Consider the following 57671-nt stretch of genomic DNA (forward strand, 5'->3'; position numbering starts at 1 on the left):
TACTTCCCTTTCAGCTGCAAATATCGGATTCTGAGTCGATTAGCGGATCGTCGTTCCTTTTCGAAAGGGGATTAACCAGAACTTAGGTCAGTTCAGCCTTTTTTTTGCGAACCCGAAACCAGAGATAAAGCAGCAAGCAAAGAGGGAGCGTATATTCAATGCCAAATGCGCACTTGGTGAGCCATTTGCCCATGAAGGTGTTCTGATTGAAGGTTGGCATGAATAGAAAGGTGCCGATGGCCAGCAGCAGCCAAAGTACTCGCAGGGGATTGCGATGATCCTGTTTGCCCAGCAGCCAGCTAATACAGAATGTGCAGGCATAGAAAGTGGGGATCCAGGACAACGAGAACATGAATAAATAAAAGGAAATAAATACGACTTCGATCCTTTCGATAAATTTGAACTCAATGTTTTTGAGCACATTGACGACGGGCTCATTATATCCCTTGATTTCATTTGGGCTGAAATAAACGAAACAGATAAGCGTCATCAGCAGAAAAGCAAGCATCGACATTGTATTGGAGAGGATTACACCCATAGCCGCCTGTCGTTTATGCAGAAGAAACGGATACAAGATCAAAGTGACGCCAATTCCGGAAAAGGAGAGCAAGGCTGCTTCAGCAGCGCTGAAAACAGGCAGCCAGCCTTCTTTGAGAACAGGGAGTAAATAAAGCCACTGAGCGTCGTTAAGCGGCAATATATAAGCAAACGGAATCCATAAGGAAATGAAAAAAACAAGCTCCGCGTAACGTCCGATAATACGAAGCCCATTACGAGCGATGGTATAGGTGGGAATCAGCAGCAAAAGCATAATGAGAGGTGAGGAGGTTTGCGGCAGGAGCCATTGTTTGACATAAAGAATTGTTCTCGTGATGCCGATGTACCCATAGAAAAAGAAATAAAGACCTATCAGTACAGCGGCCACTGTCCCGACCCAGCGGCCACAATAATGCGCTAACAAATCTAAAAGGGTTCCATCTGGATATTTTTTCATCACTTGAACGATGATTAAACTCGCCGTCAAATTAAGTATCCATACGAGCAGAATCCCCATCCAGCCGTCCGTTCCCGCGCTCTGTGCCAGATTCATCGGAAGGGCCAGCAGGCCAACGCTCAATTGAACGCCGGATTGGATACAAATAAATTGCATAAGCGTTATCTCGTTATAGGCATATTTTTTCACATTGCGTCCCTTTCATGTCCAACTGGCAGCTGCCTTATTTGATAGGTCCCATTGCGTCGATCGTCGTTTTGATCGTAACCCGAATGTCAGCGTTAGCTAGGGCTTTGCCCCAATCCTTCTTGACTGCCTTATATTCGTCATATTCAAATGCTCTTGCATGCAGCCCAAGCCCGATTGGATCAATCGCTTGCTGCTGAATTTTCTTGATGAGGCTCTCGAATTGCTTCTTCATTTGCTCGCTAATCTTCTGTTCGAGCTCCGTAGAATTGTTTTCGATATCGTGGGGAAAAAGCATTTCGTAAAGACTTATTTTCATTTTGATATCAATATCGAAGCGGAATTTGCCTGCGTTGGTAGAGGTTATTGTTTTTGTTCTTGTTCTCGTTTGATCGGTGGAGAAGGTCACTTTATCGGTTTCGAACGGACTGTGCTTGGCTTTTCCGGGAATGGAAAGCGTAATGCTGGCCGATTTTTTTACTTTGTTTTGTAAAATGCGCAGGAGCACCGTTTCTTCCGCATTCAGGGAAGCGACATATTTACCTTTGTGATTGAGGAGAGCCGTCCCATTAAGCCTAATTTTCTTCTTGGAGTCCAAACCAACTTCGGAGATGGCAGGTGTCAAGCCCAGCTCATAAATTTGCCGATGCAGCTCCTGAAGATTGGTATTGACTGTTTCTGATTTGCTGCTTTTGGTATCCACCATGCTGCGCAGCAGAATAGGCAGCAGCGGCTGATCTTTAGGATTCAGATAGATGATCTCATCCAGCGGTCCGTCGAACATAATGACGCGGTCAGATACGGTATTCTTGGAGTCACGGAAAATGACATCCATCATCTGAAACCAATCCTCGTGCTGAACCATCCGTTTGCTGACGAGGAATACTTGATAGTTCCTGCCGGAGAAAACACCTGCTGAATGAGCATCTTGCTCAGCTCTGGACTGGCGCATTGTCTGTGCGCGCGCGTACGTTTCCTGCGTTTTCTTCTTGGCGCTTTTGTTGAAAACAGGAAATGTCGAGTACATGATCGGCTCATTGTCTGCTCCAAGATCCAGGCCAAGTGTCAGAGGGATCGAAGCGTCTTCCATATCCAGCCGATCGGCACAACCGGGTAAAATAGTTGATAAACAAGCAAAAATCAGGATGGTAAGCAGCCGTTTCATTAAAGGGGTAACCTCCGTTTCACTCGTCCTTCGAACTCACTTGATGGTCCCCATCTCTTCCATATTCACCTTGACAGAGACGTTGATGTTTGCCTGTGACAATGTTTGCCCCCAGTGTTCCTCGACTTTTTTATATGGCTTATAAGTGAATGCTTGCGCATGAATTCCTAAACCTATCGGATCAATACGTTTGGATTGGATTTTATGGATAAGCTGCTCGAATTGCTTTTTTAACTGTTCTGCTATCGCCTTCTCCAGCTCGGTGGTTTTATTGTCCATATCGTAAGGAAAGAGCCGTTCCGTCAATGCAACAGACAGGTGTACAGCCAAATCGAACTGAAAAGTATCCTGCTGAAAAGAAGTTTTGATTTTGGTTTTTGTTTTATTCGTGCTAAAGCTTAATTTATCTGTATTGAGCGGCCCCCTTTTGCGTTGTCCCGGAATGGCGAGCGTTAGGCTGACTGCATTTTTGGCTTTATTTTGCAAGATTTGCAGTAGAATCGTCTCTTGCGCATTGAGCGAATCGACATAACGTCCCTGATGATCCAGTAAGGCCGTCCCGCTTAATTTAATTTCACGATCTAGGCGAATTTCAGCCATGTAGGGAGTCCTCCCATTTTCCAAACGCAGTCGATGCATATCTTGAAAAGTTGTTTTTACGGTTTCTGATCTCCCGCTTTTCGTATCGACCATACCTCGAAGGAGCAAGGGGAGGAAGGGCTGATCCTTTTGATTCGAAAAAACGACGTCCGAGAGCGGCCCATCATACATAATCATCCGGCAAGTGATAGGATTCTTCGCATCTCGGGAGAAAACATCCAGGATTCGTTGCCAGTCAGGATGCTCAAGAAGTCGTTTACTGACAAGGAGTACAAGCAGCTTTCTGGCTTGAAAGAGAGTAGGCCAGTAAGCATCGGTTTGTTGCCTTGACTCTCGGATCGTCTGTGCGGTAATACCCAGCTCATGCGTTTTCTTCTTCGCATCTTTGCTGAATTCGGGAACCGACACATAAGTAAGCAGCTTGTTCTTATTATCGAGATCATAGCCCACCAATAGCGGAAATGAGGCATCTTCGAGATCAAGGCGATCACTGCAGCCTGATAAGAGAGCGACCATGGAGACGACAATCAGCAGATTGAGCCAACGTTTCATACTTTTTTCCTCTGGAGCAGCCGATTCTGCAGGAAGATCCACATCAGAAGACATATCGGAATGATGTATTCGATGAGGATACCTGCCCGAAGGAAGAAACGTTCCATCCTTTCATTTTGATGTAAAGAGGGTATGAAGAAGAACGATCCTACGGCAAGTAAAAGACAAAGGACACGTACGTGGTTGCGTTCAGATTTCGTCCCTCTCAGCCAATTGGTGCAATAGGAGCATAGATACAGAGTGGGAATCCATCCAAGAGAGAATATCAATAGGTAGAAAGCGATAAAGATGACTTCAATCCTTTCTATGAATTTGAATTCTATAATTTTCAAAACATTGATGGCTGGCTCGTTGTAGAATTGAATTTCTTCCGGACTGAAATATACATAGCAGACGATGGTTACGAATAGGTGAGCGAGCAGCGTAAGCGTATTGGAGAGCGTCATAGCCATCGAAGCTTGCCGCTTATTTTGTAAAAAAGGATACAAAATAAATGTGGTTACGAAGCCCAGAAAACAATAAAGCGAGTATGGAACACCAGCGCCAATAGGCTTCCAGCCTTCCCCCGCCAAGGGAAGTAAATGAAGCCAGTGCGATTCCTTCAGCGGGAGTAAATAGATGAGTGGAATCCACAACGAGAGAAGGGTTACAAGCTCCGCGTATCTCCCTATGATTCGAATTCCCGAAGTAGAGACGATATAGGTAGGAATCAGCAGAAGCAGGATAATCATATAAGCTGACGTTTGCGGCAAAAGCCATTCCTTTGTAATCAGCGCTGTTCGGATGAGACAGCTGTACCCGAAATAAAAGAGATAGAGCAGAAGCAATACAGCCGCAGCACGCCCGACCCACTTGCCTCCATATTTCGTTAACAGATCTAGCAAAGTGCCCTCCGGGTACTTGCTCATAATTTTAATGACGATCAGGCTTGCCGCTATCGTAATCAACCAACCGATGATCAGCGATATCCATCCGTCCGTCCCTGCATTCTCCGCTAATATTCGCGGAAGCGCCAAAAAGAAGACGCTCACCTGCAAGCCAGAATTGATGAGAATGTATTGTAGGCTGGTGATATTATGCCGTGAAAATTCACTCATTCCGCGTCACCCTCTGGACGATTATCGCCTTGCCTTTGCATTTGAATCGGCCTTGCGGACAAAGGCCGCTTGCGCATTTTCCAAATGGGCAGCCGAACGAAAGCATCTTTCCAATCCGCAAAACGCATTGGAGCAAGCGGTGTGCTGTAAGGCGTCCCCAGCGATTCCAGCGAAATCAAATGCCCAATCATCGTCATCATGCCGATGATGATGCCAACAAAGCCGAACATCGCCGCCGCAATCATCATGGCGAAGCGGATCAGCCGAATTGCCGCCACCATATCGTAATTGGGCAGGATGAAAGAGGCGATCGCTGTGAAAGCCACGACAATTACCATGATATTGTTGATGAGTCCCGCTTGCACAATCGCTTGTCCAATGACAATACCGCCTACAATTCCAACGGTTTGCCCTACTGGAGCAGGTAAGCGTACGCCTGCTTCCCGCATCATTTCAAGTGTAATTTCCATAATGACAGCCTCCAAGAACGGAGGAAATGGCACACGTCCTCGGAACTCCCCGATGGTAAGCAGCAGCTTAATTGGAATAATCTCGAAATGGTAGGAAATGACGGCAATATAAAAGGCCGGCAGAAACGTAGCAATGAGAAAAGCAAACATTCTCAAGAGTCGTATAAATGTAGCAATTGACCAGCGCGTGCTGTAGTCGTCGATGCTTTGGAAAAATGAAGTGAAGGTAGCAGGTCCAACTAACACGCTGGGCGAACGATCGAGAACAACAACGAATCTTCCTTGCAAGATTTGTGAAGCGGCTGCATCGGGCCTTTCTGTCAAAATAAATTGCGGGAAAGGGGAATACGGATTATCCTCGATATGTTCGGCTAATTCGCCGGTGTTGATCACGGTATCGACATCCAGCCTGCCTAACCGGTCTTCCAATTCCTGAAGTACCTCAGGATGTGCAACGTCCCCCAGATAAAGAATAGATACGACGGTATTTGCCCTGCTCCCAACGGTTAGTTCCTTGATTTTCAGTTCTCTGTTGGAAATATAACGCCTGATTAAGGCGATGTTTTGCGTACCCGTTTCCACGAACCCTTGGTGTGCGCCTTTGAGAGAAGCTTCGATGGAAGGGTCTTCAATTGCCCGCTGCGGCCAGCCTTGTGTATCCAGAGCAAAAGCCTCGGACCGTCCGTTCACGAATAGCACACTGCGGCCTTGCAGAATAGCATTCTCGATGTGCTTCCAGCTGCTAAATCTCAGAATCTGGCCGATGGATAACCGAAAGCTGCCATCTGCGTCGGTTACATCTGCATCAAATTGCAGGGGCCGAAGCACATTGTTGTTGATCGAATTTTTATCGACTAGTCCCATCAAATAAACGAGCGCTGCCGGCTCCTGGGTATGTTTAATCGTAAACTCCCTTATGATGAGATCAGGAGTTTGTGTGAATATATGTTGCAGAGCCGTTAAGTTTTGAAATAAGGAAGCATCTAAGAAATCGTTAGGCGTTTGGCGCTGCGGCTTTGCTTGTGGAACCGTGCGGTACTTTTTCCTGAAGAACCAACTCGAGTATCGCATAGGTGGATAACTCCGTTCTGTACGGTGTTTTTGTATATGTTGTTCGATTTTGGTAAAATTATTCAAATGTTTTGCCATATCGGGGGGAAGACTGATAATGGGGTACGCTGTGCTATAATAATGACATAACACGTTTATCACTGGAGGTTTGCAGCTTACATGACTCAGGAGAAGTGGCATCACACCCAAGTTCGTGTGCGATATGCAGAGACCGATCAAATGGGCGTTGTGTATCATGCGAACTACTTGACATGGTTTGAAATTGGACGAACAGAGCTCATTCGGGGGCTAGGCTATCCTTATCGCAAAATCGAGGACAAAGGGCTTTTGCTGCCCGTTGTTGAAGCAGAGGTTAAGTTCAAAAAGCCGGCACGCTACGATGATCTGGTCAGTGTATATACACGGGTGATTGAAATGAGCAGTGTCCGGCTTCAATTTGCATACGAAGTACGCAAAGTGCAAGAGGAGTTGCAAGATGAGGAATTGGCGACATCTTCTTCAGCTGGTTTTTCTGGTTTTACAACAGAAGCGATGGGGGAATTGCTTGTAACTGGAACAACCAAACACGTTTGGGTGAATCCTTCTTGGAAGCCAGTACGTATAGAGAAGGAAGCGCCAGAATTATGGCAGCTGCTTTCCCAGTATTCTTAAAAGGGGCTGAACGCATGTTACGGATTATGATTGCTATTTTTATACTTGTACCTGCCATAGAAATCACACTGCTTATCACGCTGGGTCATTATATCGGCGGTTGGACGACTTTTGCGCTTATCCTGTTAAGCGGCTTTCTAGGTGTCTATTTTGCCAAAAGAGAAGGACGCAAAGTGTTGGAATATGCCAAGTTTGAATGGTCGCAAGGCCAATTGCCTGCACAGCATCTGCTGGATGGCATTTGTATATTCATCGGTGGCATTTTGTTGATTACGCCAGGCTTTATTACGGATATCTTCGGATTCCTGCTCGTTTTCCCGTATACCCGACCTATTTTTAAGGTCATGCTGCTCGCCATCATTCAGAAGCAAATCGGCAGAGGCCGAATGCGTTTTATTAACCGCCGATAATCGCCAAAATAAAAAGGCTCGATGTCCGCCTATTCAGGAGGAGTCGAGCCTTTATGTATGTAGGCCGCGATATCATGAAAGATTCGGGCGCGATAGAAGGCTGAAATCAGGATAAGTGTCACTGGGCCAATGATGAGTCCAAGCAGTCCGAAAAGCTTCAGTCCAACAAACATAGCGATCAGAGTGGCAAGTGGATCTAAGCCGACCGAGGAGGCAAGCACCTTGGGCTCCATAATTTGCCTGGCAATAACGATGGCTCCGTACAGCACGCTGAGACCAATCCCCAGATAGAAGTTTCCTTGCGCAAAAAATACATATAAGATCCATGGCACCATGACAGCGCCTGTTCCCAAATAAGGCATTAAGTCTGCCAAGCCTGTTAGCAAGCCGATGGTGATTGCATAATCAACACGAAGGACTAACAAGCCGATAATGACAACCAAAGCGGTTAGGGAGACGAGAATCAGCTGGGCGCGCATATAGCCAAATAAAGCTTTTTGCAAATCAGTCCGAATCAATTGCGTAGTCTTGACAATCACATCTGAGAAGATGCCTTTGTAGCGCTTGATCAGCTGATACCAATCTTTACTGATGAAGAAGGTAGCCAGCATGACAATAATCGTAATGGTTGCGATATTCGGAAGCGAGGTTAGGAATCTTCTTAACGTATCAAAAACGTAGCCAATAATGTACTTACTGACGTCGGCAATCGAGCCAGCGGTGGAAGTCAAATTCTTGTTTACGGTTTCTTGGTATTTCGGATTATTTTCGAAAAACTCGTTGATGCGTTCGATCCAATCTTGGAACGCTGTTGAATTAATGAATACATTGAACTGCTCCACCCAAAGATTAATTTGTATCTGCAGGGTATCGGCCAGTGATCCAAGCTCTACGACAATATTGGCGACGAGCAAAGTGACGGCTGCGACCATTGCGCTTATAAAAAGCAGCATGGAAAAAGAGACGGCGAGCCAGCGGGGAAATTTTAATTTAAATTGAAAAAAGTTCACAACAGGGTTAAGCATTAGGGCCAGCACCCAGCCAAAAATAAAAGGATAAATGAGCGGAATGACATAGTAAAATGCCAAACTGATGAGCACGATAATTAATGCCACCCAAATACCTCTGAAAATCTGATGAACTAAGCGTGGATTCAAGATTCCCATGGTTGTTCTCTCCTTGATTCTAGTCTTTTTATTGTAACATGAAGTTGGATAAATACGGAAACGATCATTCATTTACAAAATCTTAATAAAGTAGAAGAGGGGGTTCTGCATTGTCGGTGTACAAGACACATAGTACAATGTAGATATACCTATAGCAAAATAGATCCCATAACCATAACTGGAGGCTTTATGAGTATTGCACGAGAACCCGATCTGAAAGAAATGAAAGAGATCAAAGAAGTCAAAGAAATTTCGACCAAGTACTTGAACCGAGATTTGAGCTGGATTGAGTTCAATTGGCGAGTTCTGGAGGAAGCGCAGGATGCGAGTACTCCGCTGCTTGAACGGATGAAATTTCTGGCGATCGTTTCTAGCAATCTCGATGAGTTCATGAGTGTTCGTGTTGCGGGGCTCAAAGATCAAATTAAGGCGGGTTATACCAAAAAAGATTTCACAGGCTACACGCCGGCAGGTCTAATTAAACGCATAATGAAACGCACCGCCAAAATGGTGACTGAACAGTACAAAACGTATCGGGAAGTAACGCGCCTGTTGACCAAAGAAGGCATTGTGTTTACGGAATACGAAGATCTGAATATGAGCCAGAAGAAAGCCATGGATGCTTATTATCATGATATTATTTTCCCTGTCTTAACACCGATGGCGGTCGATCAAAGCCGACCATTTCCACTTGTCCATAATCATTCGGTCTATTTAGCCGTTCTTTTGGTGCGCGAAGGCGACGATCCGGATGAAGAGCCTTATTTCGCCATCGTTCAAGTACCTAGTAATTTATCTCGTTACATATCTGTACCCACAAGACCCAATAGTAAAAAGCAAGAATTTATTTTGCTTGAAGAATTAATGGAACATCATATTCAGTCCTTATTCAGCGGCTATATTCCGATTTCTGTGCATGGGTTCCGAGTGACTCGCAATGCTGATTTAACGCTTAATGAAGAAGGTGCGGAGGATCTGCTGGAAGAGATCGAGAAGGAGCTTAGACGCAGACGTTGGGGAGCTCCCGTGCGGCTGGAGGTGCAAGAAGGGATTCATCCCTATGCGCTTACCCAGCTTCAGGAAGAATTTGAGATCGAAGAGCAGATTTTTGAAATCGACGGCCCGCTCGATATTACTTATTTTATGAAGCTGGCCAGCACGTTGACGGGTTTCGAAAATCTTCGCTATCCACGCATCAACGCCAAATATCCGGTCGAGTTTGAAGATACGGTCGATTTCTTTGATGTCCTGAAACAAAAAGATGTGCTTGTGCATCACCCTTTCGAAACGTTCGACGCTGTGACGGATTTCATCGTTCATGCTGCATATGATCCTCACGTTTTGGCGATAAAAATGACCTTGTATCGAGCTAGCGGGAAGTCGCCGATTATTCAAGCATTAGCCAGAGCCGCGGAGTCTGGGAAGCAAGTAACGGTCGTTGTGGAACTCAAAGCCCGTTTCGATGAGGAACGCAATATCGCTTGGGCACGAATGCTGGAGAAGTCAGGCTGTCATGTTGTGTATGGCCTGGTCGGACTGAAAACACATGCGAAGATAACGCTTGTTGTGCGGCAAGAAGAGCATACGCTTCGCCGATATGTGCATGTGGGAACCGGCAACTATAACGACAGTACGGCTCGGCTCTATACGGACGTAGGTCTATTCACTTCAAACAGTGTCATTGGGGAGGACGCATCGGCGCTTTTCAATGAGATTACGGGATATTCAGCGCCGCATGACTGGCAGTCTTTTGCTGTCGCGCCGACGGATCTGAAAGATAAGCTGTTCGAGCTCATCGAACGGGAAGCTGAACATGCAAGAGCGGGAAGACCAGCGCGGATTATTGCCAAGATGAACTCCTTGTCCAATCAGGAGATGGTCGATGCGTTATACGCGGCGTCTCAAGCAGGCGTGAAAATCGATCTGATTATTCGTGGTGTTTGCTGCTTGCGTCCTGGTGTGCCGGGTCTTAGTGAAAATATTACGGTTCGGAGCATTGTGGATCGATTCTTGGAGCATTCCCGGATGTACTATTTCGAGAACGGCGGTCTCGTTGATGTGTATTTATCCTCAGCCGATTGGATGACACGTAATTTGACTCGTCGTATCGAGTTGATGTGTCCAGTTCTTGATCATGATATGAAGAAAATGATGATTCAAATTCTGAATGTCAGTCTGAACGATAATGTCAAAGCGAGAGAATTGATGCCAAACGGCATGTACAGTCGCATAAAAAATGAACTGACCCCTTATCGGAGCCAGTTCGAGGCTTTGAAAATTACGACTTGGAAAAAACTCCGGCTTGAGTCTTAAGCTTAAGTCCCCACGCTTTTTCGAACTCTTTGCTTACTAAAGCGAGTTCCTTTAGCTCCAAGATCGGATTGTGAATGCACATTAGTTTCAATGTTAAGGTCGTTTCGCTTCTGGTTAGCTGCAGTTCTTGAACAGGTTGGGTTTCACTGAAATCAAGGGCTATGGCCAACTTCAGCAAAGTTCCCAGTTTAATAATTAATCCTTCGTCGGTTTCTGTCAGAAGGTCCTTGTGCGCAAGGGCTTGCTGGTGGATCCGGCTTTTTGTTTTGTAGGTTGCAATGAGGGAACAAATCACAATTTCGCGATGACTAAGACCATCGATACGCGTATTGGCAATCATATACTGCGTGTGTTTGAGATATTGATAATAATGGACACTGGCCCCAATCCGATGAAGGAGAGCAGCCGTATGCAAGTATCGTTGGTTGCGATCTTCCAGTTCGGACTTCTCAGACAGCTTTTGGAATAGCTGCATAGCTATGCGATCAATGTGTCTGACATGCTTTTCAGCCGCGTTGGGATGCAGGGCAAGGATATTATGGATGCTAGCTTCAAGCACATTATGCTTGATCGGGTGTTCAGGATCAAACGTTTCATAAAATAGACCGTCGCGCAGACCGGAGCCGCTAATAATGCAAGCCGAAGATTGCACCGCTTCATAGATGGTAGCCATAATAATCAGACCAGGGACCATAATATCGGCACGTTCTTTGGAAAGACCGTCTATTTTTTTTCTTTTCTCTAACGGCAGTGAGGAAAGAAATGTAAGAAAACTCGGAAGTTCCCCCGATTTCAATACGTAATTATGTGCGAGTTGAAGCGAATACTTGTTGCGCTTCTGACTCATTTTCCCCAATGTTCGAATCGTTCCGCCCAAGCCAATCATAGGCAAATTGGGAGAGTGTTTCATCCACGGCTGAGCCGAAACCGCCTCTTCCACCATCTGGCGAATGTTAGTCATCTCTTGTTCGGTCAGGTTGCCGTTTTTCATATATTGACGAGTCGTATTCACAGCACCGAACGGAAAGGAAACGCTATGTTTCAGCTTCCGGTCTCGAAATAAAGTAACCTCCGTGCTTCCGCCGCCAATATCAATAATAATGCCATCTTGAATATCGATGGAGTTAATTACCCCTAAATAACCATAGCGTGCTTCTTCTGTACCGCTCAATACTTCAATGTGAAGTCCGGTTTGCTCTTCGAGAATCCGCACGATCTCGGCCGAGTTCGCCGCGTTGCGAATGGCTGCTGTCGCCACGGCTCTAATCGTTTGCACCTCTTGAACTCGGCACAGCAGCGCGTAATGGGAAAGTATAGGAACGATAGATACGATATCCTTGCTATGTAAAATGCCATCGTAACCGATGCGCTCACTAAGTCTTGCTGAGTCCTTGTGTTCACTTACAACACGGTAGGCCCCTTGGGCGTTGATTTCGTAAATGACGAGCCGAATCGAGTTCGATCCGATATCAATGATGCCGATACTTGTGCCGCTGCTCATGTATTTGCTCCTTTGTCCGAGAAAAATCACTGGTTCTTTGCCTACATTGTATCAATCTGCATCCTTCTCGACAAATTCTTGGTCGGGGATCAAGGCTGAAAAATCTCGACTACGCCTAGCGGATCTAATTTAATGGCATATTGTTCATTTAAAACGACGTATAAGCCATATTTTTCTAAATACCTGTCAATAGCAGCTTGCAGAAACGCTTCAGTCACCCCAAGAAATTCTGCAATTTCGTAACGTCCCTTGGCTCGCGCCTTGTGGGCGTCAACGATGCGTTCCAGCGGTATCAGTTTATGGTGAGCCCACTGTCTTGCAAGAAGTTCTTGCTTTCTGTTGCGTACGTCAGACTGATCTGTTATATCACCTGAGCTAGTGTGATAATGTCCTAGTTCCTCGGCGAGTATGCAGCGCTTTTCAATGTGAGTAGATAAGCTCTTGTTAATCCAAATCGTGTTGTCTGCATAAAGGCCATGTGTGGTTGGCAATAGATTCTGCTCAGAGACATCGATGGATAAATGAGCTGCCTCTTTGAGCAGCTTTTCATACAGCATAAGCTATTCTCCCTGCTGTTGGCGTTTGGAGCGCACAAAGGCTTTGAACCGTTCAAGCTCCTCCAACTCTTCGTCTGTCCAATTCTCCCCTTCATGGTGAGCGGCAATCGTCTCAAGCTGCTGCTTTTCGGCCATAATCACCAACTCTTCAACGGTGATATCCAGCGCGCGGCAAACTTTGATGACGTTATCGATGGAAGCCCTGCCGACACCGCGGCTCAACATCGACTGGAGGGTTGTGGGGGGGATACCTATTTCTTCAGCAAAAGCTCTTCTGCTGCCTCGCTTATCAATTAATGCAGACAAAATTTCAGCTTTTTTATCCACCGGGCACCTCTCAAATGAATGGAATAAACGCTTTTCCGTATATATGGAATATCGTACCTTATCGGAATCGCAATGTAAAGATAAGGATAAACGATAATGCGTTCACAATTTTTATAATAACTTGACTATGAACGCAATAGCGTTTAATATTGCGATAACCCTGAACGCATTTGCATGTATCAAAGGAGGAAGATGAAAGAAATCCTCGTGAGGAGATTATCACAGGCCATCGTTTGCTTTGAAAACGAACATACGTTCTATGATTTGAAAGGAGGATAATGATGAATCAACAAATGGAGGGTTTTCAAGCCTTTGCCACATTAAATAACTTTTTTGCTTTGACTCCATGCAAGAAACCTACGCGGGAGCAAGCGGAAACTGCTGTACTTGCTTTGTGCCAGCTATACGGCGCGGAGAGCGAGGAAGCCATTTTAAAACAGCCGGATAAAGAACTTGTACAGCAATTTCTAGAAACAAGAGATCAGATTATGAAATGTTTAATTGAGGATGAGAATAGGACGCCTTGGTTAGCGAGTATTCATGATCTTAAACATTCTTATGGGGAGACCCATCAAGTATTGCTTAACGCGAAAAGGAAAGCGGACAAGACCGGCAATCAGGCTTGCAAAAAAATGATTAATGAGATGATATCGGATGTGGATTATGCCATCGAATGGATGGACACAGCGAGAAGACCAGGGAATAAAAGAGGGATTGAACGCAGATCGGCTTATCAGCGAATGAAGCTTGTAGATCCTCATCTGCTTCAGACTATGAATATCTCAGCCGATGACATGTACGCTTCAGCTATCGGCGATGCTCAAAGAGAGCAGCTTGACAAGGCGATGGACTTGCTGTCTGAAAGGGAGCGTGCGTGCTACATGATGGCTTATGGTGAAGGATTTTCCAGAAGCTACATTGCCGATCTGCTAGGCGTAACGAAGGACAGTGTGAAAGTTTATTTGGCCCGGGCGCAAAAGAAATTCGCCATAGAAAACCAGCTTTTATAAAAGAAAAAGTGGCTTGTCCCCCGATTGCCACGTATATATGAGAACACTAGTTCGCTATTAGGCGAGGCGCCCTGCCATATGGCTTTAAACTGGGTTAAAGAGCAGAGGGGGTGTAGGAATGATTGATAAGATTTGGGATATTCAGCAGGAAATGATGGTAGAGCGAGTGAGCTGTGCATGAGCCGACTTGGTAATTTCGAATTTGAGGATCTGAAGAACTTCCAAAAAAAATTGGACAAGCTGACTGAGAAGGCTCCAGCCTTCCTGGAAGCATGCATCAAGGAGTTGGCTGGGCAACTCCTTGACAAAGCAGTTGCCAAAACACCCGTAAGTTCGGGTTTGTTGCGGCGCAGCTGGAAGCTTGGTCCGGTCGTTTCTACTTCAACAGGCGTTCAGATTGAAATTATGAATCCGACGGAATATGCGAGTGATGTGGAATACGGATACTGGGCAGAGAATCATACACGACGAGTGGAGGGGCGATTTATGCTCAAAATCTCTATCCAAGAATTGGAGCATGAAATGCCTTCTATCCTCGAAAGAAGGTTGGAGGAGTTCATGAGGAAGCATTTGAGGTGGTAGCATGATTGAGGCTGATATCGAAAGTGGAATTGTCACAAAGTTGAAAGAGTTGGAGCCTGATTTGCCCGTGTACACCGAGCAAATTGTGCCGCGACCGCTTGAGTCTGCCTTCTTCATCCAGTTGATCTCCAGTGGGCAGGTTAAGGGGTTGAACAGGAGATATACGCGATCATTACTTTATCACATTGCGTTTTATCCTAAACCTGAAAGTGTTGCGAAAAAAGAAGATTGCAGGCGTATGGGGGAACGGCTTTATGCAGCTATGGGGATCATCGATGTGAATGGTCCGATTCGAGCTCGAAATTTGAGCTGTGAAGTCGTTGATGAAGTCCTTCATTTCAGCCTGGATTTTCAAGTGACGCTAGTTGAAGAAAAGCCAATAGAGCCCAAAATGAAAAATTTGGACCAGGAGGTTCGTACATGAGTAAAAACGAGCAAAAATCCGAGGTACAGGAACCGTTTTATACGAAAGAGCAGTTTCTTGCATCTCACAAATTTAGCGGAATTCAAAAAGATATGCTGCAAGCATTGATTGATGATGGTAAAAGGTACACAGAGAAAGAAGTCGTACAAATCATTCATACATTTCTAGAGGGGACGGTGCAATAAATGGCGGGTGGAACCTATACAGTACAAAATAAAGTTCGTCCAGGTGCATATTTCAATTTTGCCAGTAATGCTACGCAAGGTTCGTTAGGAGAAAGAGGCGTTACGACGATGGCGCTTAAATTGAGTTGGGGAGCGGCAAAGCAAGTTCTTACGATTCATGCGGGAGATAACGTGAAGACGCTGCTTGGCTACGATCTCACAGATGCGAAACTGCTGCTCATTCGCGAAGCGCTGAAACGTGCGGGCACGCTTCTGCTGTATCGCTTGAATGCTGGGACCAAGGCTGCGGCAACAGTGGGCAGTCTAACGGCAACAGCTAAATATGGCGGTGTGAGAGGCAATGATTTGAAAATCTTGGTTCAGACGAATGTAGATGATCCAGCCAAGTTCGATGTAAAAACACTGCTTGGCGCAGATGAGGTGGATAATCAAGTTGTTGCCGATATTGCCGGCCTGGTTCCGAATGCCTGGTTGGATTGGAGTGGAACTGGAACATTAACGGCATCAGCAGGAGCCGCTCTTACCAATGGTGCGGATGGTACGGTGCTGAATGCTGACCATTCTGACTACTTAAGCGCGATTGAGGTGTTTGACTTCGAGACGGTTGCTCTTCCGAGCTCGGATCCGTTACTTAAATCCCTTTATGCGGCATTCACCAAGCGCCTCCGTGATGACGAAGGGAAGAAAATTCAAGCTGTCCTGGAAAACTATCCATCAGCCAATTATGAAGGTGTCATCAGCGTCAAGAATGGTGTTGTGCTTTCTAGTGGAACGGTATTAGATGCTGTTTCAGCTACCGCATGGGTTGCCGCAGCAACGGCTGCAGCCGGGGTGAATGAAACGTTGACCTATCAGGCTTATGAGGATGCCGTTGATGCGAATCCGCGCTATACCAATAGCCAGATTGAAGCGGCATTAAAAGCGGGAGAATTCGTGTTCACACAGAATCAGGGCAGAGCGCTCGTTGAACAGGATATCAATTCGTTGACGAGCTTTACGACAGCCAAAGGACGACCTTTTGCCAAAAATCGTGTCATTCGTGTTCTGGATGCTATCAATAATGATTTGAAAGCTACGTTCGAATCCTTCTATGTTGGGAAGATCGATAATAATCCCGACGGTCGAAATTTACTCCGAAATGAATATGTCAAATATCTGGAATCGTTGCAATCGATTGGCGCCATTCAACATTTCAGTTCTCAAACGGACATTAGCATTACGCAGGGTGACCTGCCAGACAGCGTATACTCGGAAGTTGCTGTTCAACCCGTGGACGCTGTTGAGAAAATTTACACGAAAGTGAAGGTGAACTAGAATGAGCTTTCTACATGCCAAAGATACGATTTCTGGACAATCCGCTAAGGCTTACGCAACGATTAATGGTCAAGTGGAGGAAATGTTCTACGCTAAGAAATTTGAAGCAAAAGTTAAAAAGAATAAAAAGGAAATCAAGACCTTAGGCAAGCTTGGAACGCAAAACAAGGCCAATGGTTTCACAGGCACAGGGACGATGACCATTTATTATGTGACCTCCGCGTTTCGTAATTTGATGTTAAATTACACAAAGAACGGCATTGATAATTACTTTGATATTCAAGTTGTCAACAATGATCCAAGCTCCTCCGTTGGCAATCAAACGACAGTTATTAAAAATGTCAATTTGGATGAGTTGACCGTCGCTTCATTCGATGTGGAATCAGAGGCGTTGGAGGAAGAAGTAAGCTTTACATTCGATGATTGGGATATGACTACGCAGTTTACTAAACCACAATAGGCCAGCAGCCACAGGAGGATTGTCTCATGAGTGATATCAGTGCTTTCTTAGCAGGGAATGTATCCACAGAAACAACGGAAGATGTCATTGTTTCCGAAAGATTTAAAGGCAAAGACGGCAAGCCGGTTGCTTGGGTTCTTCGCTCCATAACGGAAGAAGAGAATGACGCGATTCGCAAAGCAGCAACAAAACGGAGCAAAGGCAAGGGGGGACAGCAGGTTACGGAAATCGACCAAACCGAGTATTTATCCCGAATGGCCGTGGCCAGCGTGTCATTCCCTAACCTAAAAGATGCGGAATTGCAGAAATCCTATGGCGTTCTAGGAGCTGAGACGCTTATTCGGAAAATGTTATTGGCTGGCGAGTACGCTAATCTCATTCTTAAAGTCCAGGAAATTAACGGATTTGATAAGGATATTAATGAATTGGTGGAAGAAGCAAAAAACTAATAGAGGGAGGCCGGGATGAGAACGGGGACATACGTGATCCCGATTCTACAGCTGTTCTCCTCTATTACGCTCTTTTTAAGTTGCGCAAGCTTCCTCATGAAATCATGGATCTTCCGATACATGAGAGGGCATTCATATTTGCATCCATACAGCTTTATTCTAAAAAAGAATCCGATGCAGCGAAGAAACGAGCCTAATAGCTCATTCAATGTGCATCGACATATCGAAGCGTCCCAATCTTGGGACGTTTTCGGTTTTGGAAAGGAGGACAGCCATGGCAACAATCGGAGCCAGTCTTAAATTGTTTGACCAATTCTCGGGTACATTAACCCAGGCGCAGCAAAAAATGCAAGGAACCATTCTTCTCGCTAACCAGCTAAAGTCAGCAGTTCAGGGAAATATAAATCTTCATATTGTTCTGAACTCGGCCCAAATCATGACACAAGTCGCCGCTCTCCGTACAAATATACAAAGCCAAATCGGGCATATTATCGCTCGCATACAGCTTGAATTGCCAGCTTCTTTAACCGTGATGTTTACGAACCTTCAAAGGCTGCTGCTCAAGTTTATTGCGGCAGCGAAGAGGTTTACTACGGAAGGTGCCTCAAACGGGCAGCAGTTGCAAACTGCTTTGCAGCGTATTGCCCAATTGGAGCAGCAAATTCTGAATCTTCAAGATAAGATAAACAATGGATCTCAGAAGGGGGCAAGCAGTTCAGGCGGTTTGTTAAGCAGTCTTTCAGGCATTGTATCGGGCCTTCGCTCTATTCCAGTGGGTAAAGCCATCCAAATTAGTGATGAATATATGTCCACGCAGGCCAAAATCAAACTCGCTAATGATGGGAAACAATCACCGCAGGAACTGCAGAATAGTATCTTTGCAGCGGCGAATCGATCCCGTGGCGATTATGGAACGATGGCAGGCAATGTCATTAAATTAGGGCAGACCGCAGGCGGCTCCTTTGGCAGCAGCAAAGAAATGGTATCGTTCGCCGAGCTCATGCAGAAATCTTTGAAAATCGGCGGCGCTTCCTCGGAAGAACAACAAACAGGTATGTCTCAAGCAACAAAAGCGATGTCCTCCGGCAAAGTGGGAGGGGAGGATATGCTGGCGATGATGGAGAGTGCGCCGGTGCTGGCGAGCGCTGTAGCCAAATTTGTCGGTAAATCAACGGTGGATTTGAAGAAAATGGCGGAAGAAGGGAAAATCACGTCCAATGTGATCAAAGGCGCGCTTTTCAAAGCAGCAGATGATATTAATAGTCGATTTCAAAAAGTGCCAAAAACGTTCGGTGATGTATTCACTCTACTGAAAAATCATGCGCTGCAATCGTTTGGTCCGATTATTGAAAGAGTAAGTACGCTGCTCAATTCCCCTGCAGGGGATACATTATTTCAAGCCGTAACATCAGGGATTTCGGTTGCAGCGAATGCCTTCTCCATAATTTTGACTGTGGCTCAATCGTTCTTTGGGTTCATTCAAGATCATTGGCCAATCATTCGAGCAGGCTTGTTGGCACTGGCTGTGGTAATCGCAGGAGAATTGGTTGGCTCTATTCTCGCAATGGGAGCAGCGTGGCTTGTTGCGAACTGGCCTATCTTGCTTGTTGTGGCAGCTATTGCCCTCATCATCTTCGTTCTGCAGCAATGCGGAGTATCCGCTAACCAAGTTATAGGATTTATGGCGGGCGCTTTTATGTATCTGGTAGGCAGTGTTTGGAATTCGGTTGCATTAATTTGGAATATTTTTTCCAGTTTGTCGGATTTTTTAATCAACCTCTTTGTTGAGCCTACGTATGCTATGGAGCGTTTGATTTACGATTTGGCAATGACTTATGGCAGTTACATGCTAAATATGATGCAAACCGGTGAGGATTTTGCGGGCAGTTTTATGAAAAATATTTTACATGCCATTAATAAAGCTTTAGAAGGATTTAATTGGCTGGTGGATAAAGTAAACGGGATTTTTGGTACTGATTTTAAACAGGCAAAACTGTTTGATGAATCGAACGTTCATGCCGTTAGTGATGGTCTAAAGAACGTACTGAGCACGATGGAGGAACCTGTTAGTAATAAAGTAACAGCGAAGGCTCCAAGAATGGGTCTGAAAAACCTGAAAAACGAGTTTGATTACGGCTACAAAGCAGGTTCGGGACTTGTCGATTCATTAGGCAGTTTCAGCAGTTTTTCTGATTTGATGGGGAATAAGAATGGGGACATGACCAACAGCACACTAGGCAAAGTCAAAGAAGTTGGCGCCATCAATGACACGGTTGATATTTCCAGTGAGGATTTAAAGCTTATGCGTGATGTCGCTGAACGTGAAAGCATTAAGAATTTCATTACGCTCACGCCTACGGTAGAGGTAGGAGACGTCCATATTAATGATGGAACGGATGCGGATGAGTTGTTGCGCCGAATCACCCAAGCCGTGGAAGTAGAAGTGACTAATCATGCTCAGGGGGTCTATTAGGAATGAGCTATGAGATTTATTTAAGCTACAACAACCGGGCTGAAGAAATGCAACTTCCTGTTAATCCGGAATCCATTGATGTTACCAACAAAGGGAATGGAAAAACGTATGACATCATCGGCCATGGCGGAAGTACGCATGAAACCCGTGCAGGGGAAGTCAATGTCATTAAGAACCCCAGTCTGAAGGAAGTAACATTTAGCAGCCTATTTCCTGCAACGGTCTATCCATTTGTCATTGTGAAGAAGCTTTACGAACCGATGCATTATATTCGAACCATAGAACGGTGGATGTCAACGAAGCATCCCATCCGGTTTTCATTTGCCGGCCGTTACTCAGAGCAATTGCAAAGACAAGGTTTTGCGGACATTCATGATCTTAATTTTCCAGCATCAATCGAAAAGTTTGACTGGAAAGAAGCAGCAGGTTCCCCAGGCGATATTGAATATACGATCGGATTGAAAGAGTATGTCTTCTACTCCGCCCGGCAGCTAAAGGTTAAAAAAGATGACAACGGGGAACCGGCAATTTGGGTACTTCCCACCGTGCGGCCGGATGAAAGGATTAGACCGGATCATTACGTTTTGCTGGAAAATGAGACGCTTTTGGATGTGGCTATGAAGTTTTTTGATCAGGACAGTGAGCGGAGTAGGGACATTCAAAAACTGAATGGACTGACGGATAGGCAAGCGAGGAACCTTAAAAAAGGAGACTATTTGAAAATTCCGCCGTATTGAGGTGAATAAAGTGCTTACTGTAGAAATTGACAATAAAGATGGCTTTTTGTGGGAATTGCCGATCAGCAATGTGCAGTATAATACAACGCGATACGGGAAGCCTTCCAGTTGTGTAATTACAATGCTGCAAGGAGGCTTGTATGAGGCCAAAGAATTCAAGATCAACAATGGGGATATTGTTCGCGTGCAATTGGACGGAGCGCCGGTATTTTACGGCTTCATTTTCTCCATAGATAGAGGCCGCAGCGAAGATGTCAAGATTACCGCATACGACCAAATGCGCTATCTAATGTCCAACGAAACGTATGTATTTAAGAACGTAACGGCGAGTGAAATCATTCAAACCATTGCGGCTGATTTTAAGCTTGAAACAGGCAGTATTGCAGACTCGGGTTACGTCATACCGTCAATGGTTGAGGATGGCGCCAAACTGATGGACATTGTGTGCAAAGCTTTGGACAAGACGGTTATAGCAACAAAAAAAATATTTGTTTTATATGATGATTTCGGGACGCTGCGATTGAGAGACGCAGACGATTGGCACATGGATTTCATCCTCGGTGACGTGAGTTTGGTTTATGACTATGAGCTAAAACGCTCGATTGACTCCGATACGTATAACCGAATTAAATTTGTTCGCGATAACAAAGAAACGAAAATGAGAGATGTATATTTCTTGGAAGACCACAACAATATCGCCAAGTGGGGACGTCTGCAGCATTTTCAAAAAGTGGATGAAAAGATGAATCCGGCACAAATAAATGAGCTGATAGAACTTACGATGAAAGCCAAGAATCAGGAGACCAAAACGTTTTCACTCCAGGCGATCGGCGATATACGTATCCGTGCTGGCTGCCGCGTATTTGTTTATATTCAAGATGAAGGAATTAACCAATATTACCAGGTTGAAGAGTGTTCTCACAATTTCGACGGATCGGAGCACACGATGAAATTAGACTTGAAGGTGGTGGACCGGTGAATGTGACTAATCTAGTTCGTGCTTTGAAGCAGGCCAGTGTCGGCGCTGTGGAAGCGGGGGCCCCTGTAGCTTTTGTTTTTGGTGAAGTTAAGCAAGTGAATCCTCTCGAAGTAACCGTCGATCAACGGTTTGCTCTCGATGAGGATTTTTTAGTTATACCCGAACAATTAACACCTTACGAGGTTACGGTGGGCGATCAAACCATTGTCATCAGACGAGGCTTCGAGGTTGGAGATAGCCTCCTGCTGATCCGAATGCAGGGCGGGCAGCGGTATCTCATTTTGGACAGGGTGGTGGTGGGATGATTCCACAAGGAGGCGCTGGAAATGTCTTGTTTCAACAAGTCCGGCAACCTAGTAAGACGTATCAATTGGATCCCTTCCAACAGCGTATGATTGGCGTGGTGGACGGGTTGGAAGCGGTGAAGCAAGCTGTTTACAAGATTCTGCAGACGGAGCGATTCAAACATACCATTTACGGTTCTGATTATGGCAGCGAGTTTAATTCGATTGTCGGAAAAAGTGCTTCCTATGTCAAAGCTGAACTTGGCAGACGTATTCAAGAAGCACTCGTTCAGGATGATCGGATTCTTTCCGTTGATAATGTGAAAATCACGGTCAGCGGAGATTCGGCTTTGGCGGAATTCACCGTTGTTTCGTTATTCGGAAACTTTGAAAGCACAAAGGAGGTTTAAGCATGTATGAGTCACAAAGCTACTTAGTTATTTTGCAGCGGATGCTGGATCGTGTTCCAGATGATATAGATAAGCGGGCTGGCAGCGTCATTTATGATGCTATTGCCCCCGCGGCACGTGAGTTAGCCATGATGTATATGGCGCTTGATGCCAATCTCAGAGCCGTCTTTCCTGACACAGCCACAGATGACAATCTGGACGCTATCACCAAGTCCTTTGGAGCCGAGCGCAAACAAGCTACTTATTCGGTACGAAAAGGTTTTTTCTTCGGAGCCGGAGGCGCGGCAGTGGACGTTCCGATCGGGAGTCGGTTTTCTAACGGCGGGCTTAATTTCACGGTCATTCTGAAACTCGCTGCGGGGCAATTCGAGCTGCGCTCTGAAACAGCTGGCAAAGTAGGGAACCAGGGTTTTGGCGCACTTTTGCCACTGGATTATATCAATGGCCTTGTCAGCGCGAGTTTGACGGACGTGCTTATCCCAGGCGATGAACGTGAAAGTGACGAAGAATACCGTGAGCGATTTTTGCAGCAAGCGCGGCTGCCAACGACCAGCGGAAATAAAGCTGACTACATCAAATGGGCCTTGGAAGTCGATGGGGTTGGAGGCGTTCAAGTCATTCCTCTTTGGAACGGAGCGGGTACCGTGAAAGTGGTCATTATTGATACGAATAAAACGCCTGCAAGCTCTCCGCTAATCACTAACGTCCAAGCCTACATTTCTCCGTCGGGTACTGGAGAGGGGAAAGCTCCTGTGGGAGCTTCTGTAACCGTTGCAGCCGCTGCATCCACAACCGTCCAAGTGACGGCGGCCATCGTAAGGGACGGATTAAGGAGCCTTGCTCAAATTAAAGCTGACTTTGAAGCTGCTTTTGCATCCTATTTGGCGGGAATCGCTTTCGCGGCAGACCCTTCAGTCAAATACGCCAAGGTCGGGGCCATTCTGTTGACTGTGCCAGGCGTACAGGACTATACGGCGCTGCTGCTTAACGGTACTTCTGGGAATGTAGGGGTGGGACAAGGAGCAGTAGCCGTAAAAGGGGCGGTGACGCTTAGTGGCTGATTACGTAATCGTAAGTCCTACAGGACAACGGATGCTTAAAGTACTGCCCGATCTATATGAAAAGGTATATGAGACGCGAGTTTTGATGGAAACAGAGGGGCAAGAACTGGAAGATGTGGGAGTTCGTATAACGGATGTCTTCGATCAAGCTGTTGTGGACAAAGCAACTTGGGGATTAGCGAGTTGGGAAGGTTTTCTGGGGATAAAAACGGACGCTTCCAAGCCCTATGATCAGCGGAGATCTGTAATAAATTCAAAGATACGCGGCACCGGAACAGTAACTTTAACCTTATTGAAACGTGTTGCGGAAGCTTACGACAATGGTCAAGTAGAGGTGACGGCAGATCCCGCGAACTACAAAGTGATCATTAAATTCATAAGCTCACACGGCGTGCCGGCGAATCTGACGGATATTGAAACGGCTTTGCTGGATATTATGCCAGCTCATTTAGCAATCAATTTCGTATTTACGTACATGACTTGGGCTGCGCTTGATGCGCACGCGTTTACATGGGGGTCTTTATCAACGAACGACTATACTTGGAAGCAATTCGAATCGTTAACATAATGGAGGGAAAGAAATAATGCCAACAACAACACCAAAATTAGGATTGCCGCGGCCGATAGCTTCGGATAACGTTACTCTTGTTAATCAGCAAGCGTTGATTGATGCAATTGAATTAGGGGCAGCTCCTATAAATAGTCCAGAACTTACCGGAATTCCAAAGGCTCCAACAGCGGCGGCAGGTACTAATACGGATCAAATCGCAACGATGAAAGCCCTTAAAGCTGCTGTAGACGCTATCCCTGCACCTACCGCACCGACATGGACTAACATCACGGGGAAACCGAGTACGTTCCCGCCATCTGCTCACGGCCACGCTGCAACGGAAATTACGGCGACTGGCGGGACTCACGTTCAAGCGGAAATAGATAATTTAAAGTCCTCTGTCAGTAGCGGAAAGGACGCGGTCGCTCGCGCGATTACTGGCATGGGGCAGCCTGCGAGTGGAGGCGACACATTCGCACAAATGGCAACGAAAGTTAGCGCAATCAGCACGGACGCAACAGCCGCTGTAGCTGATGTGCTAACTGGGAAGACGTTTTATCAAGGTGGAGTAAAAAGGACAGGCGGAATGCCGAATAATGGAACACCTACGATTGTTCCAACAAGTAGCAATATAACTTTGGCAGCCGGCTATTACGGCCCAACAACGACAGTTCAAGCGGTTTCAGTCCCAGCAGCCAAGGTACTAACTGGAACAACAATTGCTGGTACTGCTGGGACGATGGTTAATCAGGCGGCGGTTGCGCCTAATGGTCATGCGAATGCTACTCAAATTTCATTTGGTGCATATACCGCTGGGAATCCTAATTTACGTACGTATCTCATGCCACCTGTTGGTTTTTACGATGGAACTATATGGGTAGCTGCTGATACTCCATCACTTGATCCATCTAATGTGCGTAGAGGAATTTCCTATTTAAGCGGAGGATTAGGTACGCTTAATCCTAGTTATTTCGCCAGTGGAAGCACCACTGTTTCAGGGAGTGCTGGAAGCTGGATTAATAATAATACGAGTAGCGCTGAAACGTTCCCCAATATAACGAATGTTTCAGGGCTTACATTCCTTCCAAGAGTTATCGAGATGTTAAATTTAAACAATGGTGTTTTAACGTGGTGGACTTCCGATACCGCTGGATTTATCGGTTACTCGAACTCGTCAATGTGTATTTACTATCACTTCAATGGCAGCACATATAATCGTTATATATTTAAACCTGGAGGATCAATGAATGTTACTGCAACTGGTTTCTCGCTTCCTTCCCATTTATCGGGTACGTCGGTTATGTGGTGGGCATGGGGTTAGATTAAAAAGGAGGAGAAAAAATATGATACAAATTGGTAGAAAAATATATTTTGAAAAAGCTACAGGAAATGTACTCGTAGACACAGGTGAACGTTCGGGTGACGTGATTCAAACAACACTTGAACAAGATTTTGCTTCATATACCGTTCTTAATGGTAGAGTGCCCGAATCCGTTGGCTGTACTCAATTGGAATATGGACAGTATGCGAATGAATTCATGCAGTATTTATTACGGATTAACCCTACAACTAAAGAATTAATTTGGACACCACAAAATAACGGCACAATTGAGGATGCCAAAACACAAAAAATCAAACAACTAAATGAGTTCTGCAACGCAGCCATCCTCGCAGGCTTCACATCCAACGCGCTGGGCACACAGCATTCATACGATTTTGACTATGACGCGCAGATAAACCTCGGAGACATGCTGAACGCTATCACAGCAGGAGTAGTTTCGGAGCCGGTTATTTGGAAAGCGTCCGGATTACCTCAAGCCCATACCTTCGCTCAGTTCAAAGAAGTATTCGGGGAAGGTCTTACTCATAAAAATACAAACATCGGTAAGTATTGGGTATTAAAAGCACAAGTTGAGGCAGCGACAACGTCGGAAGAAATCGAGGCGGTCAAATGGTGAAAGATCTCCAACTTTGCAACGTTATCTTTGTTCGCCGTCTGTGATCCAACGCTGAAAGATAGAGTATAGGAAAATAGTCAAATGGGCTACTGGGAGTGAATACTTTCATGTAGCCTATTTTGTTTATCCTGAAGTGACTTTTAAAGTCATGCTTTTCGGCGTGCTGGGTATATACAGTGATGATAACCCACTAATTGATACAGCGGCAGGACGTAGTCATGATTATTATGGCTAAATTATAGTTTTTCATCGCATAGGTCTGATTTAAAGTTAGTCTTTCTATTATAAGTTGTTTGCAAAATGATGGAACATTTTATGGGGATCTGCTAAAATACAACAATGGAAAATATTACTTATGAAAGAAGTGACTATCTTTGAAGGTTATTTTAGTTCTGTGTTCATTTTTAATGCTCATCGCTTGTTCATCTCAAAAAGCAAGCAATGATACTCAAACAAGTACTACAAAAGTAGAAGTATCTCAAAACAATGAAACAACAAAGCCAACCGCGCCCCCTAAAAGTGCAGCTAAATTAGCTTCATTGGGTGAACAATTGAAGCTTAATGATTGGGAAATAAAATCAGAAAGCTTTGAGTTTATCAATGAAATTAAGATCAATGATAAGACTGTAACCGCAAAAGATGGAGAGAAATTTTTGCGTTTAAATGTTTCTTTGACTAACAATGGAACAGAATCGGACCCGTTTAATAATGGTTCAGGGATAAAAGTCATCTATAATGAGAAGTTTGAGTATAAATCATCAACAAGCACTTTAGATGGCGACTTAAGTTATAAATTTGTTAAGCCTCTTTCAACAGAAAAAGGCATGTATCTTTTTCAATTGCCCGAGAAAGTAGCAAATGCGCCAGAAGAATTAATTGCTGTATTTGAAGTCAATAAAGAAAAGGTTAGTGTGAAATTACGCTAGTCTATAATGTCTAAGTGGACTAAAAAAGTAATAAGAAATATGGAAATCCAGAAGCACTGGTGAAAAAAAGCCTGAGGAAAAGCATTCCTTGGGCTTTTTGTTTGTTCACGAACATTTCCTTGGTAAAGCATTATTATAAAAAAAATACATCGGTCCAGCTTGTTCGCGAATCACCCACCTTATTGTTTGACAAAACCATTAACTTCTTCTTGATTTACCTAAGTTAGAGGACAATACAGGAATAGTATGGTATTGTGAGTCAATAAGAAATTGTCCTGCCTGATTGATCGCTCATGCCTGATTGAACCCATATTTTGCCCGGAATTTTACCGCAAAATTCCTGAATTATCATGATTTTTTATGATTAACAGTGAGCATACTGAATATGGAAAAAACGCGGAGCAACAGTGCTTTGAGTGTTAGAATCAAGAAGGAATTCAGGTAGATAGCATATCTTTATGATAGTGATAATGAAGTTTTATGTCTGCTTTTCTTCACTTACCAAGCAAAATACTTTATTATGTAAGATAGGAAAAAAGCAATTTTTTGCTAATAGAGTAGCTAAGGAGAGATTCCCATGTCTGCAACCAAAGGTTTAGAAGGAATTGTAGCCACGACCTCGTCGATCAGCTCCATTGTAGATGGAGTGCTAACGTATCGCGGGATTGATATTGATGACCTCGCTGAAAATGCGACATTTGAAGAAGTTATTTACTTGCTTTGGTTCGGTAAGCTGCCGACCCAAACTGAGCTTGAGAAACTGCAAAGTGACCTGAACGCTTACAGCAAGGTGCCGGATGCGGTTATCGCTCAGTTGAAAGCATTCCCTAAAGGTGTTAATTCCATGGCTGCTCTTCGTACAGCAGTTTCCGCACTTGCGCTTTATGATGACGAAGCTAATGATTTGAGCCAAGAATCCAATGTGCGCAAAGCGATCAAGCTGCAGGCGCAAATTCCTGGCATCATCGCAGCATTCGCTCGCATTCGTGAAGGCAAAGAGCCAGTAGCTTCCCCAGGATATTCTTCCGTAGCTGCTAACTTCTTGTACCAACTGACAGGCAATGAGCCGGACAAAGTAGCAATCGAAGCTTTGGACAAAGCATTAGTTCTTCATGCTGACCACGAGCTGAACGCTTCCACATTCGCGGCGCGCGTAACAGTAGCTACATTGACGGACATCTACTCCGGTATTACTTCCGCGATCGGCACGCTCAAAGGACCTCTTCATGGTGGTGCGAACGAAGCGGTTATGGCGATGCTTGAAGAAATCGGCACAGTAGAGAATGTAGTTCCTTACATCAATGACAAATTAGAGCGCAAAGACAAAATCATGGGCTTCGGTCACCGTGTATACAAAAACGGAGATCCACGCGCGAAGCACTTGCAAAAAATGTCTTATGAGCTTGGTAAATTGACGGGCAATTTGAAATGGTACGAAATGTCCATTAAAGCTGACGAGTTGGTAACCAGCCTCAAAGGTTTGAAACCAAACGTAGATTTCTACTCAGCATCCGTCTACACAACTTTGGAAATCCCACGCGACTTGTTCACGCCGATTTTCGCGATCAGCCGTACATCCGGTTGGGCTGCCCACATCTTGGAGCAGTACGAAAACAACCGCTTGATCCGTCCTCGCGCTGAGTACACAGGTCCGGTTAACCAAAAATACATTCCGATTAGCGAGCGCTAATTCGGTCTTAGGCAAGCACTCATGGTGCGGGCGGTTCGGTATAAGGCTTCAGGGGTTACCCTGAGGTGTACCGCGACTCCCGTCACTTTTTGTGTGTCTATCACTCTTCTGCTTTCTACGACTTTGACGAGTTGCATTTGTGAAAAGGGTACTTGTTGTAGTAATGTAGCTAGTAGACTGCCAAAAGCACGAGGCGTATAGCACCAAAGCTAACTCATTCGTTCATTTTAAACAATTCCAAGGAGGAACTATCATGCCACAATTCGAATCCTACGCACTACCAACAGAAGGTCAAAAAATCACGATCGAGAACGGTGTCCTTCAAGTACCTAACAACCCAATCATCCCGTACATCGAAGGTGACGGTACAGGTCCTGACATCTGGGCGGCTTCCGTTCGCGTTCTAGATGCTGCTGTTGAAAAAGCATACAAAGGCGAGAAAAAAATCGCTTGGTACGAAGTTTTTGCCGGTGAGAAAGCTTTCAATAAATACAACAACTGGCTGCCTAACGACACGTTAACAGCTATGCGCGAATACATCGTGTCCATCAAAGGACCTCTTACTACGCCAATCGGTGGCGGTATTCGTTCCCTGAACGTTGCGCTTCGTCAAGAATTGGATCTTTATGTATGTTCCCGTCCAGTTCGTTATTTCGACGGTGTTCCATCCCCAGTTAAACGTCCTGAGTTGGTTGACATGGTTATTTTCCGTGAAAATACAGAAGATATCTACGCGGGCATCGAGTGGGAAGCTGGTTCCGATGCCGTTAAAAAAGTAATCAAATTCCTTCAAGACGAAATGGGCGTTAACAAAATTCGCTTCCCAGAAACGTCAGGTATCGGTGTTAAACCGGTATCTTCCGAAGGTACAGAGCGTTTGGTTCGCGCTGCTATCGAGTACGCAATCAAACATGGCCGCAAAACATTAACATTGGTTCACAAAGGCAACATCATGAAGTTCACAGAAGGCGCGTTCAAAAACTGGGGTTACGAACTGGCTGAGCGTGAATTCGGTGACAAAACATTTACATGGGCACAATACGATCGTATCAAAGAAGCAGAAGGCGCTGAAGCAGCGAACAAAGCTCAAAAAGACGCTGAAGCAGCTGGCAAAATCATCGTAAAAGATGCGATTGCTGACATCGCTTTGCAACAAGTATTGACGCGTCCTACGGACTTCGACGTTATCGCTACATTGAACCTGAACGGTGACTACCTGTCTGATGCACTTGCTGCACAAGTTGGCGGTATCGGTATTGCTCCTGGAGCAAACATCAACTACATCACAGGTCACGCGATCTTCGAAGCTACACACGGTACAGCTCCTAAATATGCTGGTCTTGATGTGGTTAACCCAGGTTCTGTTATCCTTTCCGGCGTTATGCTGCTTGAGCACCTTGGCTGGTTGGAAGCGGCTGAACTGATCTACAAAGGTTTGGAAACATCCATCAACAACAAAACGGTTACTTATGACTTTGCTCGTTTGATGGAAGGCGCGAAAGAAATCAAATGTTCCGAATTCGCGAACGAAATCATCAAAAACATGGCGTAATCCTTTTCACCTATTCGAATAAACGTATAACCAACCCAACTATTAGGAGGCACATCTCAAATGGCAATCCGTCGTAATAAAATTACTGTCGTTGGTGCTGGATTCACAGGAGCTACAACTGCTCTTATGCTCGCTCAAAAGGAACTCGGTGACGTGGTTCTGCTAGATATCCCGCAATTGGAAAACCCGACAAAAGGGAAAGCCCTTGATATGCTGGAAGCAGGTCCGGTTCAAGGCTTTGACGCTCAAATTACGGGAACTTCCAACTATGCGGATGCTGCTGATTCCGACATCGTGATCATCACCGCAGGCATCGCTCGTAAACCGGGTATGAGCCGCGATGACTTGGTTAACACGAATGCAGGTATCGTGAAATCTGTTTGTGAGAATGTAAAAGCAGTTGCTCCTAACTCCATCGTTATCATCTTGAGCAATCCAGTTGATGCGATGACATACGTGGCATTTCAAGCTCTTGGTTTTCCCAAAAATCGCGTAATCGGCCAATCCGGTGTTCTGGATACAGCTCGTTACCTGACGTTCATCTCGCAAGAGTTGAATGTTTCCGTTGAGGATGTCAAAGGGGTCGTTATCGGCGGTCACGGCGATGACATGGTTCCTTTGGTTCGTTACACCTATGCTGGCGGCGTTCCGATCGAGAAATTGATCCCTGCCGAGCGCATTGAAGCTATCGTGCAACGTACGCGTACGGGCGGTGGCGAAATCGTTAACTTGCTTGGTAACGGCAGTGCGTACTACGCACCTGCTGCTTCCCTTGTACAAATGACAGAAGCCATCCTTAAAGATAAAAAACGGATCATTCCTACCATCGCTCTTCTTGAAGGCGAGTATGGCTATGACAACTTGTTCATGGGCGTTTTGACAGTTTTAGGCGCTAACGGTATCGAGAAGATTCTTGATATCGAATTAACGGCTGAAGAAAAAGCGGCTTTGGACAAAACAGCTGAATCCGTACGCAACGTAATTAAAGTTGTAGCGGGCTAATCGGCAATGATCAAAAGAGCTAATCTCCTATTTACTAGGAGGTTAGTTCTTTTTTTGTTGTTGCGGGCATAAAATTTTGTTACTTTTGTAAAATCATGCTAAGGGGCTATTGCAAAGTCCATGACCTGTGCTACGATACAGCTAGGCCTATATAATGGCTAAATATTCCATAAGATGGAGGGATTTGATGTTCATGAGAAGCTTGTTCGGAACAAAGAGTTGGAAAAGCCTTGCTTTAACGGTAACCTTGTCGGTGTCCTTTATTGGAGCTATTCCTCAGGCTTTCGCCGAAGGACCTAATGATCCAGCGCCATCCATTACGCCAACTACGGCCAATGGCAAGAAAGTGTTGTTTGATAACACGCACGGCCAGACGGCTGGCGCTGCGGATTGGGTTATTGACGGCGGTTTCTCAGATTTCGCGAATGCACTTGGAAATGCAGGGTACTATGTCAAAGAGCTTCGTAAAAGCACGCCAATTACACTCTCTGATTTATCGGCCTATGACGTATTTGTGATTGGCGAAGCGAACATCCCTTACAAAACATCAGAGCAAAGTGCCATGCTGCAATACGTACAAGGCGGCGGAAGCATCTTCTTCATTGGGGATCATTACAACGCAGATCGCAACAAGAACCGTTGGGATGCTTCTGAAGTATTCAATGGCTATCGCCGCGGCGGCTGGACGAACCCAGCTATTGGCATGAGCACAGCAGAAGCCAATTCAGCTGCGATGACCGGCGTGGCAAGCTCGGATTGGTTATCAACTAATTTCGGAGTTAGATTCCGCTATAATGCGTTAGGAGATATTACTGCAAATAATATTGTTAGTGCTTCTCAAGCTTTTAATATTACAAATGGCGTGTCAACGGTAGCTATGCATGCTGGTTCAACTTTAGCGATTACCGATCCCACTATAGCCAAAGGGATTGTCTATCTGCCGGCAACTACCACCAGTTGGTCCAGTGCTGTAGACCAGGGCGTTTATAACGGCGGCGGTGTGGCAGAGGGTCCTTATGTTGCTGTATCCAAGGTAAGTGCAGGCAAAGCGGGATTCATCGGTGATTCATCACCTGTAGAAGATGCGACGCCGAAATATTTGAAAGAGGAGACAGGCGGAACGAAAACGACATACGCCGGCTTCCAAGAACAGAACGATGCAACGCTGCTAGTGAATATGGTGAACTGGCTGGCGACGAAAGAGAATTACACGAGCCTGACACAAGTGCCTGGTCTGACGTTAAGCACGGCAACGACGCTATATTCGTGGGAACAGCCTGCGAATACGACGGAGCCGCAAGCGGAACCATGGGCAACGCCTGCTGCCGGTTACAAATGGTATGATAGCTCAACCTTCAAAGCGGGTTCATATGGTTACGCATCATCGAACAATACAACGGACCCTTTCGCTTTCGTTCATCAAGCGCAATTACCGAATCATGCAACCTTCCAAGTGAAGATTGTCTTGAATGGCTTGGCTGCGAATGGAACAACGACAGGATACAACTTAGGCATTTACAATGGATCGGGTACGCAGGTAGCGAAGGTTCAGAACAGTGACGGTTCATGGCCTACTTCCTATGGCTACAGCACAAGCTTCTCGTTAACCGCTGACAGCAGTGGGCACGCTGAGAAGATTGTCAGTGTCCAGATCAATACAACAGCCTCAGGAGCGGCCAATATGCGTCTCAGACAGAATACAACGGCTAAATTTACGGAAGCTGTTACGATTGCCGATGTACCGGCACAGCCGCTGCCTTAAAGCCATGTGATTAGCTAGACAAAATAAGCGTTTCGATATATGGAGCTTCCTCAAGTTTTTGCGACTTGAAGGAAAGCTCCATTTTTCAATTAGGCACACTAGGAGCTGATGCCTTTGAAGTCCCAAAATGGTATGCTACTATAAAGCGTTAGCCTTTGAATTGATGGGAATTGTTGAAATCTTTACACAAAGCAGGTGCAGGTCAAAAGATGCAGAATGTAATCAAAAACGAAAGATTTCAAATGCTCGCAATCGCTTTAGCTACGGCCATTGGCGCACAATTCAAGATAAATCCTTTCATCAATGATTTTTTTCGCATTGGTTTGGGAGTCAGTATTTTTTTGTTTTTTTTATTGCTCATGCCGCATCTCCCCTTTGTGAAAACCGGTATTTTTACGGGGATCGCCAGTATGATTGTTCAGTCCGGAGACTGGATCATGCAAGTTGATTCATTTGCGATCATCGAGAGCTTACAGAATAACGCAGCAGCCGGTTGTTACTATGTTGTATTTGAATTCGGAATGAGCTTGCTTCGGAAAAAACTGAATAAATTCCATTCTCTCCTATTGGGCGGGTGTGTGGCACTCATTGATTTTATTTCAAATGAGACGGAACTGCTATTGCGTGGGATATTCATCGGTACGAATACCTTTTATTTTCAAGAATGGTTTCTTCTTATGGTCATTGCCGTCGTGCGCAGTTACTTTGTCATCGGGGTGTACAATAGCATTGTAATCAGTCAGATGCGGTTTACCCATACTGAGCAAGAAAAGAGGCTGGAGCAGATACTAAGCCTCAATTCGGGTTTATATGGTGAAGTTTTTTATTTGAAGAAAGCGATGGAGACGATAGAGGGAATTACGGCCGAAAGCTTTGATCTTTATCGCAAATTAATGAAAGACAATTTGAATGCCTACAGTCTACGCGCACTTGGAATTGCCCAGCAAATACATGAGGTGAAGAAAGATTCCCAACGCATTTTAGCAGGCTTATTGAAATTATATGACAGTGAAGTTGCGGTTACCATGAGTCTTTCTGAAATGCTGCACTTTGTCGTTGTAGGAAATCAAGAATATAGTATCATGTTGAAGAAAAAGATATTCATTAAGAAAGAGCTGGCATTTCACTACACGACGGCGCACTATGTTCCTTTACTGACGATCATGAATAACTTGGTTGCTAATGCTGTAGAAGCTATAGGGGAGACCGGAACCATTCATATTCGGATTTTTGAGGAAGAGGCTGATGTATATTTTATCGTTACCGACTCGGGAAAAGGTGTTCCCGATCAAAAGAAGGAGCTCATATTTGAACCGGGTTATACGACGAAATATAATGAAGAAGGGATAGCGGCAACCGGAATCGGACTTTCTCATGTACGCGATATTGTTCACTCCTTTGGAGGAAGTATCGAGGTAGGATCATCGGAGAAATCAAGCGAAACTCAGTTTGTTGTTCGTCTCACAAAAGCAAGTCTAATTGATGGGGGCGAAGTCGATGACACTTTCAATCATCATCGTAGATGATGATATCGTTTGCAGAAGTATGCTGCAGGATATTATTGATGAATGCGGCATAGGCGAGGTTTTGGGGATGGCAGAAGGCGGGATGGAAGGGACACGAATGATTCTCAAATCGAGGCCGGATGTCGTCTTAATTGATTTATTGATGCCCGATCAAGATGGCATCGAAACAATCAGACAGTTAAAAAACAGTGGTTATAACGGAAAATTTATTATGATCTCACAAGTCGAGAATAAGGACATGGTTGGAGAAGCGTATCAAAAAAGAATCGAGTTTTTCATACATAAGCCGATTAATCGTGTAGAAGTAGAGCACGTGCTCAGCAAGGTTAATGAACAGTGGAAATACGAGAGATATGTTTCTGAGATCAAACAGTCTTTAGCGAAATTGGATATCGGAGAATTTTCAGCGGTCCGTAAAGAAAGAAAAGTTCGTGATGTTGTGAAGACGATTCTCGTGGACCTGGGAATTGTCGGTGAGATTGGCAGTAAAGATATTGTAGCTTTAATGATGTATGCTATCGAAGAGAGACAGGTTACGAGCTTCCCGTCATTAAAAGAATTGTACGAGGCTGTCGCCCACACATATAAACAAGGCCAAAAAGATGTTGAGAAGGAAAGTAAGGCCATTGAACAACGAATTCGACGGACGATCATGGCTGCTCTAAATAATATGGCTTCTATTGGTTTAACCGATTATAGCAATCCGAAGTTCGAATATTATGCACCGCTTTACTTTGATTTTCAGGATGTTCGCATGAAGATGAAGGTGATGGACGAAGAACAGCAGCCCGATAAAGGAAAAGTAAACATCAAAAAGTTTCTGCAAGTTTTGTATATGGAGACACTAGAAAAATTAAATAGTTGATTGAGGAATTCAATCTGCCAAGTCTGGAATTGTATGGACTGGAGGTTTTAATTCCTTTTTTTGTGTTACATATAATAACATACTATAAATGGATTTTTGAAATGTAAGCGAAGCCAAAATAAAATTGATCATTAAATTACTTTATATGTAAACTTTATTTTCGTACCATGTAATAATTTTTTGTAGGATTCTGTATGTTGCTGTAGAGGGGGATTTAGTATAAACGTACAAAGTGATCGCATAGTCGATCTAACATTTTAATAGGGAAAAGGGGTTCTTACATGAAAAAAGGATTATCCATCGTTTTAGGGACTGTCATTGCTTTATCGCTTGCTGCTTGTGGAAATGGTGCAACTACAGCTCCTAAATCTGCAGAGAGTACTAAACCTGCACAAACAACGGTTAAAAAGTACACGTTCGGCACGGATGCAACATTCCCCCCATTCGAGTTTCAAAAAGATGGTAAGTACATTGGCATAGATATTGATTTAATCAACGCAATCGGCAAAGAAGAAGGTTTTGAAGTAGAAATCAAACCGATGGACTTTAAAGGAATCATTCCTGCGATCACAGCCAAACAATTGGACGGCGCTTTAGCTGGTATCAGTATTACGGACGAACGGAAAAAGGTCGTTGGTCTTTCAGATCCGTATTATCAAGCGGGACTTTCACTTGTTGTTCGGGAAGATAATACAACCATCAAGACCCCGGATGATTTGAAGGGGAAAGTGATTGCGATTAAAAAAGGAACGTCGGGAGCTAAGCTAGCAGAAGAGTATGGTAAAAAATATGGCGCGACAATTAAGCATTTCGATGATAGTCCTTCCATGTATCAAGAAGTTGCTAATAAAAATGCTGATGTAACGATTGAAGACTTCCCGGTCATCTCTTACAAGATCGCAGTGGATCCAAATTCCAAGCTGAAAATTGTTGGAGATCGTTTGGACAGCGATTTCTACGGTATTGCCGTCAGTAAAGATAATGTGGAATTGTTGGATAAAATTAATAGTGGTCTCAAGAAGCTTAAAGCTAACGGGAAATATGATGAAATTCTCAGTACGTATATGGGAAAATCAACTAAATAATGAACACAAGCGCTAACCTTTTGTCCCCGTATGTTTGATGGGTTTCATAAGGTTAGCGTCATTATGAATTCCATGTAAAGAAGGGTGGGGGTACAGTGGACTCCTCGTTACAAGTGATTTTAGAGGCACTACCCATGTTGTTGAAAGGCGCGTTAATTACCTTCAAAATTGTGATTATCGCTTTACCGATTGCGTTTCTGATAGGTTTAATTTCTGGCTTGATGAATGTTTCTTCCAGTAGAATTCTTCGGGCTTTAGCTACTTTTTATGTTGACATTATTCGTGGAACACCTTTGTTAGTGCAGGTTTTCTTTGTTTATTTTGGTTTGCCAGCGTTCTTGGATATTCGAATAGAGGCAGAGGTCGCAGGTATTATAGCTATCAGTCTAAATGCCGGCGCTTATATATCGGAGATTTTTCGTGCAGGGATTATCTCTATCAACAAGGGGCAGATGGAAGCTGCTCGTTCCTTGGGCTTAAGTAAATGGTTGACGATGCGTTTGGTTATTTTGCCGCAAGCGATTCGCCGAATGATACCTGCTTATGTAAACCAATTCATTGTAAGCATTAAGGATACCTCGCTATTGTCTGTCATTGGAATTAATGAATTGACTCAGAGCGGGGAGATTATCATTTCCGCGAACTATCGTGCTTTTGAGATATGGGGAGTCGTAGGTATCATCTACTTTATGATCATTTATGCCTTATCCCGCTTAGCTCGCGTATTCGAGAGGAGGTATGCGTCCCAATGATCGTCGTACAAAACCTGAAAAAGACATTCGGTACAAACGAGGTGCTGAAGGATATTTCCACAACGATACAGGAAAAAGAAGTGGTTTGTGTGATTGGACCTTCGGGATCAGGAAAAAGTACTTTCTTGCGATGTCTGAATCTTCTAGAGGAGATATCGTCTGGCAAAGTGACGATTGGCGATGTCATGGTCAACTCACCGGACACGAATATCGATCAATTACGCGAAAATGTAGGCATGGTATTTCAGCTTTTTAATTTATTCCCTCACTTGACCGTTTTGGACAACATTATGCTCGCCCCGAAGCACATTAAGAAAATAGATAAGCAGGCAAATGAACAAGAAGCGATGAAGCTGTTAAGCAAAGTGGGTTTAGCGGCAAAACGGGATGCTTACCCTGATCAGTTGTCTGGCGGACAACAGCAGCGTGTAGCGATTGCTCGTGCGTTGGCCATGAATCCACGTGTTATGTTATTCGATGAACCAACTTCGGCGCTAGACCCCGAGATGGTCGGTGAAGTGCTGCAGGTTATGAAGGATTTAGCCCATGATGGGATTACCATGATTGTTGTCACACATGAAATGGGCTTCGCTCGCGAAGTGGCAGACCGCGTTATCTTCATGGATGGAGGGTATATCGTAGAAGAAGGGACACCATCCGAACTATTCGATTCGCCCAAACATGAGCGTACACAAGCATTTCTCAGTAAAATTTTATAGATCTTGCATTCAAATAATGTGAGTATTTTATTATTCTTATTGCTTGCTGTTAGCTGCGCTGGTTTCGGCGATATCCATCTTGGAGGTGCCAGTCGCATATGCCATTCGGCGGATTAGTCGTTACTTTATTTTCGGTATATGCCTGGAAAAAGGCTGGAGAAGAAGCAGGGCTGAAGGGCTTCTGGTATAAAGCCTGCATGTTCTTGCTTCGTGTGGTAGTTCCTATACTCATCGTATGCGTGTTCATGCATTCGGTAGGGATAATCAAGTTTTCCAAATAATAATGAGACATCCGCTCACTTGGACGCTCCTAGCGCTAGAAATAGTCACAATTACATGTGAAATTACGGTAAGGATGGGATCGCTTTCTTGTCGTGGTCATTCCAATTCGGGTATACTGAAGAGGAAAACATTTCATTAAAATTGCGGAGGGTGTTCAATGTTACAGGTTATGATCTTTTTGCATGTAATCAGTGCTTTATTGCTTGGCGTCTATGTCGTATTTCCTTTCATCGTGGGACGTGCTGCCGCTTTGTCCGGAGCAGCACAAGAGAGCTTTGCGGGCTTGCTGTCCACGTTTAACCGAATCGGCCAGTATTCTTTGATCGTTACATTCCTTACAGGCGGGGCGATGATCAGCCAAATTGATCCTATGCCTTCTGTGCTTTGGATGGTTCTGGCCGTTGTTCTGCTCTTGATCGTTGCTGCACTTACAGGGATGATGGGCGGAAGAATCAAGAAGCTGATTGCCAACGGTAAAGCAGGCAAAAGCACAGCAGCGGATGCTGCCAAAATCAAAGCTTTCAGCTGGATTGCAGCGGTAGCGGTTATCCTTGCTATTTTGTTTATGACCAATCCACAATTGTTAAGTTAAGGTATGGATAAAGATGGGGTTGTCCTGAAAGTTGTTTTCGGATGCTTCCCCCTGAAATGAATGTTCTTATCAAAAACGCTTCTAAAACCACTATTAAGTGGGGATGGAGGCGTTTTTGGTTGTTATTTGCCACCCAAACCGCCAAACGCCCAAACCGCTAAACGGCCAAACGGCCAAACCGCCAAACCGCCAAACCGCCAAACCGCCAAACCGCCAAACCGCCAAGCCCCCAAGCCCCCAAGCCCCCAAGCCCCCAAGCCCCCAAGCCCCCAAGCCCCCAAGCCCCCAAGCCCCCAAGCCCCCAAGCCCCCAAGCCCCCATAAATCCTCTATGGCTTGAGTTTTGTCCAAACTGGCTTTTTACCGTAGGTCCGCAAAATTCCTGCGATTATGCATCCTTTTCCTCTTAGGAATAAGCAAAAAGGTGAAAAGCCTGCGATTGTGCATCCTTTTGAGACCTTTTCCCGATTTCAGGATGGAAAAGAAGAAAAAGCCTGCATAATCGCAGGCTTTCTGGAGTTTTCACACGATTTGACCGAAAAAGCCTGCATTTTCGCAGGTTTTTCAAAATCGGTGAGGGTTGCATATGGCCTATGTGATGGCGAATTCGCTGCACATGCTTTTGGGTCAGCCGCTTTTTATGGATTATTAGAGCTGGAGGATGATCGGTAGACCGCGCTTAGTTATCTTGGGATGGATTTAAAGTGATTTCGTCCAAGGTTTTTTCGAATGACGCGCTCATATGTTCAAGGAAGTAGTCGACTTCCGGCATGTTCATTTTCTGCAAGCTGTCCAAAACTTGCTGTTTGGCGACGACGAACTCACGGTTGCCCGTAGAAAGCTCTGTCAAGCATTTGATATAGGCTTCGATCAAGTCTGCTGCTTTCACCCAGCGGTACAGCTCGGGGTCGGGATCTTGGATTAAATTGCGATAAATGCTGCTGATTTCTGGCGGAATGGTCTGGATCAAGCGCTCCACGGCAACATCTTCGATCTCACGGAAGTTTCGCAGAATTTGTTCGTTATTATGTTTTACAGGTTGCGGGATATCTCCTGTGAGAACCTCGGATGCATCATGGAACAAAGCGATGGATACAACGCGATCCGTTGGAACATTGCGGCCATAGACTTCATTCGCTATGGTACAAAGCATGTGAGCAATTGTGGATACATAAAAGGAATGCTCGGCCACATTCTCTCTGCGCATGTTCCACATGAGACTCCAGCGATCAATATATTTGAGGCGGTATAAATAAGCAAAAAAGTGATGGTTCATTCTGTTTGTTGCACTCCTTCTGATTTGAATCCTACTATCGTACCGCAAGTTGGCGTTTATGCCAATCACTTAACGCTCGGTGTCACCCGCGCCGCCACCTTCCCGGTGGCAGGGGTGTAGACGAGCGGTTGCCCGATCAGCGCTTGCAGGTCATCAAGCGCGATCGTGACCTGCCCGTGCTCGCGCAGCACGGGCTCCCGAAGCTGGACGCGCGCGTCGCCGCGCGTCGCCTTAGCCGCATTCACCTGCAAGGTGAATGCCTCTTGCCCCAGGCGGAGGCTGAGCGCTCCGCCTTCTTCACGGGCACTGCCGCCGAGCTGCTGGGCGGCAGCGGCCGCGTCCACGCGCAGCGGGGCGCTGCCCGGCTGCGCGACAATCCGGCGCTGGATCGAGCGGTTGAGCAGCTCCGGCGTGATGCCGGGGCTGCCCGCGTTGATCCGCGGGATCAAGAGAGGATCGGCGCTGCGCGTCGCCATCTCCGGCGAAATCGTGAAGGCGTAGCGAATGCCCGCCTTCTGGATCAGTTCCGTCGCCGCAGGCGTCGTGATGCCGTACGGGTACGCCATCGCGTCAAGCGGCGCGTCTGTCAAGCCCGCAAGCTTGCCGACACAAGCTTGCGTGTCGGTGAGAACACGCTGCTGATAGGCGTCATCGCTCTCCGCATCCAAGCGACCTACCAAGGCTGCCTTGCCATCTGGCAGCTTATGATGCAGATTATTGGTGTGGCAACCAATGTCGATAAAATTGGTGGCATGCGTCATTTCGCTAACCTGCTCCTTCGACATCGAAGGGATATAAGACCCCATCGGATTGGCCAAATCATTCGTGATCACGAAATTGACCGCAGGAATCCGCAAGCTTTTGAGAATCGGATAGGCCGCTGTAAAGAAGCTTTGATACCCGTCATCGAACGTCACGAGAACCGCATTGGAAGGAACGGTAGCGCCAGCCATATATTGCTTGAACTCGTTTAATGAAATAAAATGATAGCCTTTGCTGAGCAAGGTTTGCAACTGCTGCTCGAAAAGAGCGGTCGTAATCGTACTGGAGCTGGTGTCTTTGTCATGAATGTGATGGTACATGAGAACGGCGACCTGATCCTGATAATAGATATCTTGAGATCGCTTCGCCTGCAGCGGCGTAAGCAAGAGTGTGAGGCCTATGAGGCTCAGCAGAATCGTAATAGCGATTCTTTTGGACATGTCAGCGTATCTCCTTGTATGGTATAATAGTTTGTAATGATTATTATTTTTAAGTTGAGAGGAGCCATCTTAAGTCATGCAGCATTTCTATCAAAGCGTCTACGATCTAATCGTCGAAACGTCCACAAACCTTCCAGGTGATGTGCGCCGTGCGGTTCAAGCCGCTCAGGAGAACGAAGACAAAGGCACTCGTTCCGCGTTATCCCTATCTCGTATTGCCGATAACATTCATATGGCGGAATGCAATGTATCCCCGATTTGTCAGGATACAGGCATGCCAACTTTTATTATACACTGTCCGGTTGGGGCAAACCAAATTATCATGAAGAAGCAAATTCTCGAAGCCGTTGCGAATGCAACCAAAGCGAGCAAACTTCGCACGAACTCTGTGGATTCTCTGACGGGCGCCAATAGCGGAGATAATCTTGGACCAGGTACGCCGGTCGTTCATTTCGAGCAATGGGAACGTGAAGACGTTGAAGTGAAGCTGATTCTTAAAGGCGGCGGCTGTGAGAATAAAAATATTCAATATAGCTTGCCTGCCGATCTCGAAGGTTTAGGCAAAGCTGGTCGTGATCTGGACGGTATTCGCAAGTGCGTTATGCACGCGGTTTATCAAGCACAAGGTCAAGGCTGCAGCGCTGGGTTCATCGGTGTTGGCATCGGCGGCGACCGCACAAGCGGTTATGAGCTGGCCAAGCATCAATTGTTCCGCCATGTTGACGATGTAAATCCGCATCCGGAGCTTCGCAAAGTGGAAGAGTATGTGATGGAACATGCGAATACGCTAGGTATCGGAACAATGGGCTTTGGCGGGCAAGTGACGCTGCTGGGCTGTAAAGTTGGCGTTATGAATCGTTTACCAGCGAGCTTCTTCGTTTCGGTTGCTTACAATTGCTGGGCTTTCCGTCGCCAAGGCGTCATCTTGAATGCTGAAACTGGTGAGATTAACGGCTGGTCTTACCCTCGCGGAGCGGAAGTTTCATTCCAAGAAGCTTTCGAAGCAAGCGCAGAAGCGGCTAAAAACGTGCCGCAAGAAGAGCGTCGCGAGATTGTCTTAACAACTCCGATCTCGGAAGAGCAAATCCGCAGTCTCAAAGTCGGAGATGTTGTCGTGATTAACGGAACGATGCATACAGGGCGCGATGCGCTGCACAGCTATTTGATGACCCATGATGCTCCGGTTGATTTAAATGGGGCTGCCATCTATCACTGTGGTCCTGTTATGAGCAAGGATGAAGCAGGCGAATGGCATGTGAAAGCGGCAGGACCAACAACGAGCATTCGCGAGGAGCCGTACCAAGGCGAAATTATTAAGAAATTCGGTATTCGTGCTGTTATCGGCAAAGGCGGTATGGGACCGAAAACATTGGCTGCTTTGAAAGAACACGGAGGCGTTTATTTGAATGCGATCGGTGGAGCAGCACAATATTATGCGCAATGTTTTAAAAAGGTAGAAGGCGTCGATTACATGGAATTCGGCATTCCTGAAGCTATGTGGCACTTGGAAACAGAAGGCTTCGCGGCTATCGTAACGATGGACTCTCACGGCAACAGCTTGCATGCAGATGTCGAGAAGAATTCCTTTGAGAAGCTGTCTGAATTGAAAGAGCCTGTTTTTAAATAACGGGATTATAGGATTACAGCATTCATCTTTACAAAAAAATAACTGGATTAGGCACGAAGAAAAGGGTTACTATGTAGAGTAGCCCTTTTCTTTTTATTTCCTACATCGGAGGTTCTCCAGAAAAATGACCAAATTCCGTGCCAAACTGACTTTTATTTTAATTACGTTGATTGGCTGTTCCATGCTGATTGCCGGTATTTTCATGGCTAAGGTGCTCGAGAACTCTCATGTGAAATCGTTGAAAGACAATATGGAACGCGAACTTCAGGTGATAAGAGTAACCGCGGATTGGAATCGCACGGGTTCGGAAAGCGAGCTTATCAATGCTTACTCCACGCAAGTAAAAAGAATTAAGGAAGCAACCTATGAACGATTAACGTTTGTACGGGCAGACGGCAAGGTGTTGGGAGATTCGGATCAACAACCGGAACAAATGGATAATCATCTAAGCCGGCCAGAGATTGCGGAAGCTGCCGCTCAAGGAGTCGGCTATACAACACGATATAGTGATACACTCAAGGAAAAAATGCTGTACGCAGCTATTGCTGTTAAGAATGATTCGAAAGTAACAATCGGATTTCTGCGGATTTCGATGAGTCTTGCCCAGGTGGACAAGTCTGTTCGCAGCTTGTGGTATTTTCTAATTATCGGACTAGCCATTTTGTTCCTCATTGCGGGTCTGGTCAGTTATCGGATCGCCAAAGGAATTACTCATCCCATTGAGAAAATGACCAAAGTCGCACAGCAAATTACGAATATGAACTATGAGTCTCGGGTTCCCGCTTACAGCAACGATGAGGTGGGACAGCTTGGTCAGGCGATTAATCGGATGTCAGAAAGCTTGCAGCTGCAAATGGCCCGGATTCAAGAGAATGAGCGCAGGCTGCAAGGTGTCATGGAAAATATGATGAGCGGCATCATGATGATTGATCGCGATGAGCGCATTACGTTATTGAATCCTTCCGCCGAATACATTTTGGGCTTCTCCTCACAGGAGCTGCTCGGCAAGCGATATAATGAAGCCAAACAGCAGTTGGATTTCACAAAGCTGATTCAGGAATGCATTGAAACGCGGGAACCGATTCGCGATGAGATGATCTTCTATTATCCGGCAGAACGTATTCTGGATATCCATTTAAGTCCAATTGCTCATGAAGATGAGGAGTGGTCGGGTGTTCTCATTGTGATTCACGATATCACAGCTGTGCGACGACTGGAGCGGATGCGCAGTGAATTCGTGGCGAATGTTTCCCATGAGCTAAAGACACCGATCGCAGCTGTCAAAGGTTTTGCCGAGACGCTGCTTGCTGGGGCGCTGAATGATAAGGAAACGGCAGTATCGTTCCTGCAAATCATTTTTGATGAAAGTGAACGATTGAATCGCTTGATTGGGGACATTCTAGAATTATCCAAAATTGAGTCGAAACGAATTCCAATGAATTTCTCACCGATTTACTTGCCGGAATTTCTGGAAAGATCCTTGAGTGTATTAAGAAAAGAAGCCGAAAAGAAACACATTGAGCTAACGATGCAGGTCGATGATGACGTGTATATTGAAGCTGATGAAGACCGCTTGCGGCAAATTATTATCAACTTGCTGTCCAATGGAATCTCCTATACACATGAAGGCGGTAAGGTGAAGGTGCGCGTAGAGCCGCTTGACATGAATGCAGATGGTGATTATGAACGGCTGCGTTTGATCGTATCCGATACGGGAATGGGAATTCCGAAGAAAGACTTGCCTCGAATTTTCGAGCGATTCTATCGCGTAGACAAAGCTCGTTCGAGAAGTTCAGGCGGAACCGGACTTGGATTATCCATTGTCAAGCATTTGGTAGAGCTGCACAAAGGAACGATTCGGGTTGATAGCGAAGTTGGGATCGGGACCAAGTTCACCATTGAATTGCCTGTCATTCACTAATTTACACAGAGATGACGAAAGATTTACATTCTCTTTACAAAATTGTGGTAAAGTAAGGGTGTGCAATGTTAATAAAATGTAAATGCGGGGGTCCCCATGGCACAAAACATATTAGTAATTGAAGATGAACCAACGTTAGCACGGTTGCTTTCGTACAACCTTTCACAGGAAGGCTATCATACGAAAGTTGTCGATCATGGTGGCGATGGACTTCAAGAAGCGCTGCAGCAGTCTTACGACTTAATTATTCTGGATATTATGCTGCCCGGACTCAATGGCTTCGAGGTATTAGCAAAGCTCAGACAAAAGGGGAACAGCACGCCAGTTATTATTTTAACGGCGCGCAACGCAGAGGATGAAGTCGTACAAGGCCTCAAGCATGGCGCTGATGATTATATAACGAAGCCCTTCGGGGTGGCAGAATTGCTTGCTCGCGTTTCAGCGGTTTTGCGCAGAACGCAGTCAGAGGAAGCAACCGCGGATAAGTTGAAATCCAATGAGAAAGTGATTCAGGCGGGAGAATTATTCATTTATCCGGAGAAATATGAAGTAGTGCTCAAAGGGGAGTCTATCCCGCTTAGACCCAAAGAATTTGAGGTTCTGCTGTATCTCGTGCAGCGGCCCGGTGTGGTTGTAACCCGAGATGATTTGATGAATATCGTTTGGGGCTTCGATTATATAGGCGGCCAACGAACAGTTGATGTGCACGTAAGCTCGCTTCGGAAGAAGCTGGAAATGAATCAGCAATCGGTCCAGATTGATTCCATCCGTGGTGTGGGGTACAAGCTGGTAGCGAGCATGGTCAAAAAATAATGAGTCTAGGGTGCTGATTTATCAGCTGCCCAGGCTCATTTTTGCGCGTAGATGACATAAACGTCGTCGGCAATTTCCTCCGTGATTACTTGTGAGGTGCGGCACTGCAACCATGCCATCAGCTGTGAATGTATGGTGTAAAGCTCAATTTGCTCATGCATCATAGGCAGCTTTGTGGTTTGTGAGTTGATAAGGCTAGTTAGGAATGCATCCTTCTTGTCTGGATCTTTGATCATATAATCAGCCAGACATAAAATGCCGCCAGGCTTCATTACCCGCAGCATTTCATTCCAGGCGAGCTCTCTTTGCGGCGCGGTAAGATGATGAAGGGCGAACGAGCACACGACGGCGTCGAACTCTCCGTCCATGAAGGGAATGGCTAATACATTGCCAAGTTTAAGTTCAATTTCCGCATGCTTGGCCGCACATAGCTTGAGCATTTGTTGGGATTGGTCGATCGCCGACATGGCCATTCCGCTTTGTTGAAGTTTACCGGCCAAGTTGCCTGTTCCGGTGCCCACATCGAGACCTTTGCTAAGGTGAAACGGAGCAACCAGCTCTACAATTTTGGCTAAAGCTGCTTCGTAGATCGTAGAAGAAGGTTGATTGTGAATAGGCACGACCTGAGAGTCGCCTATTTGGCGAACTTCAGGAGGAGTTGTTTGCAGCAGCTCATCAAAGTGCGGAGCTTTTTGATCGAAGCCCCAATGGTCTCGCCAACTGGTTCGAAGGTCACGGAGCTCTTTGTTGTGTTGGGCCAGCTCATAAAGCAGCTCCGTTGGCAGCTGCTCGCTCGCTTGCGCAGCTTGAATCATCTGATCCATCGTACCGATCATTTGCTTTATTTCTGTCCACTGCTGGAACAGTAGGGAACGATGCATATGCAAGGCGCCAAGGACTTCTTCTTGTCTATTCAAATCAGTCTGAGCCAAGGTCAGCCTTATATCTTCAAGTGTCATGCCGACCTCTCGCAAGGAGATTATCGTCTGCAGTCGCCACGCGTCCTGTTCGGTATAGGTTCGATACCCATTTTCCTTTTGCTTCGTTGGCATGAGCAATCCTTTCTGCTCGTAGAACCGAATCGCTCGGGCTGTAATGCCCAGCTTGCGGGAGATTTCATTAATTAACATGGTTAATCCTCCATCATGGCACAATCGGATACAATTTTCGCCAGATCAGAAATATTATTTTTGCTGATTTTTGGTATACTCTTATATAGTACAAGCTAAAAGCAAATGTGAGAAGCATCAGGGAGATACATAAGGTAATACTTATGCTTACGAAGCCAGTTCCTGGCGATATTAATCTTAGGGGGATCATCCATGTCCAAAACGTATCGGATTGCCATTATTGGCTGCGGCGGAATTGCCAACGGCAAACATATGCCAAGCTTAAACAAATTAAACAACGTAGAAATGGTCGCTTTCTGTGATATTATTCCAGAAAAAGCCAAAGAAGCGGCAGAGAAGTATGGAAAAGGCGAAGCACGTGTATATGAAGATTACCGTGAAGTGTTGAAAGACAGTTCCATTGACATCGTACATGTGTGTACACCCAATGATTCTCATGCTGAAATCACAATTGCAGCGCTTGAAGCAGGCAAACATGTTATGTCTGAGAAACCGATGGCCAAAACGGCTGCGGATGCACGCCGCATGGTTGAAGCAGCGAAGCGCACAGGCAAAAAACTGACAGTTGGCTACAACAATCGTTTCCGCAGCGACAGTCAGCATTTGTACAAAGTTTGCTCCGATGGTGAGCTTGGAGAAATCTATTTCGCCAAAGCTCATGCGATTCGCCGCCGCGCTGTTCCTACTTGGGGTGTTTTTCTGGATGAGGAGAAACAAGGCGGAGGCCCGTTGATTGATATCGGTACGCATGCGTTGGATTTAACGATGTGGATGATGAACAACTACGAGCCCAAAGTCGTTCTTGGAACGTCGTACCACAAACTATCCCAACGTGAGAATGCAGCAAATGCTTGGGGACCGTGGGATCCTGCGAAGTTCACTGTGGAAGATTCCGCTTTCGGGATGATTACGATGAAGAATGGGGCAACGATCATTCTTGAGTCCAGCTGGGCGCTAAACACACTGGAAGTTGATGAAGCCAAATGTACGCTTAGCGGAACAGAAGGCGGAGCAGATATGAAGAACGGTCTGCGCATCAATGGAGAGAAGCACAGCCGTTTATTCACGACAGAAGTTGAGCTGAATGCTGGCGGCGTTGCTTTCTACGATGGCGCGGCAGACAGCGCGCCTGACCTCGAAATGCGTTTATGGATTGACGCTATCGAAAATGACAAAGACCCGGTTGTAACACCGGAGCAAGCATGCGTCGTTTCAGAAATTCTGGAAGCGATCTATGAATCCGCCAAAACAGGCAAAGCCGTCTATTTCGACTAATTTAGACGCGCTTAGACTATTTCCTAGGAAATAAAAAAAGCCCTTTGAACTCGAGTTAATCACTCGGTTGAAAGGGTTTTTTTGCGCATAATTAGGTTCTACGGAGTTCCTGCTGACGAAACTTGCCTGGAGGCAGTTTTTTGGCTTCCGTAAAGGTTCTCGAAAAGTAATGAACAGAAGAGAAGCCTGTGACTTCAGCAATTTCTTTCATGGAAAGCTCGCTTGTCAGCAGCAGATGCGCAGCTTGACGTACTCGTTCACTGCGAATGAAATCCGTATAAGTCTCGTGTATGCCTTCCGAGAACAAGCGGGATAAATGGCGTTCAGACACATTGAGATAATCAGCAACATGACTGAGATGGAGCGGTTGGGCTAGGTTATCACGAATATACAGCTTCGCACGCTGTAATAGCGCATTCGTATTTTTACGTGGAATGAACGGTTCATGATGATCTTTACCGAATAGGGCTAGGAATGATACCAGCAAAGCATACGCTGCCGAGGAGATGGCCGCAGTTGGCAAGCTGAGCTTATCCTCTCGCATGAGAATAGACTTCCACAAGAGGGCTGTCGGGTGATCATCCCCCTCATAAAGACACACCTCGGCGTGCTCCTCAAGCTTGCTGAAGGCTTCGCGCATCGAATCGTCGCTTAATGATTCATCCAATTCAAAAGCAACGAAAACAATGGACAGCCCAACTTGGGTGCGGATTTGATGATGAATGCCCGGTCTTGAACAAAAGTGTGTTCCTGCCTTTAATGGAAACTGTCTCCCCGCATCCGTATATACACCTTCCCCGCCGAGGATATAACATACTTCAAAGAAAGAGTGCTTATGCGGTTTATTCTCGAACAGGCATTCATCTACGCCCCAATATTGAATTTTGAAAGTCGCAGCTGCTCCCGAAATTAATGTTACAGCTTCATTCAACATGGAGGTTGTCTCTTTCCAGCGATACATGGTTCTCATCCTTTTTATAGAAAATGTCCTCATTGTGCAAAAAGTTGTCCTTTGGCGAAAAAGACAGAATTGATTCTCTTTCCTATAATTATAAGTAAGGAAGCGGTTAACAATCAATAACAATGATGGAGGAATGAGTCATGATCACTCAAAAGGATGTAGAATTTTATAAAGAAAATGGGTATTTGCTTGTGAAGGGTGTCTTCAATCAACAGGAAGTCGAAGAAATGAGAAAAGCGGTTGAGGGGATTATTGCACGCGCTGCGCAATCCAAAGCAGATTATAATTCAGCCTGGCAAGGGGATTTTATTCCGGCTGAGGAGCTGAAGAAGCTTGTTTTGAAAGGCTTCCATGATGTTCATTATCATGATGCTTCGTTCATGCGAGCTGTCATTCATCCGCAAATGACGGCTGTCCTCACGCAAATTATCGGCCCCAATGTACAGCTGCATCATACCAAAATGCTAGTTAAACCGCCGGAGAACGGGGCTGCTTTCCCGATGCATCAGGATTATCCTTATTTTCCTCATGAAAAGCATACGATGCTTGCGGCAAGTGTACATCTGGATCATGCGGATGAAGAAAATGGCTGCTTGCGCGTCATACCAGGCTCACATCATGTCGGTTCATTGCCTCACGTAGGTTCCTACTATTTGAATCATAAGGAATATCCGATTAAGGAGGGGACTCCTTGTGTGGCTGAAGCAGGCGATGTGTTGTTCTTCAACTATTTGACCATTCATGGCTCTGAAACCAATCGCAGCTCAAGAACTAGAAGAAATGTGTTGTTTCAATACCGTGAAGCGAGTGATTTTCCGGTGGAGAATACACATTTTGACTGGGGAATGGGCCTGATGGTTAGCGGAGAGAATCCGAATTTCACGAAGGTGAAGCCAGAGTTCAAGATTATTTGAGGCGACATTTATTTGCCGGGCTTAACGGGCGTTTTTGGTGCAAATTGCAGGCAAGGTTTGCCTGACGAGGAAAGAACCGTTTGACTTGGCAGCGTATGTGTTTTGAAGCCGTAAGCTTTGCAGCCTTTAGGGAATTTGGCATCCCAAGTAATATAGAAATGTACACACCGCATACAATTAATTGGACTGGATTCGGTCATAATGAGGTCCCTCTGATGCTAGAATAAGCTCATTATACCTGATCGGGACGATGAATTGAATCCCATAAGAGTCTTCCGGTTTAATCCTGTCTGAGGTACGATAGATGTAATAAGGATTTCACAAGGGGAGATGCTGTATGTACTGGACTCGCAAAGAACTAAAAGACCGGGCAAAGCAAGTATTACGAACATCGTATTGGAAAGCTTTTCTGGTCAGCTTGGTGGTAGCTGTTTTGAGTGGAGGCGTATCCGGCTGCTCCTTTAATTCCAGCGGCGGAAGCTCATTAAGCCTGCCTGGCCTGAATAACAGCTGGGGAGATATAGGCAATAGCTCCGTGATGGCAGTTGTCGTTATTGGCGCTATCCTGCTGGCGCTCGTCGTTGGACTTCTTAGCTTGGCTTTCCAAATCTTTGTTGTAGCTCCCTTTGAAGCGGGGGAGAAGCAGTATTTTAAGCAGGCTGCTGCCCAACATGAGGTTAACATGAGCTATCTGGTGTATGCCTTCACCAATGGCAATTACTTGAGGATTGTGCTGGCGATGTTATGGAGTGGATTCCTGCTGTTCCTATGGTATTGCTTGCTGATCATTCCAGGAATCGTGAAGTCTTATGCATACGGCATGGTTCCTTACCTGCTTGGCGACAATCCCCAGATTGGGTCGAAGAGAGCGGTTGAATTAAGCAACCAGATGACACGAGGCCATAAGTGGAAAATGTTCGTTTTGGATTTATCTTTTATTGGTTGGTATGTGTTAGGTACCTTGGCGCTTGGTATTGGTGTGCTTTTCGTAACGCCTTACTATCAATCGACGAGAGCGGAGCTTTACTTGGTTCTTCGTGAGCAAGCTTTGCATAAGGGGCTGAGCCATGAGAAAGAACTGAATTTACTATAAGAAGATAGAAAACCACGCGATCTCTTGCGTGGTTTTTTTATATGTTCTGAGGTGAGTGAAGCTTGCTGCTTATTGTTTTGTCGCTGCCGAGGAGGTGGCTTGGCGCGGAGTAGTTAGAGACCAGCGGGAACTAGAGGGGGAATTAGTTGACTCCAGCTAGTTCAAACTCAATCGGACCGGCATCTTGTGCCCCCGGAGGGAACTACGTTCCCTTATTCACCGTCAAAACCTACTTTTAGTTAGCCAGAGGGAACTATGGTACGCTAATTAGTCTAATTTTAAGGAATATCACCCTAAAATTGCGGAATAAGGGATCCTACTTCCCTTTCAACTGCCAATATCGCATTCTGAGCCAAATAGAGGATCGTAGTTCCGTTTCGCAAGAAAGTTTCTGTAACTTTTCATATCTGGTGAGACGTTTGCCACAAACAAAACAATTAAAACAAACTAAAAAAAATTAAAAACACAAATTTTACATGTATTTAATCTTCCGATTACAAATCTTCTATAAGATAGATCTAGAAGCACAAAACAACATCCTGCAATGAGGTGATCCCGCATGCCGACCAACCCCGAAAACAAGGCTTATATGAAAACAGAAGGCGATATTAATTTGACGGAAGGAAGGTCGCAGTGGTGGGCAGAGCACATAGATGAAACATCGCGAGCTTATCTACAAGAAGACGAGGATGTCTTCCTTCATCAAACCTTATCAACCCCTTGTCTGAACGTGCTTTCCTCCTGTAAGGGAATTTATGTTCAGGATGCGCAAGGCAGGAAGATCATGGATTTCCACGGCAATAATGTACATCAGCTTGGCTTCGGCCATCCTGCTGTCATTGAAGCTATGAAGCAGCAGCTTGATCAGCTTTCTTTTTGTACAAGAAGGTATACAAATTTGCCGGCGATTGAGCTCGCAACCAAACTAACGGAGTTAACGGGCGGCGCTCTGAGTCGAGTTCTGTTCGCTCCAGGCGCCACATCCGCGATGGGCATGGCTTTGAAGCTGGCACGTGCCATAACAGGCAGATATAAGACATTATCCATGTGGGGAGCATTTCACGGCGCATCGCTGGATGCTATCTCTGTCGGAGGGGAAGGGGCGTTCCGCAGAGGCTTAGGACCTTTGCTGCCGGGAGCGGAACATGTGATTCCCTTTAATTCCTATCGCTGTGTGTTTGGATGTCAGGATGAGGCCCATTCACTTTGCCTGAAGCCAATCGAGTATGTGCTTGAACAGGACGGAGAGATCGGCGCTGTCGTCATTGAAACCATACGAAATACAGATGTACAGATCCCGCCGGTGCCTTATTATCAGAAGCTGCGGGAACTCTGTGACAAACACGGTGCTTTGCTGATTGTAGATGAAACGGCTACCGCATTCGGACGAACAGGTACAATGTTTGCTTATCAACATTATGGGATAACCCCAGATATGATCGTTCTTGGCAAAGGTCTGGGCGGAGGCATATTCCCTATGGCCGCGCTGCTTATGAAGGAAGAGCTGAACCAAGCGCAGACGATGTCGATTGGACATTATACCCATGAGAAGTCACCCGTAGGCGCGGCTGCCGGGCTAGCTACCCTTCGAGTCATAGAAGAAGAAAATTTGCTGGAGCATGCCAATTATTTGGCAGGTATCCTGAAGCTGCGATTGCAAGAAATGATGGAAAAGCATCTCATCATCGGGGATATTCGTCAAATCGGTCTGCTGGCAGCCGTTGAGCTTGTTGCAGATAGGACAACAAAAGAACCGGCAGTAGCTGAGGCAGAGCGCGTTATGTATGCTTGCTTGGCAAGAGGACTCAATTTTAAGGTTTCCAAAGGCAATGTGCTGACACTTTCGCCTCCTTTGATTATTACGGAAGCTGAGCTGAATGAGGCGCTGGATATCTTGGAGAAAAGTATTGCGGAACTATAAGAAAGCAAACTTATCAGTCAAACAGGAGGTTTTACAATGATTCAAGCAGTTGTTTTTGATTGGGCGGGGACGATGGTCGATTATGGTTGTTTTGCGCCGCTGAATGTCTTTATGGAGGTTTTCCAAAAGAGAGAAATTGCCATTACGATTGAAGAGGCGAGAGCGCCGATGGGGCTTCTCAAGCGAGACCATATTCGGGCAATTTTGCAGATGGAGCGGGTAGCTGCGTTATGGGAGGTACGTTACGGTCAGCTTCCACAGGAGTCGGATATTGATGCGCTTTATGCAGATTTTGAACCGATGATGTTAGCGGTTGTACATCAATACGCAGAGCCAATCCCCGGTGCACTCGCACTTGTGGATCGCTTGCGCCAATCCGGTATTCGCATAGGTTCAACAACGGGCTACACGGCCGAGATGATGGCCATTGTAACGGCCGAAGCCCGTCAAAGAGGCTATGTCCCTGATCATGTGGTGACTCCGAATGATGTGCCGGCAGGAAGACCTTATCCTTGGATGATGTATGAAAATGCAGCAGCTTTGAATGTGTATCCTATGCACACGATGATTAAGGTTGGCGATACCGTAAGCGATATGGGTGAAGGTGTTAACGCAGGCGCATGGACCGTTGGTGTTGTGAAAGGCGGCAGTGAGCTTGGCATGAGCGAAGATGAGGTTGCAGCGTGCGATCCTGATCTCCTTCAGCAGCGTATGGCGATCGTTGCGGCGAAATTTCGCGAACAAGGCGCTCACTATGTGATAGACAGCATTGGAGAGCTTGATCAGTTAATCCCACTCATTAATGAGAGACTTCAAAGAGGTGAGCGTCCATGAAAATTAATATGAATCAATTACCAGATAATCCTTATTTGCTGCTAACGCCAGGCCCCCTTTCTACGAGTAAAAAAGTAAAGGCAGCCATGCTGCGTGACTGGTGCACATGGGATCAAGACTATAACCAATTAGTTCAGTCTATTCGCAGCCGCCTTGTAACAATGGCATCGAGCAAGCCGGAAGACTACACAACCGTGCTTATGCAAGGAAGCGGTACTTTCTCTGTGGAGTCGGTCATTGGTTCCGTGATTCCCCGAAACGGCAAACTGCTTGTTCTCACGAATGGCGCATATGGTAAACGAATGGCTGAGATGGCAGAGATCCTCGGAATCTATTCGATCGTACTGGACTCAGGCGAAACGAAGCCTGTGAACACGAAGCAGCTCGAGGAAGTTCTGAAGGTGGATTCGTCCATTACACATGTGGCTGTTGTGCATGTAGAAACGACGACCGGGATGATGAATCCGGTTGCGGATGTGACGCGCATTGCCAAAGCATATGGCAAAACGGTCATCGTTGATGCCATGAGCTCCTTTGGCGGCATTCCGATTGACATGGCAGCTCTGGATATCGATTATTTGATCAGCAGTGCCAATAAATGTATTCAAGGCGTGCCAGGTTTTGGCTTCATCATTGCTCGCAAAGAGGCGTTAGCCACCTGCAAAGGCATTGCGCGCTCCCTCTCTTTGGATCTTTATGATCAGTGGGAAACGATGGAACTAGGCAATGGGAAATGGCGCTATACATCGCCAACCCATACTGTACGTGCGTTTGATCAAGCGCTTCAGGAATTAGAGGAAGAAGGCGGGATCGCCAGCAGATACGAACGCTTTAAGACCAATCAACAGACATTGGTAGCCGGAATGGAGCGAATGGGTCTTAAGACTTTACTTCCAGTCGAACTGCAATCTCCAATCATCACTTCTTTCTTATATCCGGATTCGCCTGTGTTTTCTTTTGATGAGTTTTATTCACGCATGAAACAAGAAGGCTTTGTCATTTATCCGGGTAAAATAACGGCAGCTTCCACATTCCGTATTGGCAATATCGGGGACGTGCATTTGGCTGATATGGAACGGTTGCTGGCAGGTATGGAAAAGCAGTTATTTTGGAAAACAAATTAAAAACAACAAAAAGAATATAAAAACAATTTCTTAACTTGTATTTAATCTTAAATTTACAAAACTATTTTATACTAAATCTATCAGTGAGCCATGAACAGACTGATACACACAAAAGGAGTGGGAATAGAAATGATGAAGAAGTCAATCGGAAGTACAGCAGCTTTACTAACGGTAGTTTTCATGCTGGCAGCTTGCGGAGGAAAAGCAGGAAGTACTACGGAGGGTACGAAAGCAAGCACGGCGCCAACAGCGGCTGCAACCTCAAGTACGGAAGCAACCGTAGATACGAAAAGTAAAGATTTAACGGTGTATACGGCTTTGGAAGACGATCAGATCAAAACCTATTTGACCACTTTTAAAGCGAAATATCCGGATGTTAAAGTAAATATCGTACGTGATTCAACAGGGATTGTTACGGCGAAATTGCTGGCTGAGAAAGATAATACGCAAGCCGATGTGGTTTGGGGATTAGCGGCGACAAGCTTGCTGGTGCTTGATCAGAACACGATGCTGGAGCCGTATGCACCCAAAGGCGTAGAGCGTATTCTTCCTGATTTTAAAGATAAAAATGCGGTTACGCACTGGGTAGGTATTGATGCTTGGGAAACTGCGTTCATCGTTAACAAAGTAGAGATGGAGAAGCGCAAATTAGCGATTCCGCAGTCTTACGAGGATCTGGCGAAGCCGGAATACAAAGGACTTATCACGATGCCGAACCCTTCATCTTCCGGAACAGGCTTCTTGACCGTATCTGGTCTGGTTCAATTGAAAGGTAAAGATGCTTCTTGGGATTATATGAATAAATTGCACGACAACATTGCCATGTACGTTCATTCCGGTTCCAAACCGGCCAAATTGGCAGGTACAGGCGAATATCCGATTGGTATTTCCTTCGGCTACCGTGGTATTCAAGAGAAAAAGACCGGTTCACCGGTTGAAGTGGTATTCCCCAAAGAAGGCTCCGGCTGGGATGTAGAAGCCAATGCTTTGATGAAAAAGAAAGTCGTTAAGCAAGTAGCGAAGGACTTCCTTGACTGGGCGATTACGGATGACGTCATGAAAGAATACAACAAAAACTATGCGATTCTGGCTATCAAAACGGATACAAGCAAAGTGCCGGACGGTTACACGGTTGATCCGATCAAACAATTGATTAAATATGACCTGAATGATGCGGCGAAAAACCGTGACAGCATTTTAGCAGAGTGGGACAAGCGCTTTAACGCAAAAAGCGAACCGAAAAAATAAGGCGAAAACCATAAAACGGCTGACTGCGAACCAAGCTTTGCAGCCAGTCGTTTTCTTTCAACACTTAACAAAATGATAACAATAGAGATTTATACTAGAGCTAATAAGACGAAGGAGGCTGCTTGACCATGACAGAGGCTTACCTGTCCATTCAAGGTGTAAATAAATCATTCGGCTCTTTCAGCGCTTTGAAAGAGATTGATATTGATATTCAAAAGAATGAATTCATCTGCCTGCTCGGTCCGAGCGGCTGCGGGAAAACAACACTGCTGCGCATAATAGCCGGTCTGGAGAAGCCTTCGCACGGTCGTATTCTTGTCGGTGGCAAGGATATCACAGCGCTGCCGCCAGCCAAAAGAAACTTCGGGATGGTCTTCCAATCCTACGCCTTATTCCCAAATCTCACGGCCTACCAGAACGTTGCCTATGGGCTGCAGGGCAAAAAGTTTTCAAAGAAAGACATTGATGATAAGGTGAGAGAAGTCCTCTCCTTAGTTGACTTGCTGCATCTTCATGATCGCTATCCAGCACAGCTATCGGGCGGTCAGCAGCAGCGGATCGCGCTTGCCCGGGCAATTGTGCTTTCACCGGATTTCCTTCTCCTGGATGAGCCGCTATCCGCTCTTGATGCCAAGGTTCGGGTTAAGCTGCGGGAGCAGATCTGTGAGCTGCAAGAAAAGCTAGGGATTACGACCGTCATGGTCACACATGATCAAGAAGAAGCGCTCACGATGGCTGATCGTATTGTGGTGATGAAGAACTCGGAGGTCGTCCAAATCGGGACACCGGAGCAAGTGTATGATGAACCGAATTCTCCTTTTGTTGCTGATTTTATCGGTTCGATTAATTTCTTGCAGGGGTTTGGAAATATGCCGCAGCGGAACTTAGCTGTTCGGCCTGAGCATATTCGACTATCTGCCGCGGGCACAAGGGGAGCTATGCAAGCTATCGTCAAGCATGTCGAGTTCAGAGGAGCTTTCTACCGCTTGCTGCTCCAGCCGACAGCTGACAGCGTTAATGAATACCGTGATTGCCTCCTGACCGTGGATGTTTCAGCTCAAATGGCCCAGCATCTCAAACTTGCGAAGCATGCCGTGGTTTCGGTTGAATTCCCGCAAGAGAAAATGATTTCCTTCGCTGCCGAAGCCGTGGTTGGTGCCTAATGAACAAGGGAACAGTCACCATGAAACTGCCTAATCGCCGTCATTTGGGAGCATTCTTTACGCTGCAAAATATATTAATTGTCATACTCGTACTTACGTTAACGACCAGCACACTCATCCCATTAATCCTGTTATTCAGCAAGGCTTTTCTGAACAAACAAGAATCCTTTATTGGCTTCGCCAATTTTATTCAATATTTCTCGACGCCTTCTCTTATCCAATCGTTAACTAATACGGTTTGGGTTTCGGTCTTATCAACGGTCATCGCGGTCATGCTTGCGTTCACCTATGCCTATGGGATAAGCCGGGCGGGGATTGGCGGCAAAAGGTATTTCCATTACATCGCGCTGCTGCCGCTTTTTGAGCCGACGATGATGCATGGAATTGCATTGACCTATTTATTCGGGAATCAAGGCGTCATTACGAATGGATTCTTCGGTCTCCTGCCAGGCTTGCGAATAGAGATATATGGACCGATCGG

At 45.6% G+C, this 57671-nt stretch carries 59 protein-coding genes (1 of these 59 only partly in view); 44 read left to right on the forward strand and 15 right to left on the reverse strand.

What is annotated here, in order from left to right; genetic code table 11:
* Positions 1 to 82: 82 nt before the first annotated feature.
* From HQN90_RS17935 to HQN90_RS17955, 5 genes are all read right to left on the reverse strand, one after another.
* Positions 83 to 1150, reverse strand: a complete 1068-nt coding sequence (locus tag HQN90_RS17935) for a GerAB/ArcD/ProY family transporter (RefSeq protein WP_216855354.1) — start codon at positions 1148 to 1150, stop codon at positions 83 to 85.
* A gap of 67 nt (positions 1151 to 1217) precedes the next feature.
* Entirely contained in the window at positions 1218 to 2345 is a 1128-nt protein-coding gene (locus HQN90_RS17940; RefSeq protein WP_173221147.1) for a Ger(x)C family spore germination protein, read from the reverse strand.
* Positions 2346 to 2381: 36 nt separating this feature from the next.
* Entirely contained in the window at positions 2382 to 3497 is a 1116-nt protein-coding gene (locus tag HQN90_RS17945; RefSeq protein WP_173221149.1) for a Ger(x)C family spore germination protein, read from the reverse strand.
* Positions 3494 to 4594, reverse strand: a complete 1101-nt coding sequence (locus HQN90_RS17950; RefSeq protein WP_173221151.1) for a GerAB/ArcD/ProY family transporter — start codon at positions 4592 to 4594, stop codon at positions 3494 to 3496. The genes HQN90_RS17945 and HQN90_RS17950 overlap by 4 nt, the downstream gene beginning before the upstream one ends.
* Positions 4591 to 6135 (reverse strand): spore germination protein, encoded by a 1545-nt coding sequence (locus HQN90_RS17955; protein WP_173221153.1) that lies wholly within the window; start codon positions 6133 to 6135, stop codon positions 4591 to 4593. The genes HQN90_RS17950 and HQN90_RS17955 overlap by 4 nt, the downstream gene beginning before the upstream one ends.
* A 159-nt stretch (positions 6136 to 6294) precedes the next feature.
* Here HQN90_RS17955 and HQN90_RS17960 point away from each other — a divergent pair, with 159 nt between their 5' ends.
* Both HQN90_RS17960 and HQN90_RS17965 read left to right on the forward strand, forming a co-directional pair.
* Positions 6295 to 6786: an acyl-CoA thioesterase gene (locus tag HQN90_RS17960; protein WP_173221155.1), complete on the forward strand. Its 492-nt coding sequence runs from the start codon at positions 6295 to 6297 to the stop codon at positions 6784 to 6786.
* 14 nt (positions 6787 to 6800) lie between these two features.
* Positions 6801 to 7196 (forward strand): FxsA family protein, encoded by a 396-nt coding sequence (locus HQN90_RS17965; RefSeq protein WP_173221157.1) that lies wholly within the window; start codon positions 6801 to 6803, stop codon positions 7194 to 7196.
* 29 nt (positions 7197 to 7225) lie between these two features.
* On the opposite strand, the gene ytvI is transcribed toward HQN90_RS17965, so the two are convergent.
* Positions 7226 to 8362: a sporulation integral membrane protein YtvI gene (ytvI, locus tag HQN90_RS17970; protein ID WP_173221159.1), complete on the reverse strand. Its 1137-nt coding sequence runs from the start codon at positions 8360 to 8362 to the stop codon at positions 7226 to 7228.
* Positions 8363 to 8584: 222 nt separating this feature from the next.
* Here ytvI and ppk1 point away from each other — a divergent pair, with 222 nt between their 5' ends.
* Complete coding sequence (ppk1, locus tag HQN90_RS17975) at positions 8585 to 10675, forward strand: polyphosphate kinase 1 (protein ID WP_173221295.1); 2091 nt, start codon at positions 8585 to 8587, stop codon at positions 10673 to 10675.
* Here ppk1 and ppx read toward each other — a convergent pair.
* The 3 genes from ppx to HQN90_RS39980 all read right to left on the reverse strand — a co-directional run bounded on the left by ppx (position 10641) and on the right by HQN90_RS39980 (position 13060).
* On the reverse strand, positions 10641 to 12176 hold the full coding sequence (gene ppx / locus HQN90_RS17980; RefSeq protein ID WP_173221161.1) for an exopolyphosphatase: 1536 nt from the start codon (positions 12174 to 12176) through the stop codon (positions 10641 to 10643). The genes ppk1 and ppx overlap by 35 nt on opposite strands.
* A gap of 89 nt (positions 12177 to 12265) precedes the next feature.
* On the reverse strand, positions 12266 to 12733 hold the full coding sequence (locus HQN90_RS17985; RefSeq protein WP_173221164.1) for an ImmA/IrrE family metallo-endopeptidase: 468 nt from the start codon (positions 12731 to 12733) through the stop codon (positions 12266 to 12268).
* A gap of 3 nt (positions 12734 to 12736) precedes the next feature.
* Positions 12737 to 13060 carry a helix-turn-helix domain-containing protein gene (locus HQN90_RS39980; protein WP_173221166.1) on the reverse strand — a complete coding sequence of 108 codons (324 nt, stop codon included), beginning with the start codon at positions 13058 to 13060 and terminating at the stop codon, positions 12737 to 12739.
* Positions 13061 to 13338: 278 nt separating this feature from the next.
* Between HQN90_RS39980 and HQN90_RS17995 the strand changes: the two genes are divergently transcribed.
* From HQN90_RS17995 to HQN90_RS18130, 28 genes are all read left to right on the forward strand, one after another.
* A complete protein-coding gene (locus HQN90_RS17995; RefSeq protein WP_173221168.1) occupies positions 13339 to 14070 on the forward strand; it encodes a sigma factor-like helix-turn-helix DNA-binding protein in 732 nt (243 codons plus the stop codon).
* Between the two features lie 177 nt (positions 14071 to 14247).
* Complete coding sequence (locus HQN90_RS18000) at positions 14248 to 14652, forward strand: HK97 gp10 family phage protein (protein ID WP_173221170.1); 405 nt, start codon at positions 14248 to 14250, stop codon at positions 14650 to 14652.
* A 1-nt stretch (position 14653) separates the two neighbouring features.
* Positions 14654 to 15076, forward strand: a complete 423-nt coding sequence (locus HQN90_RS18005; protein ID WP_173221171.1) for a phage tail terminator family protein — start codon at positions 14654 to 14656, stop codon at positions 15074 to 15076.
* A complete protein-coding gene (locus tag HQN90_RS18010; protein WP_173221173.1) occupies positions 15073 to 15261 on the forward strand; it encodes a hypothetical protein in 189 nt (62 codons plus the stop codon). Before HQN90_RS18005 ends, HQN90_RS18010 begins: the two co-directional genes overlap by 4 nt.
* Complete coding sequence (locus HQN90_RS18015) at positions 15262 to 16575, forward strand: phage tail sheath family protein (protein WP_173221175.1); 1314 nt, start codon at positions 15262 to 15264, stop codon at positions 16573 to 16575.
* A gap of 1 nt (position 16576) precedes the next feature.
* On the forward strand, positions 16577 to 17035 hold the full coding sequence (locus HQN90_RS18020; protein ID WP_173221177.1) for a phage tail tube protein: 459 nt from the start codon (positions 16577 to 16579) through the stop codon (positions 17033 to 17035).
* A gap of 26 nt (positions 17036 to 17061) precedes the next feature.
* On the forward strand, positions 17062 to 17484 hold the full coding sequence (locus HQN90_RS18025; RefSeq protein ID WP_173221179.1) for a phage tail assembly chaperone: 423 nt from the start codon (positions 17062 to 17064) through the stop codon (positions 17482 to 17484).
* A gap of 274 nt (positions 17485 to 17758) precedes the next feature.
* Positions 17759 to 19957 (forward strand): tape measure protein, encoded by a 2199-nt coding sequence (locus tag HQN90_RS18030; protein WP_173221181.1) that lies wholly within the window; start codon positions 17759 to 17761, stop codon positions 19955 to 19957.
* Between the two features lie 2 nt (positions 19958 to 19959).
* Complete coding sequence (locus HQN90_RS18035) at positions 19960 to 20694, forward strand: peptidoglycan-binding protein LysM (protein ID WP_173221183.1); 735 nt, start codon at positions 19960 to 19962, stop codon at positions 20692 to 20694.
* Between the two features lie 10 nt (positions 20695 to 20704).
* On the forward strand, positions 20705 to 21673 hold the full coding sequence (locus HQN90_RS18040) for an XkdQ/YqbQ family protein (RefSeq protein WP_173221185.1): 969 nt from the start codon (positions 20705 to 20707) through the stop codon (positions 21671 to 21673).
* A complete protein-coding gene (locus HQN90_RS18045; protein ID WP_326076414.1) occupies positions 21670 to 21978 on the forward strand; it encodes a DUF2577 domain-containing protein in 309 nt (102 codons plus the stop codon). Before HQN90_RS18040 ends, HQN90_RS18045 begins: the two co-directional genes overlap by 4 nt.
* On the forward strand, positions 21975 to 22367 hold the full coding sequence (locus tag HQN90_RS18050; protein ID WP_173221187.1) for a DUF2634 domain-containing protein: 393 nt from the start codon (positions 21975 to 21977) through the stop codon (positions 22365 to 22367). Before HQN90_RS18045 ends, HQN90_RS18050 begins: the two co-directional genes overlap by 4 nt.
* A 2-nt stretch (positions 22368 to 22369) precedes the next feature.
* A complete protein-coding gene (locus HQN90_RS18055; protein ID WP_173221189.1) occupies positions 22370 to 23428 on the forward strand; it encodes a baseplate J/gp47 family protein in 1059 nt (352 codons plus the stop codon).
* On the forward strand, positions 23421 to 23996 hold the full coding sequence (locus HQN90_RS18060) for a putative phage tail protein (RefSeq protein ID WP_173221190.1): 576 nt from the start codon (positions 23421 to 23423) through the stop codon (positions 23994 to 23996). The genes HQN90_RS18055 and HQN90_RS18060 overlap by 8 nt, the downstream gene beginning before the upstream one ends.
* Before the next feature lie 16 nt (positions 23997 to 24012).
* Positions 24013 to 25299: a hypothetical protein gene (locus HQN90_RS18065; RefSeq protein ID WP_173221192.1), complete on the forward strand. Its 1287-nt coding sequence runs from the start codon at positions 24013 to 24015 to the stop codon at positions 25297 to 25299.
* 22 nt (positions 25300 to 25321) lie between these two features.
* Positions 25322 to 25936, forward strand: coding sequence for a DUF4376 domain-containing protein (locus HQN90_RS18070; RefSeq protein WP_173221193.1), 615 nt, complete (start codon positions 25322 to 25324; stop codon positions 25934 to 25936).
* 374 nt (positions 25937 to 26310) lie between these two features.
* Positions 26311 to 26862 (forward strand): DUF4352 domain-containing protein, encoded by a 552-nt coding sequence (locus HQN90_RS18075; protein WP_173221195.1) that lies wholly within the window; start codon positions 26311 to 26313, stop codon positions 26860 to 26862.
* A 577-nt stretch (positions 26863 to 27439) separates the two neighbouring features.
* Complete coding sequence (gene citZ / locus HQN90_RS18080; protein WP_079421103.1) at positions 27440 to 28552, forward strand: citrate synthase; 1113 nt, start codon at positions 27440 to 27442, stop codon at positions 28550 to 28552.
* A 253-nt stretch (positions 28553 to 28805) separates the two neighbouring features.
* Entirely contained in the window at positions 28806 to 30104 is a 1299-nt protein-coding gene (gene icd / locus HQN90_RS18085; protein WP_173221197.1) for an NADP-dependent isocitrate dehydrogenase, read from the forward strand.
* 60 nt (positions 30105 to 30164) lie between these two features.
* Positions 30165 to 31106: a malate dehydrogenase gene (mdh, locus tag HQN90_RS18090; protein ID WP_173221199.1), complete on the forward strand. Its 942-nt coding sequence runs from the start codon at positions 30165 to 30167 to the stop codon at positions 31104 to 31106.
* 193 nt (positions 31107 to 31299) lie between these two features.
* A complete protein-coding gene (locus tag HQN90_RS18095; RefSeq protein WP_173221299.1) occupies positions 31300 to 32868 on the forward strand; it encodes a DNA-binding protein in 1569 nt (522 codons plus the stop codon).
* A gap of 209 nt (positions 32869 to 33077) precedes the next feature.
* Complete coding sequence (locus HQN90_RS18100; RefSeq protein WP_173221201.1) at positions 33078 to 34394, forward strand: ATP-binding protein; 1317 nt, start codon at positions 33078 to 33080, stop codon at positions 34392 to 34394.
* Positions 34366 to 35259 (forward strand): response regulator, encoded by an 894-nt coding sequence (locus tag HQN90_RS18105; RefSeq protein ID WP_173221203.1) that lies wholly within the window; start codon positions 34366 to 34368, stop codon positions 35257 to 35259. Before HQN90_RS18100 ends, HQN90_RS18105 begins: the two co-directional genes overlap by 29 nt.
* 281 nt (positions 35260 to 35540) lie before the next feature.
* Entirely contained in the window at positions 35541 to 36344 is an 804-nt protein-coding gene (locus tag HQN90_RS18110) for a transporter substrate-binding domain-containing protein (RefSeq protein WP_173221205.1), read from the forward strand.
* 95 nt (positions 36345 to 36439) lie between these two features.
* Positions 36440 to 37096, forward strand: coding sequence for an amino acid ABC transporter permease (locus HQN90_RS18115; RefSeq protein WP_173221207.1), 657 nt, complete (start codon positions 36440 to 36442; stop codon positions 37094 to 37096).
* Positions 37093 to 37815, forward strand: a complete 723-nt coding sequence (locus HQN90_RS18120; RefSeq protein WP_173221209.1) for an amino acid ABC transporter ATP-binding protein — start codon at positions 37093 to 37095, stop codon at positions 37813 to 37815. The genes HQN90_RS18115 and HQN90_RS18120 overlap by 4 nt, the downstream gene beginning before the upstream one ends.
* 98 nt (positions 37816 to 37913) lie before the next feature.
* The gene (locus HQN90_RS18125) at positions 37914 to 38096 is read left to right on the forward strand and encodes a hypothetical protein (protein ID WP_216855356.1); all 183 of its coding nucleotides are present in this window, start codon (positions 37914 to 37916) and stop codon (positions 38094 to 38096) included.
* Positions 38097 to 38254: 158 nt separating this feature from the next.
* Entirely contained in the window at positions 38255 to 38689 is a 435-nt protein-coding gene (locus HQN90_RS18130; protein ID WP_173221211.1) for a hypothetical protein, read from the forward strand.
* A gap of 122 nt (positions 38690 to 38811) precedes the next feature.
* On the opposite strand, the gene HQN90_RS18135 is transcribed toward HQN90_RS18130, so the two are convergent.
* Positions 38812 to 39039 carry a hypothetical protein gene (locus HQN90_RS18135; RefSeq protein WP_173221213.1) on the reverse strand — a complete coding sequence of 76 codons (228 nt, stop codon included), beginning with the start codon at positions 39037 to 39039 and terminating at the stop codon, positions 38812 to 38814.
* 39 nt (positions 39040 to 39078) lie between these two features.
* On the opposite strand from HQN90_RS18135, the gene HQN90_RS18140 reads away from it, so the two are divergent.
* Positions 39079 to 39360 (forward strand): hypothetical protein, encoded by a 282-nt coding sequence (locus HQN90_RS18140; protein WP_173221215.1) that lies wholly within the window; start codon positions 39079 to 39081, stop codon positions 39358 to 39360.
* Positions 39361 to 39367: 7 nt separating this feature from the next.
* Here HQN90_RS18140 and yfbR read toward each other — a convergent pair whose 3' ends face one another.
* Together yfbR and HQN90_RS18150 are read right to left on the reverse strand one after the other, a co-directional pair.
* Positions 39368 to 39964, reverse strand: coding sequence for a 5'-deoxynucleotidase (gene yfbR, locus HQN90_RS18145; RefSeq protein ID WP_173221217.1), 597 nt, complete (start codon positions 39962 to 39964; stop codon positions 39368 to 39370).
* A 65-nt stretch (positions 39965 to 40029) separates the two neighbouring features.
* Positions 40030 to 41166 (reverse strand): polysaccharide deacetylase family protein, encoded by a 1137-nt coding sequence (locus HQN90_RS18150; RefSeq protein ID WP_173221218.1) that lies wholly within the window; start codon positions 41164 to 41166, stop codon positions 40030 to 40032.
* Positions 41167 to 41242: 76 nt separating this feature from the next.
* On the opposite strand from HQN90_RS18150, the gene HQN90_RS18155 reads away from it, so the two are divergent.
* The 3 genes from HQN90_RS18155 to HQN90_RS18165 all read left to right on the forward strand — a co-directional run bounded on the left by HQN90_RS18155 (position 41243) and on the right by HQN90_RS18165 (position 45527).
* On the forward strand, positions 41243 to 42793 hold the full coding sequence (locus HQN90_RS18155; protein WP_079421089.1) for a fumarate hydratase: 1551 nt from the start codon (positions 41243 to 41245) through the stop codon (positions 42791 to 42793).
* A gap of 124 nt (positions 42794 to 42917) precedes the next feature.
* Complete coding sequence (gene pnpS / locus HQN90_RS18160) at positions 42918 to 44714, forward strand: two-component system histidine kinase PnpS (protein ID WP_173221221.1); 1797 nt, start codon at positions 42918 to 42920, stop codon at positions 44712 to 44714.
* A 96-nt stretch (positions 44715 to 44810) separates the two neighbouring features.
* On the forward strand, positions 44811 to 45527 hold the full coding sequence (locus tag HQN90_RS18165; RefSeq protein WP_079421087.1) for a response regulator transcription factor: 717 nt from the start codon (positions 44811 to 44813) through the stop codon (positions 45525 to 45527).
* A 35-nt stretch (positions 45528 to 45562) separates the two neighbouring features.
* Here the strand turns inward: HQN90_RS18165 and HQN90_RS18170 are convergent, their stop codons facing one another.
* On the reverse strand, positions 45563 to 46657 hold the full coding sequence (locus tag HQN90_RS18170) for a MerR family transcriptional regulator (protein WP_173221223.1): 1095 nt from the start codon (positions 46655 to 46657) through the stop codon (positions 45563 to 45565).
* A 192-nt stretch (positions 46658 to 46849) separates the two neighbouring features.
* On the opposite strand from HQN90_RS18170, the gene HQN90_RS18175 reads away from it, so the two are divergent.
* On the forward strand, positions 46850 to 47932 hold the full coding sequence (locus HQN90_RS18175) for a Gfo/Idh/MocA family protein (protein WP_173221225.1): 1083 nt from the start codon (positions 46850 to 46852) through the stop codon (positions 47930 to 47932).
* 91 nt (positions 47933 to 48023) lie between these two features.
* On the opposite strand, the gene HQN90_RS18180 is transcribed toward HQN90_RS18175, so the two are convergent.
* The gene (locus HQN90_RS18180; RefSeq protein WP_173221236.1) at positions 48024 to 48893 is read right to left on the reverse strand and encodes a helix-turn-helix domain-containing protein; all 870 of its coding nucleotides are present in this window, start codon (positions 48891 to 48893) and stop codon (positions 48024 to 48026) included.
* Positions 48894 to 49033: 140 nt separating this feature from the next.
* Here HQN90_RS18180 and HQN90_RS18185 point away from each other — a divergent pair, with 140 nt between their 5' ends.
* Positions 49034 to 49807 (forward strand): phytanoyl-CoA dioxygenase family protein, encoded by a 774-nt coding sequence (locus HQN90_RS18185; protein ID WP_173221238.1) that lies wholly within the window; start codon positions 49034 to 49036, stop codon positions 49805 to 49807.
* Positions 49808 to 49815: 8 nt separating this feature from the next.
* Here HQN90_RS18185 and HQN90_RS18190 read toward each other — a convergent pair whose 3' ends face one another.
* Positions 49816 to 50007, reverse strand: coding sequence for a uracil-DNA glycosylase (locus HQN90_RS18190; protein ID WP_173221241.1), 192 nt, complete (start codon positions 50005 to 50007; stop codon positions 49816 to 49818).
* Between the two features lie 137 nt (positions 50008 to 50144).
* Between HQN90_RS18190 and HQN90_RS18195 the strand changes: the two genes are divergently transcribed.
* The 7 genes from HQN90_RS18195 to HQN90_RS18225 all read left to right on the forward strand — a co-directional run.
* Entirely contained in the window at positions 50145 to 50900 is a 756-nt protein-coding gene (locus tag HQN90_RS18195; protein ID WP_173221243.1) for a DUF975 family protein, read from the forward strand.
* Between the two features lie 559 nt (positions 50901 to 51459).
* A complete protein-coding gene (gene pbfA / locus HQN90_RS18200; RefSeq protein WP_173221245.1) occupies positions 51460 to 52821 on the forward strand; it encodes a (R)-1-hydroxy-2-aminoethylphosphonate ammonia-lyase in 1362 nt (453 codons plus the stop codon).
* Positions 52822 to 52857: 36 nt separating this feature from the next.
* A complete protein-coding gene (gene phnX, locus HQN90_RS18205; RefSeq protein WP_173221247.1) occupies positions 52858 to 53655 on the forward strand; it encodes a phosphonoacetaldehyde hydrolase in 798 nt (265 codons plus the stop codon).
* Positions 53652 to 54779, forward strand: coding sequence for a 2-aminoethylphosphonate--pyruvate transaminase (phnW, locus tag HQN90_RS18210; protein ID WP_246362568.1), 1128 nt, complete (start codon positions 53652 to 53654; stop codon positions 54777 to 54779). The genes phnX and phnW overlap by 4 nt, the downstream gene beginning before the upstream one ends.
* A gap of 132 nt (positions 54780 to 54911) precedes the next feature.
* Entirely contained in the window at positions 54912 to 56027 is a 1116-nt protein-coding gene (locus HQN90_RS18215) for a putative 2-aminoethylphosphonate ABC transporter substrate-binding protein (RefSeq protein ID WP_173221303.1), read from the forward strand.
* A 128-nt stretch (positions 56028 to 56155) separates the two neighbouring features.
* The gene (locus HQN90_RS18220; protein ID WP_173221249.1) at positions 56156 to 57190 is read left to right on the forward strand and encodes a putative 2-aminoethylphosphonate ABC transporter ATP-binding protein; all 1035 of its coding nucleotides are present in this window, start codon (positions 56156 to 56158) and stop codon (positions 57188 to 57190) included.
* Positions 57190 to 57671: the 5' end (the start) of a putative 2-aminoethylphosphonate ABC transporter permease subunit gene (locus tag HQN90_RS18225; RefSeq protein ID WP_173221251.1), read on the forward strand. 1240 nt of this gene lie beyond the right edge of the window; only the first 482 of its 1722 coding nucleotides appear in the window; it begins with the start codon at positions 57190 to 57192; its stop codon lies beyond the right edge, outside the window. The genes HQN90_RS18220 and HQN90_RS18225 overlap by 1 nt, the downstream gene beginning before the upstream one ends.

The organism is Paenibacillus alba, from assembly GCF_013204855.1.
Classification (GTDB): Bacteria; Bacillota; Bacilli; order Paenibacillales; family NBRC-103111; genus Paenibacillus_E; species Paenibacillus_E alba.

Coding starts and splice junctions, on each gene's coding strand:
- HQN90_RS17940 (WP_173221147.1), bottom strand. CDS start 2,345: ATGAAACGGCTGCTTACCATCCTGATTTTTGCTTGTTTATCAACTATT.
- HQN90_RS18180 (WP_173221236.1), bottom strand. CDS start 48,893: ATGTATCGCTGGAAAGAGACAACCTCCATGTTGAATGAAGCTGTAACA.
- yfbR (WP_173221217.1), bottom strand. CDS start 39,964: ATGAACCATCACTTTTTTGCTTATTTATACCGCCTCAAATATATTGAT.
- HQN90_RS18155 (WP_079421089.1), top strand. CDS start 41,243: ATGCAGCATTTCTATCAAAGCGTCTACGATCTAATCGTCGAAACGTCC.
- HQN90_RS18215 (WP_173221303.1), top strand. CDS start 54,912: ATGAAGAAGTCAATCGGAAGTACAGCAGCTTTACTAACGGTAGTTTTC.
- HQN90_RS18005 (WP_173221171.1), top strand. CDS start 14,654: ATGATTGAGGCTGATATCGAAAGTGGAATTGTCACAAAGTTGAAAGAG.
- pnpS (WP_173221221.1), top strand. CDS start 42,918: ATGACCAAATTCCGTGCCAAACTGACTTTTATTTTAATTACGTTGATT.
- HQN90_RS17965 (WP_173221157.1), top strand. CDS start 6,801: ATGTTACGGATTATGATTGCTATTTTTATACTTGTACCTGCCATAGAA.
- HQN90_RS18095 (WP_173221299.1), top strand. CDS start 31,300: ATGAGAAGCTTGTTCGGAACAAAGAGTTGGAAAAGCCTTGCTTTAACG.
- HQN90_RS18175 (WP_173221225.1), top strand. CDS start 46,850: ATGTCCAAAACGTATCGGATTGCCATTATTGGCTGCGGCGGAATTGCC.
- HQN90_RS17995 (WP_173221168.1), top strand. CDS start 13,339: ATGATGAATCAACAAATGGAGGGTTTTCAAGCCTTTGCCACATTAAAT.
- ytvI (WP_173221159.1), bottom strand. CDS start 8,362: ATGGGAATCTTGAATCCACGCTTAGTTCATCAGATTTTCAGAGGTATT.
- HQN90_RS18130 (WP_173221211.1), top strand. CDS start 38,255: ATGTTACAGGTTATGATCTTTTTGCATGTAATCAGTGCTTTATTGCTT.
- HQN90_RS17955 (WP_173221153.1), bottom strand. CDS start 6,135: ATGCGATACTCGAGTTGGTTCTTCAGGAAAAAGTACCGCACGGTTCCA.
- HQN90_RS17985 (WP_173221164.1), bottom strand. CDS start 12,733: ATGCTGTATGAAAAGCTGCTCAAAGAGGCAGCTCATTTATCCATCGAT.
- HQN90_RS18070 (WP_173221193.1), top strand. CDS start 25,322: ATGATACAAATTGGTAGAAAAATATATTTTGAAAAAGCTACAGGAAAT.
- HQN90_RS17945 (WP_173221149.1), bottom strand. CDS start 3,497: ATGAAACGTTGGCTCAATCTGCTGATTGTCGTCTCCATGGTCGCTCTC.
- HQN90_RS18015 (WP_173221175.1), top strand. CDS start 15,262: ATGGCGGGTGGAACCTATACAGTACAAAATAAAGTTCGTCCAGGTGCA.
- HQN90_RS18030 (WP_173221181.1), top strand. CDS start 17,759: ATGGCAACAATCGGAGCCAGTCTTAAATTGTTTGACCAATTCTCGGGT.
- HQN90_RS18010 (WP_173221173.1), top strand. CDS start 15,073: ATGAGTAAAAACGAGCAAAAATCCGAGGTACAGGAACCGTTTTATACG.
- HQN90_RS18055 (WP_173221189.1), top strand. CDS start 22,370: ATGTATGAGTCACAAAGCTACTTAGTTATTTTGCAGCGGATGCTGGAT.
- pbfA (WP_173221245.1), top strand. CDS start 51,460: ATGCCGACCAACCCCGAAAACAAGGCTTATATGAAAACAGAAGGCGAT.
- HQN90_RS17960 (WP_173221155.1), top strand. CDS start 6,295: ATGACTCAGGAGAAGTGGCATCACACCCAAGTTCGTGTGCGATATGCA.
- HQN90_RS18170 (WP_173221223.1), bottom strand. CDS start 46,657: ATGTTAATTAATGAAATCTCCCGCAAGCTGGGCATTACAGCCCGAGCG.
- HQN90_RS18000 (WP_173221170.1), top strand. CDS start 14,248: ATGAGCCGACTTGGTAATTTCGAATTTGAGGATCTGAAGAACTTCCAA.
- ppk1 (WP_173221295.1), top strand. CDS start 8,585: ATGAAAGAGATCAAAGAAGTCAAAGAAATTTCGACCAAGTACTTGAAC.
- phnW (WP_246362568.1), top strand. CDS start 53,652: ATGAAAATTAATATGAATCAATTACCAGATAATCCTTATTTGCTGCTA.
- HQN90_RS18120 (WP_173221209.1), top strand. CDS start 37,093: ATGATCGTCGTACAAAACCTGAAAAAGACATTCGGTACAAACGAGGTG.
- ppx (WP_173221161.1), bottom strand. CDS start 12,176: ATGAGCAGCGGCACAAGTATCGGCATCATTGATATCGGATCGAACTCG.
- HQN90_RS18105 (WP_173221203.1), top strand. CDS start 34,366: ATGACACTTTCAATCATCATCGTAGATGATGATATCGTTTGCAGAAGT.
- HQN90_RS18185 (WP_173221238.1), top strand. CDS start 49,034: ATGATCACTCAAAAGGATGTAGAATTTTATAAAGAAAATGGGTATTTG.
- mdh (WP_173221199.1), top strand. CDS start 30,165: ATGGCAATCCGTCGTAATAAAATTACTGTCGTTGGTGCTGGATTCACA.
- HQN90_RS18195 (WP_173221243.1), top strand. CDS start 50,145: ATGTACTGGACTCGCAAAGAACTAAAAGACCGGGCAAAGCAAGTATTA.
- HQN90_RS18025 (WP_173221179.1), top strand. CDS start 17,062: ATGAGTGATATCAGTGCTTTCTTAGCAGGGAATGTATCCACAGAAACA.
- icd (WP_173221197.1), top strand. CDS start 28,806: ATGCCACAATTCGAATCCTACGCACTACCAACAGAAGGTCAAAAAATC.
- HQN90_RS18190 (WP_173221241.1), bottom strand. CDS start 50,007: ATGACCGAATCCAGTCCAATTAATTGTATGCGGTGTGTACATTTCTAT.
- HQN90_RS18220 (WP_173221249.1), top strand. CDS start 56,156: ATGACAGAGGCTTACCTGTCCATTCAAGGTGTAAATAAATCATTCGGC.
- HQN90_RS18065 (WP_173221192.1), top strand. CDS start 24,013: ATGCCAACAACAACACCAAAATTAGGATTGCCGCGGCCGATAGCTTCG.
- citZ (WP_079421103.1), top strand. CDS start 27,440: ATGTCTGCAACCAAAGGTTTAGAAGGAATTGTAGCCACGACCTCGTCG.
- HQN90_RS18140 (WP_173221215.1), top strand. CDS start 39,079: ATGCATCCTTTTCCTCTTAGGAATAAGCAAAAAGGTGAAAAGCCTGCG.
- HQN90_RS17935 (WP_216855354.1), bottom strand. CDS start 1,150: ATGCAATTTATTTGTATCCAATCCGGCGTTCAATTGAGCGTTGGCCTG.
- HQN90_RS18050 (WP_173221187.1), top strand. CDS start 21,975: ATGATTCCACAAGGAGGCGCTGGAAATGTCTTGTTTCAACAAGTCCGG.
- HQN90_RS18110 (WP_173221205.1), top strand. CDS start 35,541: ATGAAAAAAGGATTATCCATCGTTTTAGGGACTGTCATTGCTTTATCG.
- HQN90_RS18020 (WP_173221177.1), top strand. CDS start 16,577: ATGAGCTTTCTACATGCCAAAGATACGATTTCTGGACAATCCGCTAAG.
- HQN90_RS17950 (WP_173221151.1), bottom strand. CDS start 4,594: ATGAGTGAATTTTCACGGCATAATATCACCAGCCTACAATACATTCTC.
- HQN90_RS18165 (WP_079421087.1), top strand. CDS start 44,811: ATGGCACAAAACATATTAGTAATTGAAGATGAACCAACGTTAGCACGG.
- phnX (WP_173221247.1), top strand. CDS start 52,858: ATGATTCAAGCAGTTGTTTTTGATTGGGCGGGGACGATGGTCGATTAT.
- HQN90_RS18125 (WP_216855356.1), top strand. CDS start 37,914: ATGCCATTCGGCGGATTAGTCGTTACTTTATTTTCGGTATATGCCTGG.
- HQN90_RS18100 (WP_173221201.1), top strand. CDS start 33,078: ATGCAGAATGTAATCAAAAACGAAAGATTTCAAATGCTCGCAATCGCT.
- HQN90_RS18035 (WP_173221183.1), top strand. CDS start 19,960: ATGAGCTATGAGATTTATTTAAGCTACAACAACCGGGCTGAAGAAATG.
- HQN90_RS18150 (WP_173221218.1), bottom strand. CDS start 41,166: ATGTCCAAAAGAATCGCTATTACGATTCTGCTGAGCCTCATAGGCCTC.